The sequence below is a fragment of the Rhizobium sp. M10 genome (assembly GCF_002531955.1).
In the GTDB taxonomy this organism is placed as follows: Bacteria; Pseudomonadota; Alphaproteobacteria; order Rhizobiales; family Rhizobiaceae; genus Rhizobium; species Rhizobium etli_C.
In genome coordinates this window covers 1-43,815 of record NZ_NWTA01000033.1, presented here as the reverse complement: position 1 = coordinate 43,815, position 43,815 = coordinate 1, and the positions used below count along the sequence as shown (strand labels likewise).

The 43,815-nt window shown below is 62.1% G+C and carries 41 protein-coding genes and 1 tRNA gene; 19 read left to right on the top strand and 23 right to left on the bottom strand.

Translation table 11 applies throughout. The annotated features are described in order from the left end of the window. The first annotated feature begins 420 nt into the window (after nt 1–420). Nucleotides 421–2,361 (top strand): M23 family metallopeptidase, encoded by a 1,941-nt coding sequence (locus CO671_RS30550; protein WP_097608964.1) that lies wholly within the window; start codon nt 421–423, stop codon nt 2,359–2,361. A gap of 98 nt (nt 2,362–2,459) precedes the next feature. On the opposite strand, the gene clpB is transcribed toward CO671_RS30550, so the two are convergent. From clpB to CO671_RS30520, 6 genes are all read right to left on the bottom strand, one after another. Then, nucleotides 2,460–5,060, bottom strand: a complete 2,601-nt coding sequence (gene clpB, locus CO671_RS30545; RefSeq protein ID WP_097608963.1) for an ATP-dependent chaperone ClpB — start codon at nt 5,058–5,060, stop codon at nt 2,460–2,462. A gap of 253 nt (nt 5,061–5,313) precedes the next feature. Then, nucleotides 5,314–6,018: a DUF4167 domain-containing protein gene (locus CO671_RS30540; protein ID WP_097608962.1), complete on the bottom strand. Its 705-nt coding sequence runs from the start codon at nt 6,016–6,018 to the stop codon at nt 5,314–5,316. A gap of 343 nt (nt 6,019–6,361) precedes the next feature. Then, a complete protein-coding gene (gene prmC / locus CO671_RS30535; RefSeq protein ID WP_097608961.1) occupies nt 6,362–7,222 on the bottom strand; it encodes a peptide chain release factor N(5)-glutamine methyltransferase in 861 nt (286 codons plus the stop codon). Then, the gene (gene prfA / locus CO671_RS30530; protein WP_097608960.1) at nt 7,219–8,298 is read right to left on the bottom strand and encodes a peptide chain release factor 1; all 1,080 of its coding nucleotides are present in this window, start codon (nt 8,296–8,298) and stop codon (nt 7,219–7,221) included. Before prfA ends, prmC begins: the two co-directional genes overlap by 4 nt. 29 nt (nt 8,299–8,327) lie before the next feature. Continuing rightward, nucleotides 8,328–10,595, bottom strand: coding sequence for a phosphoenolpyruvate--protein phosphotransferase (gene ptsP / locus CO671_RS30525; RefSeq protein WP_097584679.1), 2,268 nt, complete (start codon nt 10,593–10,595; stop codon nt 8,328–8,330). Between the two features lie 89 nt (nt 10,596–10,684). After that, nucleotides 10,685–11,959, bottom strand: coding sequence for an aspartate kinase (locus tag CO671_RS30520; RefSeq protein ID WP_097584677.1), 1,275 nt, complete (start codon nt 11,957–11,959; stop codon nt 10,685–10,687). Nucleotides 11,960–12,254: 295 nt separating this feature from the next. Between CO671_RS30520 and ubiG the strand changes: the two genes are divergently transcribed. Next, nucleotides 12,255–13,001 (top strand): bifunctional 2-polyprenyl-6-hydroxyphenol methylase/3-demethylubiquinol 3-O-methyltransferase UbiG, encoded by a 747-nt coding sequence (gene ubiG / locus CO671_RS30515; RefSeq protein ID WP_097608959.1) that lies wholly within the window; start codon nt 12,255–12,257, stop codon nt 12,999–13,001. 57 nt (nt 13,002–13,058) lie between these two features. On the opposite strand, the gene CO671_RS30510 is transcribed toward ubiG, so the two are convergent. From CO671_RS30510 to CO671_RS30495, 4 genes are read right to left on the bottom strand one after another with little or no spacing between them, the layout of a single operon-like run. Continuing rightward, nucleotides 13,059–13,487 (bottom strand): DUF1178 family protein, encoded by a 429-nt coding sequence (locus tag CO671_RS30510; RefSeq protein WP_097608958.1) that lies wholly within the window; start codon nt 13,485–13,487, stop codon nt 13,059–13,061. Next, complete coding sequence (locus CO671_RS30505; RefSeq protein ID WP_097608957.1) at nt 13,484–14,341, bottom strand: carbon-nitrogen hydrolase family protein; 858 nt, start codon at nt 14,339–14,341, stop codon at nt 13,484–13,486. The genes CO671_RS30510 and CO671_RS30505 overlap by 4 nt, the downstream gene beginning before the upstream one ends. A gap of 10 nt (nt 14,342–14,351) precedes the next feature. Next, nucleotides 14,352–14,609 carry a glutaredoxin 3 gene (grxC, locus tag CO671_RS30500; protein ID WP_097608956.1) on the bottom strand — a complete coding sequence of 86 codons (258 nt, stop codon included), beginning with the start codon at nt 14,607–14,609 and terminating at the stop codon, nt 14,352–14,354. 31 nt (nt 14,610–14,640) lie between these two features. After that, on the bottom strand, nt 14,641–15,417 hold the full coding sequence (locus CO671_RS30495; RefSeq protein ID WP_097608955.1) for a ComF family protein: 777 nt from the start codon (nt 15,415–15,417) through the stop codon (nt 14,641–14,643). A gap of 77 nt (nt 15,418–15,494) precedes the next feature. Here CO671_RS30495 and CO671_RS30490 point away from each other — a divergent pair, with 77 nt between their 5' ends. Then, entirely contained in the window at nt 15,495–16,379 is an 885-nt protein-coding gene (locus CO671_RS30490) for a methyltransferase domain-containing protein (protein WP_097608967.1), read from the top strand. A 76-nt stretch (nt 16,380–16,455) separates the two neighbouring features. Here CO671_RS30490 and CO671_RS30485 read toward each other — a convergent pair whose 3' ends face one another. The 6 genes from CO671_RS30485 to CO671_RS30460 all read right to left on the bottom strand — a co-directional run bounded on the left by CO671_RS30485 (nt 16,456) and on the right by CO671_RS30460 (nt 20,672). Next, nucleotides 16,456–16,623, bottom strand: a complete 168-nt coding sequence (locus tag CO671_RS30485; RefSeq protein WP_097608954.1) for a Flp family type IVb pilin — start codon at nt 16,621–16,623, stop codon at nt 16,456–16,458. Between the two features lie 68 nt (nt 16,624–16,691). Further along, nucleotides 16,692–17,009 carry a hypothetical protein gene (locus tag CO671_RS30480; RefSeq protein WP_004671792.1) on the bottom strand — a complete coding sequence of 106 codons (318 nt, stop codon included), beginning with the start codon at nt 17,007–17,009 and terminating at the stop codon, nt 16,692–16,694. 227 nt (nt 17,010–17,236) lie between these two features. Further along, entirely contained in the window at nt 17,237–17,650 is a 414-nt protein-coding gene (mutT, locus tag CO671_RS30475; protein WP_009995355.1) for an 8-oxo-dGTP diphosphatase MutT, read from the bottom strand. Then, nucleotides 17,647–18,453 (bottom strand): GNAT family N-acetyltransferase, encoded by an 807-nt coding sequence (locus tag CO671_RS30470; protein ID WP_097608953.1) that lies wholly within the window; start codon nt 18,451–18,453, stop codon nt 17,647–17,649. The genes mutT and CO671_RS30470 overlap by 4 nt, the downstream gene beginning before the upstream one ends. After that, the gene (gene argJ / locus CO671_RS30465; RefSeq protein ID WP_097608952.1) at nt 18,434–19,675 is read right to left on the bottom strand and encodes a bifunctional glutamate N-acetyltransferase/amino-acid acetyltransferase ArgJ; all 1,242 of its coding nucleotides are present in this window, start codon (nt 19,673–19,675) and stop codon (nt 18,434–18,436) included. The genes CO671_RS30470 and argJ overlap by 20 nt, the downstream gene beginning before the upstream one ends. Before the next feature lie 115 nt (nt 19,676–19,790). Next, entirely contained in the window at nt 19,791–20,672 is an 882-nt protein-coding gene (locus CO671_RS30460) for a peptidylprolyl isomerase (protein WP_010030474.1), read from the bottom strand. Between the two features lie 246 nt (nt 20,673–20,918). Here CO671_RS30460 and secA point away from each other — a divergent pair, with 246 nt between their 5' ends. The 3 genes from secA (at nt 20,919) to CO671_RS30440 (ending at nt 26,776) form a co-directional block, all read left to right on the top strand. Beyond that, nucleotides 20,919–23,633, top strand: a complete 2,715-nt coding sequence (gene secA, locus CO671_RS30455; protein ID WP_097608951.1) for a preprotein translocase subunit SecA — start codon at nt 20,919–20,921, stop codon at nt 23,631–23,633. Between the two features lie 449 nt (nt 23,634–24,082). Beyond that, on the top strand, nt 24,083–25,498 hold the full coding sequence (locus tag CO671_RS30445) for an oligosaccharide flippase family protein (protein WP_097608966.1): 1,416 nt from the start codon (nt 24,083–24,085) through the stop codon (nt 25,496–25,498). Beyond that, nucleotides 25,499–26,776, top strand: a complete 1,278-nt coding sequence (locus tag CO671_RS30440; RefSeq protein ID WP_097608950.1) for a GNAT family N-acetyltransferase — start codon at nt 25,499–25,501, stop codon at nt 26,774–26,776. On the opposite strand, the gene CO671_RS30435 is transcribed toward CO671_RS30440, so the two are convergent. Then, on the bottom strand, nt 26,773–28,401 hold the full coding sequence (locus tag CO671_RS30435; RefSeq protein WP_097608949.1) for an AMP-binding protein: 1,629 nt from the start codon (nt 28,399–28,401) through the stop codon (nt 26,773–26,775). The genes CO671_RS30440 and CO671_RS30435 overlap by 4 nt on opposite strands. A 200-nt stretch (nt 28,402–28,601) precedes the next feature. On the opposite strand from CO671_RS30435, the gene CO671_RS30430 reads away from it, so the two are divergent. Both CO671_RS30430 and CO671_RS30425 read left to right on the top strand, forming a co-directional pair. Further along, entirely contained in the window at nt 28,602–29,582 is a 981-nt protein-coding gene (locus CO671_RS30430; RefSeq protein WP_010032758.1) for an aldo/keto reductase, read from the top strand. A gap of 126 nt (nt 29,583–29,708) precedes the next feature. After that, a complete protein-coding gene (locus CO671_RS30425; protein ID WP_097608948.1) occupies nt 29,709–30,506 on the top strand; it encodes a methyltransferase domain-containing protein in 798 nt (265 codons plus the stop codon). Between the two features lie 2 nt (nt 30,507–30,508). Here the strand turns inward: CO671_RS30425 and CO671_RS30420 are convergent, their stop codons facing one another. Continuing rightward, nucleotides 30,509–31,087: a TetR/AcrR family transcriptional regulator gene (locus CO671_RS30420; RefSeq protein WP_010032760.1), complete on the bottom strand. Its 579-nt coding sequence runs from the start codon at nt 31,085–31,087 to the stop codon at nt 30,509–30,511. A 128-nt stretch (nt 31,088–31,215) separates the two neighbouring features. Here CO671_RS30420 and CO671_RS30415 point away from each other — a divergent pair, with 128 nt between their 5' ends. Continuing rightward, nucleotides 31,216–32,511, top strand: coding sequence for an MFS transporter (locus CO671_RS30415; RefSeq protein WP_097608947.1), 1,296 nt, complete (start codon nt 31,216–31,218; stop codon nt 32,509–32,511). A gap of 126 nt (nt 32,512–32,637) precedes the next feature. Continuing rightward, nucleotides 32,638–32,722 (top strand) — tRNA-Leu (locus CO671_RS30410). Nucleotides 32,723–32,837: 115 nt separating this feature from the next. On the opposite strand, the gene CO671_RS30405 is transcribed toward CO671_RS30410, so the two are convergent. Further along, nucleotides 32,838–33,125 (bottom strand): hypothetical protein, encoded by a 288-nt coding sequence (locus CO671_RS30405; RefSeq protein WP_097608965.1) that lies wholly within the window; start codon nt 33,123–33,125, stop codon nt 32,838–32,840. A 421-nt stretch (nt 33,126–33,546) separates the two neighbouring features. Here CO671_RS30405 and CO671_RS30400 point away from each other — a divergent pair, with 421 nt between their 5' ends. Beyond that, nucleotides 33,547–35,295 (top strand): cation:proton antiporter, encoded by a 1,749-nt coding sequence (locus CO671_RS30400; protein WP_097608946.1) that lies wholly within the window; start codon nt 33,547–33,549, stop codon nt 35,293–35,295. Nucleotides 35,296–35,354: 59 nt separating this feature from the next. On the opposite strand, the gene CO671_RS30395 is transcribed toward CO671_RS30400, so the two are convergent. Next, nucleotides 35,355–35,639 carry a hypothetical protein gene (locus CO671_RS30395; protein WP_010029423.1) on the bottom strand — a complete coding sequence of 95 codons (285 nt, stop codon included), beginning with the start codon at nt 35,637–35,639 and terminating at the stop codon, nt 35,355–35,357. Nucleotides 35,640–35,840: 201 nt separating this feature from the next. Here CO671_RS30395 and CO671_RS30390 point away from each other — a divergent pair, with 201 nt between their 5' ends. Beyond that, nucleotides 35,841–36,431, top strand: coding sequence for a YqaA family protein (locus CO671_RS30390; RefSeq protein WP_064686427.1), 591 nt, complete (start codon nt 35,841–35,843; stop codon nt 36,429–36,431). A 24-nt stretch (nt 36,432–36,455) separates the two neighbouring features. Continuing rightward, nucleotides 36,456–36,971: a disulfide bond formation protein B gene (locus CO671_RS30385; RefSeq protein ID WP_097608945.1), complete on the top strand. Its 516-nt coding sequence runs from the start codon at nt 36,456–36,458 to the stop codon at nt 36,969–36,971. Between the two features lie 111 nt (nt 36,972–37,082). Here CO671_RS30385 and CO671_RS30380 read toward each other — a convergent pair whose 3' ends face one another. Both CO671_RS30380 and CO671_RS30375 read right to left on the bottom strand, forming a co-directional pair. After that, complete coding sequence (locus tag CO671_RS30380) at nt 37,083–37,640, bottom strand: HNH endonuclease (protein WP_010031546.1); 558 nt, start codon at nt 37,638–37,640, stop codon at nt 37,083–37,085. A 111-nt stretch (nt 37,641–37,751) separates the two neighbouring features. Then, nucleotides 37,752–38,396, bottom strand: coding sequence for a DNA-3-methyladenine glycosylase (locus CO671_RS30375; RefSeq protein ID WP_097608944.1), 645 nt, complete (start codon nt 38,394–38,396; stop codon nt 37,752–37,754). A gap of 47 nt (nt 38,397–38,443) precedes the next feature. Between CO671_RS30375 and gluQRS the strand changes: the two genes are divergently transcribed. Continuing rightward, the gene (gene gluQRS / locus CO671_RS30370; RefSeq protein WP_097608943.1) at nt 38,444–39,325 is read left to right on the top strand and encodes a tRNA glutamyl-Q(34) synthetase GluQRS; all 882 of its coding nucleotides are present in this window, start codon (nt 38,444–38,446) and stop codon (nt 39,323–39,325) included. On the opposite strand, the gene CO671_RS30365 is transcribed toward gluQRS, so the two are convergent. After that, on the bottom strand, nt 39,290–40,213 hold the full coding sequence (locus CO671_RS30365; protein ID WP_097608942.1) for a YihY/virulence factor BrkB family protein: 924 nt from the start codon (nt 40,211–40,213) through the stop codon (nt 39,290–39,292). The two genes, gluQRS and CO671_RS30365, sit on opposite strands and share 36 nt — an antisense overlap. A 76-nt stretch (nt 40,214–40,289) precedes the next feature. On the opposite strand from CO671_RS30365, the gene CO671_RS30360 reads away from it, so the two are divergent. The 5 genes from CO671_RS30360 to CO671_RS30335 all read left to right on the top strand — a co-directional run. Beyond that, a complete protein-coding gene (locus CO671_RS30360) occupies nt 40,290–41,123 on the top strand; it encodes an SDR family oxidoreductase (RefSeq protein WP_097608941.1) in 834 nt (277 codons plus the stop codon). Nucleotides 41,124–41,141: 18 nt separating this feature from the next. Beyond that, complete coding sequence (locus CO671_RS30355) at nt 41,142–41,345, top strand: twin transmembrane helix small protein (RefSeq protein ID WP_064686421.1); 204 nt, start codon at nt 41,142–41,144, stop codon at nt 41,343–41,345. Between the two features lie 414 nt (nt 41,346–41,759). After that, the gene (locus CO671_RS30345) at nt 41,760–42,338 is read left to right on the top strand and encodes a cob(I)yrinic acid a,c-diamide adenosyltransferase (protein WP_097608939.1); all 579 of its coding nucleotides are present in this window, start codon (nt 41,760–41,762) and stop codon (nt 42,336–42,338) included. Nucleotides 42,339–42,371: 33 nt separating this feature from the next. Continuing rightward, nucleotides 42,372–43,160 (top strand): rhomboid family intramembrane serine protease, encoded by a 789-nt coding sequence (locus tag CO671_RS30340; protein ID WP_097608938.1) that lies wholly within the window; start codon nt 42,372–42,374, stop codon nt 43,158–43,160. Nucleotides 43,161–43,346: 186 nt separating this feature from the next. After that, the coding region (locus CO671_RS30335) for an electron transfer flavoprotein subunit beta/FixA family protein (RefSeq protein ID WP_141514504.1) at nt 43,347–43,815 on the top strand (469 nt) is incomplete at its 3' end.

Sequence of the window (43,815 nt, the reverse complement as noted above, 5' to 3'; positions counted from 1 at the left end):
GCCAGCAGCGCCGCCGCCCTCGTTCAGTGAGTGGGCTTATAGAACCAACCCCTTTTCCAAGTCAACAGCGCTTTTCGAAAAAAATCATCTTTCTTTCAAGCGATTGTTTTTACAGATGAAATTTCGAACGGCGCGCAGATGCTGTCGTTTCCCGGATTCCGACCGGCCTCACGGAGCGGGAGAAGTGAACATTCTTCGACTTTTCACCAGAAAGAACGCTCTTACGTCTCCCGCGCCCCGACATCATCACAATCTGCTGGTCATAACAGACACACGATTCACACAGGCAAAGGCGGGCAAACTGCCCTTCTCTGCGTGATTTGACTTCCATGCCTAAAATATGCACATCTTTCGCCCCAGCCAGGATGGTCAAGAAATGCTCCCAGAGACGTCAAATGCAAGGACGCGGACCCGACTGCCATGATGACGGAGAAAATGATGATCCGCTCGTTGGGCAACGAGCCTCCGCTTCTGGCCGACGGCAGGCGCGCTCCCGACCGTCGCGAGGTTTCCCTGCGCTGGCTCTCGGGCACGTTCCTCACCGGCATTACCTCTTCCGTCCTGATGGGCGTCGCCCTGTTCGCCGCGCTTGATGGCCGCCAGCAGCTGGCGATCCCTGCCGAAGCCTATGCGAGTGCTGCCGCAGACGCGCATGTGGATACGACCGTCGTCCGCGGCGGCCGGCTAATCGCACCCGCCATCGCCGCAAAACCGTCCGACCGGGCGATCATGGAAGTTTCGACCGTCGTCCACGACGGTGAAAAAGAGGTCGTGCGCCGCCAGCCCTTCGCGCATGTGAAGATGACGCTGGCCGCCAACCATGTCGCGACCGAGGACTATCCCGATTTCGATCCCCTGGCGATCTTCTCCGCCGACGAGCCCCAGCCTGCCCCGCAAAGCCGCACCGGCGCGCTTTATGGCTCCGACGTTGAATCCGAAGTCAGCCTGAAAACCATTGCCTTCCCGACCGGCAAGACCGGTATGAAGATGGCCTCCGGCCTGTCACTCGAGGAGGTCGAAGAAAATGTGCGCTCCAACGGTTCCGTGCTGACCGACGGCAACACACAGCTCGCAGCGCTTTATTACGTCGACCCGCGTCGTTTCTCCAACGAGGATGCCGATGTCGACCTGACCGCGGGTCTCTCCGCCCGCGTGCTCGAGCAGAACATGACGGTCTCCGCACCGGAATCGATCACGCCGCAGACCGAAGAATTCGCCGACGACATCCTGCCGGTGCGCGTCGATGCACCCATCGCCAAGGCGCTGACAGATTCCGGTTATCCGCAGCAATATGCCGATGGCATTGCCGGCATCATTGCCCAGCAGTTGGGAGCCAGCGACCTCGAAAAAGGCGACGTGCTGCGGATCGGCATCATCCAGAAGGGCGAACAGGCAAAGATCATCCGGGCCAGCGTCTATCGCGGCACGCGCCATCTGGTCACCGTGGCTCTCGACGACAAGGGCAAATATGTGTCCGGCAGCGAGCCGCCGATGCTGGACGCCATCGCCACAGCCTTTGATGACAATTCCTTCGCGCCGGCGCCCGGCCAGAACCTGCCGCGCGTCTATGACGGCATCTTTCGCGCCGCCCTTTCCTACGGCATGACCAAGGATATGACCGCGCTGATCATCAAGCTGCTCGCCAGCAATGTCGATTTCCAGGCGCAGCTGAGACCGACGGATACGCTCGAGGCCTTCTTCTCCGTCGCCGACAGTGCCGGCCAGGCAACCGAGGATTCCGAACTGCTCTACGTCAACGCCCGTTTCGGCGACACGCAGACGCGCTTCTACCGCTTCCAGGATCCCGAGGACGGCACGGTCGATTATTTCGACGAGAACGGCAAGAGCATCCGCCAGTTCCTGCTGCGCAACCCGGTTCCGAACGGCATCTTCAAATCCGGCTTCGGCATGCGCCGGCACCCAATCCTCGGTTTTGCCCGCATGCATACCGGCGTCGATTGGGCGGCCCCCCGCGGCACGGCGATCATCGCTGCCGGCAACGGCACGGTCGAGAAAGCCGGCTGGGATTCCGGTGGCTATGGCAACCAGACGATCATTCGCCATGCGAACGGTTACGAATCCTCCTACAATCACCAGAGCGCCATCGCCAAGGGCGTCGTGCCCGGCGCCAAGATCCGCCAGGGCCAGGTGATCGGCTGGGTCGGCACGACGGGCGAATCCACCGGCCCGCATCTGCATTACGAGCTGATCGTCAACGGCACCAAGGTCGATCCCCTGCGCATTCGCCTGCCGGGCGGCAAATCCCTGCAGGGCGAGGCGCTGGCAAAATTCGAGGATGAGCGCAAGCGCATCGATACGCTGTTGAACAACCAGACACCGGATCAGGTGGCGAGCAAGTAATCGCCGCCGCAGCCGGCAGGCTGATGAACTGCCGGGGCGTCTCGGCCCACAAAAAATGGCGGCCAAGGCCGCCATTTCTCATTCATCCGACGGCTCGCCTATGCCGCTTCGCTGACCGTCTGCCGTGTCCGGAACTGCAGCCGGTCCGAACCGCTTGTCACCTTCACCGTCGATCCATCCGGCACCTGGCCGGACAGAATCTGCTCGGCCAGCGGATCCTGCACGAATTTCTGGATCACCCGCTTCAGCGGCCTTGCGCCGTAGACCGGGTCATACCCCTTGTTCGCCAGCCAGTGGCGGGCGTCCTCATCGAGATCGATGACGATCTTACGCTCCGACAGCAGAGCCACCAGCCGCTTCAGCTGGATATCGACGATCGCGCCCATCTCCTCGCGCTTCAGGCGGTGGAAGAGGATGATCTCGTCGATACGGTTCAGGAATTCCGGCCGGAAATGCCCGCGCACGACCTCCATCACCTGTTCGCGAACCGTGTCGCTGTCGTCGCCGTCCCTAAGCTGCGTCAGATACTCGGCGCCGAGGTTCGAGGTCATGATGATCATCGTGTTGCGGAAATCGACCGTCCGGCCCTGGCCGTCGGTGAGGCGTCCGTCGTCCAGTACCTGCAGCAGGATGTTGAAGACGTCGGGATGCGCCTTCTCGATCTCGTCGAACAGCACGACCTGATAAGGCCTGCGGCGCACCGCTTCCGTCAGCGCTCCGCCTTCGTCATAACCGACATAGCCGGGAGGCGCGCCGATCAGCCGGGCAACGGAGTGTTTCTCCATATATTCCGACATGTCCATGCGCACCATCGCCGTTTCGTCGTCGAACAGGAAGCGGGCGAGCGCCTTGGTGAGCTCCGTCTTGCCGACGCCGGTCGGGCCGAGGAAGATGAACGAGCCGATCGGCCGGTTCGGATCCTGCAGACCGGCGCGGGCGCGGCGGACCGCGCGCGACACTGCCTGAACCGCATCGCCCTGGCCGATCACCGATTTCCCCAGCTCGTCTTCCATCCGAAGCAGCTTGTCGCGTTCGCCCTCCAGCATCTTGTCGACCGGGATGCCGGTCCAGCGGGACACGACATGGGCGATGTTGTCGGGGATCACCACCTCCTGGACCATCGCGCCGCGCTCGCCATCCTGCTTCTCGGCTTCGACGAGCTGCTTTTCGAGATCCGGAATGACGCCATAGGTCAGCTCGCCGGCGCGCTGAAACTCCCCCTTGCGCTGAGCAATCGCCAGTTCGTTGCGGGCATCGTCGAGCTGCTTCTTGAGATCGGCGGCAAGGCCGAGCTTCTGCTTTTCCGCCTGCCAGCGGGCCGTCAGCGCATCGGCTTCCTCTTCAAGAGTGGTCAGTTCGGTCTCCAGCCGCTTCAACCGATCGGCGGAAGCGACGTCGGTTTCCTTCTTCAGCGCCTCGCGCTCGATTTTCAGTTGGATGATGCGGCGGTCGAGCTCGTCGAGCTCCTCCGGCTTGGAATCCACCTGCATGCGCAGCCGCGCTGCCGCCTCATCCATCAGATCGATCGCCTTGTCGGGCAGGAAACGGTCGGTGATGTAACGGTTGGACAGTGTCGCGGCGGCGACAAGCGCCGCATCGGCAATGCGCACCTTGTGATGCTGCTCGTATTTTTCCTTGAGGCCGCGCAGGATCGAGATCGTATCTTCGACCGTCGGCTCGTCGACGACGACGGGCTGGAAGCGACGGGCGAGCGCCGGATCCTTCTCGACATGTTTGCGATATTCGTCGAGCGTGGTCGCGCCGACGCAATGCAGTTCGCCGCGGGCAAGAGCAGGCTTCAGCAGGTTGGAGGCATCCATTGCCCCATCGGCCTTGCCGGCGCCGACCAGCGTGTGCATCTCGTCGATGAACAGGATGATCTCGCCGTTTTCCGCCTGCACTTCGTTGAGCACGGCCTTCAGCCGCTCTTCGAATTCGCCGCGATATTTCGCGCCGGCAATCAGCGCGCCCATGTCGAGCGCCATCAGCTTCTTGTCCTTGAGCGATTCCGGCACGTCGCCGTTGACGATACGCAGCGCCAGCCCTTCGACGATCGCCGTCTTACCGACGCCGGGCTCGCCGATCAGCACCGGGTTGTTCTTGGTGCGCCGCGACAGGACCTGGATGGTGCGGCGAATCTCGTCGTCGCGGCCGATGACCGGATCGAGCTTGCCCTCGCGAGCCTCGCTGGTCAGATCACGCGCGAATTTCTTCAGGGAATCGAAGCCCTGCTCGGCGTTGGAGGAATCGGCCGTCCGACCTTTGCGGATATCGTTGATGACCTGATTGAGGCCCTGAGCCGTGACGCCGGCATTCTTCAGCGTCGAAAAGGTCGACGCCGAGGATTCGATCGCCAGCGCCTGCAGCAGGCGTTCCACCGTCACGAAGCTGTCGCCGGCCTTCTTTGCCGCCTCTTCGGCGGTCGAAAGCACCTTGGCAAGCGGCTGCGCCAGATAGATGTTGCCGTTGCCGCCTGAGATCTTCGGCATTTTGGCAAGGGCGGCGTCATTGGCAAGGCGGGCAACCTTGGGATCGCCGCCGGCGCGCTCGATAAGCGACGCCGCCATGCCCTGATCGTCGTCGAGCAGGACTTTCAGCACATGCTCGGGCGAAAATTGCTGATGCCCCTGCGCCAGCGCATAGGTCTGCGCCGACTGGATGAAGCCGCGCACCCGCTCCGAATATTTCTCGATATTCATATTCCACCTCCATGGATCGCCCTGCCCTTACGAGGCGCAGACCGATGATTGAGATCGACCCCCTGAAAAGGCAGGCCGCGCTTGCCCGTCTCTCGATTTGGGCGAAGCAGTTCGAGGAGAATATGGTAGCCTGTTCCAGGAGTTTAAAGAGCCCGTAAAATGAAAATCCCCGGCACAGGGCCGGGGATTTTCAAGCAAATCCGGGCAGATGGTATGAACGTCCCGCCTCTTCCCTAAGGAAAGGCGAAATCCTTCACTCCGATGTGGCGTCCGCCAGAACAGGCGCCTCGGCGGAAGCGCCCTCGCCTTCCGGGGCTGCGTCGCCTTCTGCGCCACGACGCGGGCGACGGGGACGGTTGCCGGCGCTGCGGCGGCGGGGCTGGCGTTCGCGCGGCTGGCCGGCGGAACCTTCCTCGTCCATGGCGACCTCGGCAGGAATGCCTTCGATCTCCGGCTGCGGGCCGGTTCCATCGATGACCTCGGGCTGAGGTGCCGGAGCGGGAGCCGGCTGCGGCTGTGCCTGCGGCTGCCTGCTCTGCGGCGGCTGGACGACAACGACATCATCGCCGTCATTGTCGTTGTTATCAATATCGTCGCTGTCGCGATCCGCCGCGTCGCGGTCATTGTAGTCGCCGCGATCGTCGCGCTGGAAACGCTCCTGCATCTGCGCCTGAGCGCTGGCGATGATCCGATTGTAATGTTCGGCGTGCTGAAGATAGTTCTCGGCCATCACGCGGTCGCCGGAGCTCTGGGCATCACGGGCAAGCTGCGCATACTTCTCGGCAATATGCTGGGCGGTGCCGCGAATCTTCACATCGGGGCCGGAGCTGTCATAGGTCCGGGTCAGCGGGTTACCGCCCTTGCGGTTGAAATTGTTGTTGTTGTTATTTCCGCCGCCGCCATTGTTATTGTTATTACCACGCCCTCGACCGCGCTTGTTTTGCTGTCCTGGCCTCATAGATCGTTCACCTGAATTCTCTGTTTGTGATGGATACATGGCACCAACCGCCATGACCGGAAAACCGGGTCAGGACCTTTGTGCCGCGAGCATACTGCGCCTCTGCGCCGACCTGCCGCTTGGTTCTCAAGTCAGTTTGACTGATTCACGCGTTGGGTCGTGTTCAACCGTTGAAACTCTCGTTTAAAAGAGCGGACCCCCGAGGCAAACCAAGTACCGAACGAATCTCGTTCATTCCTATCTGCCCAACACGTGTCCGCAACCTATATTGCTTCCCTGGGAAATCCAAGCCTTTTCTTCGCAATAACAATAATGTCCCGTCCAATGCCGCAATTATCGCCTTTTACGCGAGCGCGAACATGAGCGCCCTGTCATTCTGACCATAATCTTTCACGGATTTGAGGCAGCTGAAGCCTTTCGCTTCGAAGATCGCCGTCACATCGTTTCGCTGATCGTAGCCGATTTCCAGTCCAAGAACCCCATCGGGCCTCATGAACCTTGCCGCATCCTTGGCTATGGCTTTATAGGCGTCAAGCCCATCCGGGCCGCCATCCAGAGCCGCAACCGGATCAAATTTCGTCACTTCGGGAGCGAGATCGTGAATGACATTGGAGGCAATATAGGGCGGATTTGAGACAATCGCGTGAAATGAGCCCTGGATCTTCTCGAACCATTTCGACCGTACGGCCTGAAAGCGATCCTGCAACCCGTTTCTTTCTGCGTTTGATCTTGCCGTTCCAAGGGCATCCGCCGATATGTCGCTGCCGATGCCTGAAGCCTCAAGACACTCGCTCAACAGCGCAAGGCATATCGCCCCGGTCCCTGTTCCGATGTCAAGAATATGGAGATGGCCGTGGACCTTTGCAAGGTCCTTGAGATAGGGAAGCACCGTATCGACCAGAATTTCCGTATCCGGCCGCGGCTCCAAGGTCTCCGCCGAAAGCTGTAGCGCCAGGCCGTAAAATTCCCGCTCGCCAAGAATGCGATGCACCGGCTCATGGCCGAGCCGCCGCTCCAGCGCCTTGGAAATCACCGCGATCTGATCAGCAGAAAGCTTCTCGGCCGATCGCGTCAACAGTTCGGTCGATGACTGTTTCAGAAGGCCCGCGACAAGCAGGCGCGCATCGGTTGCCGGATCGGCGATGCCTGCCTCCGTGAAGCGACGGCGCGCTTCGGCAAGCATATCGGCGACCGTCCGGCTCATAGCTGCTCGCCGAGCTGCGCCAGCTGGCTTGCCTGATAGTCGGCCATCAACGCATCGACGACCTCCTCGATTTCACCCTCCATCATCCGGTCGAGCTTATAGAGCGTCAGATTGATGCGATGGTCCGTCACGCGTCCCTGCGGGAAATTATAGGTGCGGATGCGTTCCGAGCGATCGCCGGAGCCGACCTGGCTCTTGCGGTCGGCCGAGCGTTCGCTGTCGGCCCGCTGCCGCTCGGCATCGTAGAGCCTGGAACGCAGCACCTGCATCGCCTTGGCGCGGTTCTGATGCTGCGATTTTTCCGAGCTGGTGACGACGATGCCGCTCGGCAGGTGGGTGATGCGCACCGCCGAGTCCGTCGTATTGACGTGCTGGCCGCCGGCACCGGAGGAGCGCATCGTGTCGATGCGGATATCTTCCGGCCGGATTTCGATGTCGATCTCCTCTGCCTCCGGCAGCACCGCCACCGTCGCGGCCGAGGTATGGATGCGCCCGCCCGCCTCGGTTTCCGGCACACGCTGCACCCGGTGTACGCCGGATTCGAATTTCAGTTTGGCAAAGACGCCGCGCCCGGTGATCGTCGCAATGATTTCCTTGTAGCCGCCGGCTTCGCCCTCGCTTGCCGAGAGCACCTCCACCTTCCAGCTCTTTTCGGCCGCGAAACGCTCGTACATGCGAAAGAGATCGCCGGCAAAAAGGGCTGCTTCCGAGCCGCCGGTGCCGGCGCGGATTTCCAGGATTGCGCTTTTTTCATCCGCCGCATCCTTCGGCAGAAGCAGGATCTGCATTTCCTGCTCCAGCGCCTCGATCCGCTCCTTCACCTCGGGCAGTTCGAGTTCGGCAAGATCGCGCATCTCGCGATCCACCGATTTGTCTTCGAGCAGCGTGTCGAGATCGGCAAGTTCAGCGATCGCCTTCTCGTAGGCGCGGATCTTCGTGACGACAGGCTGCAGCTCGGAATATTCGGATGCAAGCTTCACATAGACGTCGGCAGCCGGGCCCGCCGACATGCGCGCTTCGATCTCGTCGAAACGGCGTTCCAGCTCGCGCATCTTTTCAACGGGAAGCTTCGCCACCCTTCACTCCGATTCTTCTTAATATAGGCCTAAAGGGGAATATTGTGGCTCTCGGCGAAGCGGGCAAGCACCTCGCGCATCGGCACCGTCGCGCTGTTGTCGTCCAGCACGTCATCCATCGCCTTCGCCAGCGCGCCGACATCGAGCCCGAGCAGCATCGCTTTTACTGGCCCGATCGAGGCCGGCGACATCGAAATCGAGCGGAAGCCGATGCCGAGCAGCGCCATTGCCGAGAGCGGCTTGCCGGCAAGTTCGCCGCAAAGCGTCACCGGCGTCTTGTTCCGGTCCGCCCCACGCACGATGTCGCGCAGGATGCGCAAAAACGGCTTGCCCAGCGGATCGAAGCGGTCCGACACACGCGCATTGCCGCGGTCGACGGCCATCGAGAACTGGAAGAGGTCGTTCGAACCGACCGAAACGAAATCGACCGCCTCCATCAGCTCGTCGAGCTGCCAGAGCAGCGCCGGCACCTCAAGCATCGCACCGAATTGCAGCTTGCGCGGCAGCCCGTGGCCGAAGCGCGAGAGATGCTGCACTTCCTTCTGCAGGAGCTCGCGCACCATCCTCAGCTCGGAAACCTCGGTCACCATCGGTACCATCAGCTTCAGCTCGGTATCGGCCGACGCCTTCAGCAGGGCGCGCAGCTGAGTACGCAACAGTCCCGGCCGGTCGAGCGACAGCCGGATGGCGCGCCAGCCGAGTGCGGGGTTTTCCTCCTCGTGGCCGCGGAAATAGGGCACGACCTTGTCGCCACCGATATCGAGCGTGCGGAAGGTGACGACGCGGCCGGCCGCCTGTTTGATCACATTGCGGTAGAACTGCTCCTGCTCGTCCGCCTTCGGCATGGTGGAGGCGATCATGAATTGCAGCTCGGTGCGGAAGAGACCGATGCCCTCTGCACCCGATTCCGACAGCTGCGGCAGATCGACCAGCAGCCCGGCATTCATCATCAGCGAGATCCGCTTGCCGTCCTTGGTGACCGGCTCGATGGCGCGCAGTGCCCGGAACTGTTCCTGCCGTCTGGCGCGGAAGCGGACCTTTTCCTCGTAGGAACGGCGATGATCGGTCATCGGCCGCAGGTGCACATGCCCCTCGTCGGCGTCGATGATCACGGCATCGCCGTTCTCGGCGAGCGCCACGACACCCGCCGCCTGGCCGATGACAGGAATGCCCATGGCACGCGCGACGATCACCACATGGCTCGTCACCGCCCCTTCCTCCAGCACCAGCCCGCGCACATTGGCGCGTGGATAATCGAGCAGTTCCGCTGCCCCCATGGCACGCGCCAGGATGACCGCGTCGTTGGGGAAACCTTCCGCGGTCGTCCGCCCGGTATAACCGGTCAACTGCCGAAGCAGACGGTTCGCCAGATCCTCGAAATCATGCATGCGTTCGCGCAGATAGGGGTCGGTCAACCGCATCATCCGCGCCTTGGTGTCGCTCTGCACCTTCTCGACCGCCGCTTCCGCCGTCAGGCCGTTGCGGATCGCCTCCTCGAGCTTGCGCACCCAGCCCTGGTCATGCGCGAACATCCGGTAGGTTTCGAGCACCTCACGATGCTCGCCCTCCATCGACACGTCGCGACGCGACAGCATGTCGTCGATCGATATCCTCAGCGAACCCATGGCTTCAGCCAGCCGCCGGATTTCCTTCTCCGCATCCTCGTTGAGCAGGTTGGTAACGACGATGCGCGGCTCGTGCAGCACGACATAGCCGAGGCCGATGCCGTCATTATAGGTGTCGCCGTCGACGGTCACCGAGCGCGTCAGGTCGAGTTCAAGGCCCGGCTTGGTGATCTTCTTCAGCTCGCCGGTGGCGATCATCTCGGCAAGCACCATTGCCGTCGTCTCGAGCGCTTCCACCTCTTCCTCGCGATAGGTGCGGCTCGCCTTGTTCTGCACGACGAGAACGCCGAGCGAGCGCCCGGTCCTCAAGATCGGCACGCCGAGGAAGGAATGGTAGATTTCTTCACCCGTCTCCGGCAGGTAGCGGAACGCCGGATGCGACTGCGCGTCGGAAAGGTTGAGCGGCTGCGCTGAAGCCGCAATCGTGCCGACGAGGCCCTGCCCCATCTTCAGCTGCGCCAGGTGCACGGCCTCGCGGTTGAGGCCTTCGGTGGCGTAGAGCTCAAGCACGCCGTCGGCGCGCAGCACGTAGACGGAGCAGACCTCCGCCACCATGTTGCCGGCGATCTGCCGGACGATCCGGTCAAGACGATCCTGCGGCTCCAGCGGCTCTGCCATCAACTCGCGCAGCCGCCTGAGCAGCACGCGCGGACCGCCGGAAAGGTCTCTCATGACGTCTCAAGCTCCCGAAACAACGCACTCTGTCCCGGCCGGCCCGCCGTCGTCTCCTCAACCTGAAGGAGCAGGCCGCCCGCTGGGAATCAATTCTTATCCAGACCGTAGCAGGAATGCAAAGTCCTGACAGCGAGTTCTGCATAAGGACCGTCGATCAGGATGGAAATCTTGATCTCGGAGGTGGTGATCGCCTTGATGTTGATGCCTTTTTCGGCAAGTGCACGAAATGCGGTAGCAGCAACGCCGGCATGGCTGCGCATGCCGATGCCGATGACCGAGACTTTCACCAGCCCCGATTCGTTTTGCACGACGTCGTAGCCGATCTTCTCCTTATGGTCGCCGAGCACCTTGATCGCCTTCTCGACGTCGCCCGACGGCACGGTGAAGGTCATATCGGTCTTCGATCCGTCCTCGGAGATATTCTGGACGATCATGTCGACATTGATATGGGATTCGGCAAGCGGCCCGAAGATCGCGGCGGAGACGCCCGGCCGGTCGGCAAGACGGCGAAGCGAGATCTGAGCCTCATCCTTGGCATAGGCGATGCCGGTGACTACTTCCTGTTCCACGATTTCATCCTCGTCACAAATCAGCGTTCCGGGCGGGTTCAACAGATCGCCCATGCCCGGAGCATCGGGATCTTCGAAAGACGAGCGCACGAAGGTACGCACCTTGTGCACCATGGCAAGCTCGACCGACCGCACCTGCAGCACCTTGGCGCCGAGCGAGGCCATCTCGAGCATTTCTTCGAAAGCGATCTTCTTCAGCCTGCGCGCCTGCGGCACGATGCGCGGATCGGTCGTGTAGACGCCATCGACATCGGTATAGATATCGCAGCGATCCGCTTTGACAGCGGCCGCAATGGCGACGGCCGACGTATCCGATCCGCCGCGTCCGAGTGTGGCGAGGCGGTTGTCCGGTCCCAGCCCCTGGAAACCTGATATGACGGCGACCTGCCCCTCGCCCATGCGCTTGATGATGTCGGAGCCGTCGATCTCCAGGATGCGCGCCGCGCCATGGGCGTTGTCAGTGCGGATCGGGATCTGCCACCCCTGCCAGGAGCGCGCATTGATATCCATCGCCTGCAGCGCAATCGCCAGCAGCCCCGAGGTCACCTGCTCGCCGGAGGCGACGACCGCGTCATATTCGCGCGCATCGTAAAACGGAGAGTTGGCGCCGATCACCTTCGGCATGCCCTGCACCCAGCCGACCAACTCGTTGGTCTTGCCGGACATGGCCGAAACGACCACCGCCACCTCGTGGCCGGCATCGACTTCACGTTTCACATGGCGGGCAACGTTCTTGATGCGGTCCAGGTCAGCGACGGACGTGCCGCCGAATTTCATTACGATGCGTGCCATATGCCTCTACCACGACTGGCGCCGGAAAACGGAAACCCGGACCCGGCATCACGAAAGCTCTGGGGCGGACCGCTTGGCGAAAGAGCCGAGTTACAATTTCTGGAACCGCTCTAAAAGCCCAGGCCTGTAAGGCCCCAAGTTGCGGCGTCTCTTAGCGAGTTTGGCGGGGGTAGGCAAGCGCGCGCGATAAAACCAGTTGCCGGGTGGCTCGACGCCTGCCGGTCTCCTGCTTCGCGCCCCTTGACTTATGCCTGTGATCATCCGACTTCACATCTGACGAACGAAGGAGCGGACGATGACGGAAGGCGCCAGAAGCACGATCGACCAAGGCGAAGTGGACCGCTTCTCGGCGATGGCGGCGGAATGGTGGAGCCCGACCGGCAAGTTCAAACCGCTGCACAAATTCAATCCCGTCCGGCTCGCCTATATAAGAGACAAGGCCTGCGAGAATTTCGGCCGCGATCCGAAAAGCCCTCGGCCGCTCGAGGGTCTGCGCGTCCTCGATATCGGCTGCGGCGGCGGCCTGTTGTCCGAGCCGGTCGCCCGCATGGGCGCCTCCGTCACCGGCGCGGACCCTTCCGAGAAAAATATCGGCATCGCCTCGACCCATGCGAAAGCCTCCGGCGTTTCGGTCGACTACCGCGCCGTCACCGCCGAGGAGCTTGCCGATGCCGGCGAGAGCTTCGATATCGTTTTGAACATGGAAGTGGTCGAACACGTCGCCGATGTCGAGTTCTTCATGACGACCTGCGCAAAAATGGTCCGCCCCGGCGGCCTGATCTTCGTTGCCACCATCAACCGCACGATGAAGGCGGCAGCCCTTGCCATCTTCGCCGCCGAGAACATCTTACGCTGGCTGCCGCGCGGCACCCACCAGTATGAAAAGCTGGTGCGCCCGGAAGAGCTGGAAAAGCCGCTTGCCGCAAGCGGTCTCGAGATCACCGACCGCACCGGCGTCTTCTTCAATCCGCTGTCGAACCAGTGGAATCTGTCGAGAGATATGGACGTGAACTATATGCTGCTGGCGAAACGGCCGGCTTGATCCGGCATTCATAAGCCGGCTACATTTCGGCATTGGGGCCAATGCGCCGGTTGAATTTCAGTGCACATCCTCCGGCAGAACCGGAATAGCAGCGATCTCGATGCCTTCTTCCACCAGCGCCTGCGCCTCGTCCAACGTCGCCTGGCCGATGATGCCGCGGGCATCCGCCTCGCCATAATGGATCTTGCGGGCCTCCTCGGGAAACTTCGTGCCGACATCCTCGGAATTGGCTTTGACGGCGGCGACGGCCTCTTTCAGTTTTTGCAGGGCCTCCTGCCGCATCGCGTCCATCGCCAGGGTCTGCCTCTCGTCCCTCTTGCGCGCCGTCGAAACGGAAGGCGCCATCAGAAGCTTGGAGATGGTGGCGGAATGGCAGACCGGGCAGGTCAGGAAACCGGTCGCGACCTGACGGTCGAAGTCGGCGCTTTCCGAAAACCAGCCTTCGAATTCATGGGCATTGTCGCAGGTGAGAGAATAGCGGATCAAGCGGCGACGCCTCCTTCGACTGCCCCCGCAATCTTTTCGACCGAGAATTCCCGGCCGTTCCTCAGGTTCGGGATCTTGTCATGCGCAGCCTTGACCGCGCCGGGATCGATCTCGGCGAGGATGACCGCCTCTCCGGTGGCACCGGCCGAGGCCAGCACCGTGCCCCAGGGATCGACGATCATCGAATGGCCGAAGGTCTCGCGCCCGTCCTCGTGCCGGCCGGCCTGCGCTGCGGCGATGACGAAGACACCGTTCTCGATCGCGCGAGCACGCAGCAGGATCTCCCAATGCGCTTCGCCCGTCTGCCGGGTGAAGGCGGCGGGAACCGTCATCACCTCGGCGCCGGCAACAGCCTGGGCACGGAAGAGGGCGGGAAAGCGCACGTCGTAGCAGATCGCGAAACCCATTTCGGCGAAAGGCAGCGACAGGACGCGCGCCTCCGAACCGGCCGTATAGGCCGCACTTTCACGCCAGCTCTCGCCATTGTCGAGATCGACATCGAACATATGGATCTTGTCGTAGCGATTGAGGATCCTGCCGTCGGGACCGAACAGGAAACCGCGATTGGCAATCTTGCCGTCGGAAAGCGCGATCGCCGTCGAGCCGACATGCATGTGAATGCCGAACTCCCTGGCAAGCTCGGAGCCGGTCTTGACGATGACGTCATGCGTCTCGTCGGCGAGCACGGCACGCGCCGCGGCGCGGTCGCGCTGCAGCATGCCGGTCATCTCGGGCGTCTGCACATAGGTCGCGCCCTGGGCGGCAGCCTCGCGCACCAGCCGCGCCATGGCGGCGGCATTCTTGAGCGGATCGACCCCGGAGCACATCTGGATGGCGGCAGCCTTGAAACTCATCGGTTCCTCCTCAGGCCGCCAGCATCGGATCGAGCTTGCCGGCGCGATCGAGCGCAAAGAGATCGTCGCAGCCGCCGACATGTGCGGCGCCGATAAAGATCTGCGGAAAGGTGGTCCGCCCGTTCGACTTGCCGATCATCTCCTGGCGAAGGTCCGGGGAATAGGTCGCGTCGTGCTCGACGTAGTCGACGCCCTTTTCTTCAAGAAGGGACTTGGCGCGGCTGCAATAGCCGCAGAACTGTCGTGTATAGATCGTGACGGGTACCATAATATCTCCAGACGGATGCCGGGTATTTCTGTCATATAGGCTCGGAGAGAGCCCTTGCAAAGGTCAAAACCGAGATCTCGGCCGCACCCGCCTTGCGCAGCGTCCGGCTTGCGGCGGCGACCGTCGCCCCTGTCGTATAGACGTCGTCGACAAGGACGATGCGTTTGCCGAAAATGTCGTTTTCGCGACCCTTGGCAATCGCGAAAGCGCCTCTGACATTGTCCTCGCGCGCCTTGGCGCCGAGGCCAACCTGCTGGCTGGTGCGCTTGACGCGGATAAGGGTGGCGGCAAGCAGCGGCTTTCCGGAAAGCCTTGCCATATGGCGGGCAAGCTCGGCAGCCTGATTGAACTTGCGGGCCAGCATGCGGGTGCGGTGCAGCGGCACCGGAATCAGCGCATCGCAGCTTTCGACCGTCCCGTCGGAGGCGCGCAGCATCCAGCCGGCCATCATCGGCGCCAGATCGGTGCGATCGCGATATTTCAACCCATGCACGAGATCACGGACCGCATGGTCGTGGGTCGCCGCCGACCGCAACCGGTCGAAAGGCGGCGGGTTGGCGATCGCCTCGGCACTGAGAATGCCGGCGCCGAGATCGTGCGAGAACGGGATGCCGAGCACCTCGCAATAGGGCCGTTCGATGAAGCGGATGCCGGACCAGCATTTCGCGCAAAGCCCGCGATGGCCGCCGGTTGAAATACCGCAGACGGAACAAGCCGGCGGATAGAGAAAATCGACAAGCGCCGAAAACGGCCGCCAGAGCTGCGTCCGCAAGAACTCCGCCGGTCTTTCGAAATCGATCGGTCCCATGCCGACGAGACTAGCCTGTTCTCATCCAAAGGAAAATCGTCTTGCCGCGTCAGCGAGGCCGGACTATGGACATCGCCATGGAAACGATCTTCGACAGAGACCTGATCGCCGCACATCGCCATCGCGCGCTTGTCAACAACGACCCGAAAGCCGCCTTCCTGCTGGACATCGCGGCAGAGGAAATGGCCGAGAGGCTGGCGGTCGTCGAGCGGCGTTTCGAAACCGCCGTCGAATTGCATGGTACAACCGGTGCAGCGGCCCGCGCGGCAATGGCGACGGGCAAGATCGGCACGATGATCCGCGTCGAGAGCGAGAAGGCCTATGCGGGCCGAGGCGAAACCCTGATCGAAGCGCCTTTCGAAGATGTGCCGCTCGAGCCGCAATCGACCAATCTCGTCCTTGCGCCGCTCAGCCTGCATCTGACCAACGACACGCCGGGCGTTTTCATTCAGATCCGCCGTGCCCTGAAACCGGACGGTCTGTTCCTGGCGGCCATTCCCGGCGCTGGCACGCTGCAGGAACTGCGCGACGCCCTCTTGACCGCCGAGGTCGACATGACCGGCGGCGCCAGCCCGCGCGTCATCCCCTTCGCCGATGTGCGCGATGTCGGCAGTCTCATGCAGCGCGCCGGCTTCACCCTGCCGGTGATCGACGCCGAGACCTATACGGTACGATATGATTCTCTGTTTCCGCTGATGCGCGATCTCCGAGCCATGGGCATGAGCAATCCGCTCGCAGCCCGCGGCCGCATGCCCCTGACCCGCGCCTTCTTTCTGCGCGCCGCAGAGATCTATGCCGAGCGCTATTCCGATCCGGACGGACGCATTCGCGCGACCTTTTCGATCATCTATGTCTCCGGATGGGCGGCTCACGAGAGCCAGCAGAAGCCGCTCCAGCCGGGTTCGGCCAAGGCACGCCTTGCCGATGCGCTGAAAGTGGACGAGCACAAGCTCAGGCAATAGCGGATAATATCGAAGAGTGTCAGCGGTTAGTGCAGCTCATCATGCTGCAGCCCGTCAAAAGTAGTCGGCCGCCTCTTCAATTGACGGTAATATTGTTGCTGACAACGCTGAAGACGTTCTGCAGGCTGCCGCTAAAAATACCGAGACCCGAGACGAGCGCCGTGCAGATGACGGCGGCGATCAGGCCATATTCGACCGCCGTCGCACCTGTGCCGTCCGCAAGAAATGCTTTCAAAAGACGCATTACCCCAACCCTTTGCGTGAATCGACTGCAATGACCAATTGCAGGCCATCAGGCGATGGCCTTCATTTTCAGCAACCGGCGCCGACGCCGTATCCCTCGACGACGCAGACCGAGCCGGGCGTCTCCTGCAGGACGCTGCGGCGGATCGTATAACGCTTGCCGCCTTCGTTCTTCGGGATCGATCCGGTGGTGATCGTGTCGAAATCCACCGGCGCGCTGGCAAAGACGCTTTTCTTCGAAGAATCGGCAAGCATCGGCGTCAGGATCAGTGTCAGCGCGACCACCGCCGTGCCAAAGAGAAGGGCGATATTGAGCGCACCCGTCCTGCGCGAGGCAGACGAAGCCCGTTCCTTTTCCCGGACCGCTTTCCAGAAATCATCGTCCATGAGGTCAAGCCTTTTAAATACGCACGCCAGATGCTTGATTGAGGCCGATCTTTGGCAGAAGGTGTTAAACGATCCATTAATATCCACAGCCGAAAACAGCACGGCACAATAATAATCAGCAAACGCTAATGCATAGCGCCTGGAAATGTCCGGCGACTGCAGAATAATGACACATCAAAACAAAAATCGCGGGCGGGCCGCACGGACCAAGCTCAACGAGAGGCGCTTTAAAGCAAATCCTGCAGCATCGGGATGAGCGGTTCGTCGGCCGGCGGCATCGGGTAATCCCGCAGAGCCCCCGCACGCACCCATTTCAGCGCCTGCCCCTCGCGGCCCTGTGCAATGCCTTCATAGCGCCGGCAAATATAAAGCGGCATCAGGAGATGGAACGTCTCGTAGGAATGGCTGGCGAAAGTCAGCGGCGCGAGGCAGGCGATCTTCGTCTTGATGCCGAGCTCTTCCTCGAGCTCGCGCACCAGCGTCTCCTCCGGCGTCTCGCCGGGCTCGACCTTGCCGCCGGGAAACTCCCAGAGCCCGGCAAGCGATTTCCCTTCGGGACGCTGTGCCAATAGAATACGCCCATCGGCATCGATCAGCGCGCAGGCGGCGACCAGCAATATCTTCCGGCCTGCCTCGCTCATCGCGTCTCTCGCTGCCAGTAGCAATAATGATAGGCATCGCGAAACCCGAGGCGCTCATAAAGTGCGATCGCCGGGCGGTTGGAAAGCTTTACCTGCAGCCAGGCCGATCGGGCGCTGCGCATGCGAGCCCAGCGCAGCGCCGAAGTCAGGATTTCGGTGCCCAGTCCTTCGCGCCGCCGCGTTTCGCAGACCGAAAGCGACATGATGCCGGCAAGGTCGTTGTCCTGGACACAGAGCACGGTCGCGAGCGGTCCCTCTGCCGCATTTTCGATCATGAAGAGGCCCGACGGCGGCTTGATCGCGGAAATGATTTCGGCAAGCGCCGGCTTCAAGCTCAGCGGCGCCCTCTCGACCGTCAGATTGGCATCGACGAAACGGCCGACGTCATGGGTCGGCAGATGATCGAGCGTATCCGGCAGTGCAGCCTCGGCGAGATCGCACGTCATTACCACGGTCTCGTCAAATCGCGTCCAGTTCTGGGCGCTGAGAAGCTCGATCAGCACCGGCGACGCCAGCGGCGTCTGCCGGACGACGGCGGCGCGGCCATAGGCCTCGAACTTGCGGCTCGCCTTTTCCAGGCGGATCTCGACATCGCGATGGTCCGAGGGATCGAGCGGCACGATGGAATTCAGCCGATTGGACGGGTGGCCAGCCGTCAACCGGACCTGCCAACTGCCGTCATATTGCACGGATGCCGCCGGCCAGGCGCGAAAACCGACAGCCTCCAGCCTGCGGACCAGCGGCAAATTCTGCGGGGAAATAGATGCCTGCTCCAACGAACGATCAGCTCCGATAGTCGCCATTGATCGCAACATATTCCTTGGTGAGGTCGCAGGTCCAGACGGTTGCCGAACCAGAGCCGAGGCCGATATCGACTTTGACGGGGATATCCTGCGCCTTCATCACATTCGAGGCGGCCTCCTCGGAATAATCGGGATCACGCTCGCCGTTGACCGCGACCCTGACGTCGCCGAACCAGATGGCCAGCCGGTCGCGGTCGGCCATCTCGCCGGATTTGCCGACGGCCATGACGATCCGGCCCCAATTGGCGTCTTCGCCGGCGGCCGCCGTCTTGACCAGCGGCGAATTGGCAATCGACAGCGCGATACGCTTGGCGGCGGCGTCGCTCTCGGCACCCGTCACCGTGATTTCGAGCATCTTGGTGGCGCCCTCGCCGTCACGCACCACCTGCAGCGACAGATCCTTCAGCACTTCGTTGAGAGCGGCGCGGAAGGCGGCAAGCCGGGGATCGTCGGCGCGTTCGATGCGGGCCTGGCCGTCTTCGGCCGCCGCACCCGTCGCAAACAGCATCAGCGTGTCGGACGTGGAGGTGTCGCTGTCGACGGTCATGGAGTTGAAGGTCGGGCCGACGCCATCCGACAGCAGCACCTGCAGCGCGGCCGGCGCGATGTCGGCATCGGTCACGACGAAGGAGAGCATCGTCGCCATATCGGGCGCAATCATGCCGGCACCCTTGGCGATACCGTTGATCGTCACGGCAACGCCGCCGATTTCGGCGCTGCGGGTCGAAACCTTCGGATAGGTGTCGGTCGTCATGATCGCCTTGGCGGCTTCGAGCCAGAAATCGCTGGTGGCCTCGGCCTGCATCTTATCCAGGACGCCTGAGAATTTGGTGGCATCGAGCGGTTCGCCGATGACGCCGGTCGAGGCCAGGTAGACCTCGTTCTCGCCGCAGCCGACGGCGGCCGCGGCCGATTTCGCCGTCAGCGCGGTCGCCTGGCGGCCCTTCATGCCGGTAAAGGCATTGGCATTGCCGGAATTGACGACGACGGCCCGGGCGCTGCCATGGGGCAGGTTGGCGCGGCAAAAATCGACCGGCGCCGACGGGCACTTGGAGCGGGTAAACACCCCCGCGACGGCGGCCGGCTTGTCGAAGACCATCATCAGCACGTCGGTACGGTTCTTGTACTTGATGCCGGCGGAGGCCGTCGCCATGCGCACGCCGCGCAGCGAAGGCATCTGGACGAAGGATTTCGGTGCGAGCGGAGAAACGGAACCGGACATGATGAAACCTGCCAATGAGCATTTCCCGGCGAAATGGAAACCGGCTCGCCGTCCGGAAATGCGACAACAACAACGATAAGGAAGGGCCCGGAAGAACCGGGCCCTGATGCGGATATTACTGCTTCGGCGCCGGCTGGGCAGGCTCGCTGCCCGGTTCCGGCTGCTTGTTGGCCTGATCATAGCCCTTGCGCAGCGTCTCGTCCGTGATCTCGATCTTGGCGGACGTCTTGGCCTGGTTGAGGAGGGCAAGATACTTGTCGCGCATGACGAGCTGACGAACCTGGTCCTGCACCTGATCGAAAGGCGGCGGCGGAGCGTCGCGCTTGTCCTCGACCTTGATGACATGATAGCCGAAATCGGTCTTCACAGGGGTCTTGGAATAAGTGCCCTTCTCGAGCGCAAAGGCTGCGTCCTCGAATTCCTTGACCATGCGGCCGCGCGAGAAATAGCCGAGATCGCCGCCTTCCGACTTGTTCGGATCGGTGGATTTTTCCTTGGCGAGTTCGGCGAAATCCTTGCCGGCGTCGAGCTGCTTGATGATCTCCTTGGCTTCGTCCTCGGTCTTGACGAGGATATGGCGGGCGTGGACTTCCTCCTGCTTCGGCAGGGCCGCGACTTCCTTGTCGTAGCGCGCCTTGATTTCTTCGGGCGTCACGGTGTCGACGACATGCTTCTTGAAATAGGCGTTATGCAGCTCGCGATCGGAGAGATACTGCATGCGCTTCTTGAATTCTTCGGTCTGGTCGAGCTTTTCGGTGATGGCGTCGGCAGCGAGCAGCTTCACGTCGATGGCGGCGGAGAGAGCTGCGACCTTCTTCTGGTCGTCGGGAAGCTGCGCCAGCTGCGGATCGAGATTGGCGACGGCAAGATCGAGTTCCGACTGGTGGATCTCCAGATTGCCGACCTTGGCGACGACGGCGTCCTCTGCATGGGCCGGAGCCTGGAATGCAACGAAAGTTGCAAACGCCAGCAGGGCGAATTTATTGGTGCTCAACATCAAATAACCCTTCACAGTTTCATCGCCGGCGTCAGCATCGCCTATTCCAGCTCAAAATAGCCATCAACACCGGATTGTGGCCTTTCTGTATCCGCCAAATCCGTTGACATCATTCGACCCCCCTCTTATCTGTCACGCAACCTCGCGTCCAGAACAGTTTCCGGGCGTTTCAAGGCGTGCGCCTGATTTTCGGCTGGGCCGCGGACAAGAAACGTCGCGGATGAATATTGAGAAAGGACCAGTCACATGGTCAGCTTTGGCGGTATAGCCCGCAAGTTATTTGGGTCGTCCAATGATCGCCGCGTGCGGTCCTTCCAGCCGAACGTCACCGCGATCAATTCCATCGAAGAGAAGACGAAAGCCCTGACGGACGAGCAGCTCGCGGCAAAGACCGCGGAATTCCGCGCTCTTCTGGCCGAAGGCAAGACGCTCGACGACATTCTGATCCCCGCCTTTGCCGTCGTGCGCGAGGCCTCGCGCCGCGTTCTCGGCCTGCGACCTTTTGACGTACAGCTGATCGGCGGCATGATCCTGCATTCGAATGCGATCGCCGAGATGAAGACCGGCGAAGGCAAGACCCTCGTCGCCACCCTGCCGGTCTATCTGAACGCGCTTTCCGGCAAGGGCGTGCACGTCGTCACCGTCAACGATTATCTCGCGCAGCGCGACGCCGCGACCATGGGCCGCGTCTACGGCTTCCTCGGCATGACCACGGGCGTCATCGTCCACGGTCTCTCCGACGAGGAGCGCCGCGCCGCCTACGCCTGCGACGTCACCTATGCCACCAACAACGAGCTCGGCTTCGATTATCTGCGCGATAATATGAAGTACGAGAAGAACCAGATGGTCCAGCGCGGCCACAACTTCGCGATCGTCGACGAAGTGGACTCGATCCTCGTCGACGAGGCGCGCACGCCGCTGATCATCTCCGGCCCGCTCGACGACCGCTCCGAACTCTACAATACGATCGACGCCTTCATTCCGCTGCTCGCCCCCAGCGATTACGAGATCGACGAGAAGCAGCGCTCCGCAAACTTCTCCGAAGAGGGCACCGAGAAGCTGGAAAACCTGCTCCGCCAGGCCGGCCTCCTGAAGGGCAATGCGCTCTACGACATCGAGAATGTTGCGATCGTCCACCACGTCAACAATGCGCTGAAGGCCCACAAGCTCTTCCAGCGCGACAAGGACTATATCGTCCGCAACGACGAAGTCGTCATCATCGACGAGTTCACCGGCCGCATGATGCCGGGCCGGCGTTATTCGGAAGGTCAGCACCAGGCGCTCGAAGCCAAGGAAAAGGTGCAGATCCAGCCGGAAAACCAGACGCTGGCCTCGATCACCTTCCAGAATTATTTCCGCATGTACGACAAGCTCGCCGGGATGACCGGCACGGCGCAGACGGAAGCGGAAGAATTCGGCAATATCTACAATCTCGATGTCATCGAGGTCCCGACCAACCTGCCGATCAAGCGTCTCGACGAGGACGACGAGGTCTACCGGACCTTCGACGAAAAGTTCAAGGCGATCATCGAAGAGATCCTCGACGCCCACAAGCGCGGTCAGCCGGTGCTCGTCGGCACAACCTCGATCGAGAAATCGGAACTGCTTGCCGAGCGCATGCGCAAGCAGGGCTTCAATGACTTCCAGGTGCTGAACGCCCGCTACCACGAGCAGGAAGCCTATATCGTCGCCCAGGCCGGCGTGCCGGGCGCCGTCACGATCGCCACCAACATGGCCGGCCGCGGCACCGACATCCAGCTCGGCGGCAACCTCGACATGCGCATCGAGCGCGAACTCGGCGATGTCGAGGCGGGTCCGGAGCGCGACGCCAAGATCCAGGCGATCGTCGAGGAAATCAAAAGCCTCAAGGAAAAGGCGTTGGCCGCCGGCGGTCTCTACGTCATCGCCACCGAACGCCATGAAAGCCGCCGTATCGACAACCAGCTGCGCGGCCGCTCCGGCCGTCAGGGCGACCCCGGCCGCTCGAAATTCTACCTTTCGCTTCAGGACGACCTGATGCGCATCTTCGGCTCCGACCGCATGGACAGCATGCTGACCAAGCTCGGCCTCAAGGAGGGCGAGGCGATCGTCCATCCCTGGATCAACAAGGCGCTGGAGCGCGCGCAGAAGAAGGTCGAAGCCCGCAACTTCGACATCCGCAAGAACCTCTTGAAGTATGACGACGTTCTCAACGATCAGCGCAAGGTGATCTTCGAGCAGCGTCTCGAGCTGATGGAATCGACCAATATCTCCGAGACCGTCTCCGACATGCGTCGCGAAGTGATCGAAGATCTGGTCGAAAAGCATATCCCGGAACGCGCCTATGCCGAACAATGGGATGCCGTCGGCCTGAAGACCGGCGTCACCAATATCCTGAACCTCGATCTGCCGATCGAGGACTGGTTCAGGGAGGAAGGCATCGGCGAGGACGATATTCGCGAGCGCCTGACGGAAGCCGCCAATGCCGCCTTCACGGAGAAGGCCGAGCGTTTCGGCGACGACATCATGCATTATGTCGAGCGCTCGATCGTCATGCAGACGCTCGATCACCTCTGGCGCGAGCATATCGTCAACCTCGATCACCTGCGCTCGGTCATCGGCTTCCGCGGCTATGCCCAGCGCGATCCGCTGCAGGAATACAAGTCGGAAGCCTTCGAGCTCTTCACCGCCCTGCTCAACAATCTGCGCGAAGCCGTCACCGCCCAGCTGATGCGCGTCGAACTGGTGCAGCAGGCGCCGGCCGAACCCGAACCGCCGCTGATGCAGGCCCATCATCTCGATCCGACGACCGGCGAGGACGATTTCGCTCCGATCTACCAGGCCTCCGAAGTGACCGTCGCGCCCGAGAACCGCAATCCCGAGGACCCCACCACCTGGGGCAAGGTCGGCCGCAACGAGGCCTGCCCCTGCGGCTCAGGCAAGAAATACAAGCATTGCCACGGCGCCTTCGAACAGGTCTGAGCAAATACGACAAATCTGAAAATGCCGCCTCCGGGCGGCATTTGCTTTTCTGCGGTAACCCCGGCCAGCTAGAGCTTTTCCGGGTTAGATTGAATCATTCTGTTGGCTCAAACGGAGTCGGATGGTCGACCGGCCGGCGCGTGTCGTAGCCCAGCTCTACGGCCAAGCCGGCCGGTCGATCAGCCGGCCCGTTTCAGCCAACCCGAAGGGCCGGGCATCTTTCCGCCAGGATCAGAGGCGATCGGCTCGGACGTACCTTGGGGTATGCCCATCGCCAATCGCCTCTGCCCTGACGAAAACCTGCTCCGGCAGAATGCTTCAAGCTAACCCGGAAAAGCTCTAGAGTTCCAGGTCCGCGGGCCAAGGGCCGTTCCGGAACCGTTTCTTAACCCTGCTCTGTCAAGACTTCTGGGACGATTTGCCTGACCTCAGAGTTTTGCGTGTTCATCATGGCGGTCATAGAAACAGCGGAGAAGATGCTGCCGGCGGGCCTGCGCCCGATCGGCGGCCGAACGCTGCGCATGCTTGCGGCCGTGCTGACCGAAGGCGGCGAGAAGGCCGCCGCCCAGCGCATGGCGCTGACGGCCTTTTCGATCCGCATCCTCAGCGCCGCACTTGCTTTCGTCTCCCAGATCGTGCTCGCCCGGCTGATGGGCGAATATGAATACGGCATCTTCGTTTTCGTCTGGGTGCTGGTCGTCGTCTTCGGCGACCTCTCCTGCCTTGGCTTCCACACCGCGATCATTCGCTTTCTGCCGCAGTACAAGGCGGCAGGCGCCTTCGAGGAAATCCGCGGCCTGACGGGTACGGCGCGCATCTTCGCGCTGCTGTCCGGCACGGCGATGCTTGCCGCTGGCATGCTCGGGCTGCATTTCTTCGGTGATCTGATCGAGCCATATTATCTCGTCCCGATCTTCATCGGCCTGTTTGCCATGCCGATGATCGCGCTTGGCGATATTCTGGAAGGCACCTCGCGGGCGAACCACTGGCCGGTGATGGCGCTGGGCCCGGTCTATATTATCCGGCCGATCCTCATCATCGCCTGCATGCTGATTGCGATTGCGACGGGCGCAGAGCATACGGCCGTCACCGCCATGCAGGCGGCGCTCGTGGCCACCTTCGTCACTGCACTCGGCCAATATTGCGCGACGCTTTACCGCCTACGCCGGCATTATGACGACGGTCCGCGCAAGGTCGATTTTCTCGCCTGGCTCAGTGTCGCCTTCCCGATCTTCCTGATCGAGGGCGTCAGCTTCCTGCTGACCAATTCCGACGTCGTCGTTGTCGGCATCTTCCTTGAGCCGCATGACGTCGCCATCTATTTCGCCGCCGCCAAGACCATGGCGCTGGTGCATTTCATCAATTTCTCCGTCAAGGCCGCTTCCGGCCCGCGTTTTTCCTCGATCATCGCCGAGGGCGACCATGCCCAGTTGGCGATCGCCGCCACCGATGCCGCCCGTTGGACCTTCTGGCCGGCGCTCGGCGTCGGTCTTGCCGTTCTCGCCGCCGGCCACCTGCTGCTGTCGCTGTTCGGCGGCGCCTTCACCGCGGGTTATCTTGTCATGGCGATCCTGCTTGTCGGCATCCTCGCCAAATCGCTGGTCGGCCCGGCCGAAACGCTGCTGATGATGGCCGGCAAGCAGAATCTCTGCGTCGCGCTCTATGCCGGCGCATTGGCCGCCAATGTCGGTCTCAACCTCGCTTTGATCCCGCATTACGGCATCGAAGGCACCGCGATTGCCACCGCCTCGGCCATGGCGGTCGAGGCCGTTCTTCTGCATGTTGCCGTGCGCCGCACGCTCGGCATCGTCCTCTTCGCCTTCGCCAGCCCCTCCGCCGCAACGCCAGAAATGAGAGTTCGATAGATGGTGCGTCCGCCCCCCGTCACCGAAAGCACCGACAGCATCACCAACCGCATGATCCATGATCTCGCCTCGCTGCATTTCGAGGCACCGCAGGCCGAGGCCCGTGCCGAGATCGGCCGGCCCGGACGCGAACTTTGCCTCTATCCCGGCAAGCTCGGCTACGAACTTCAGGATGAGCTCGACTTCCTCTCCAACCGGGCGATGGAGCCGAACGTCTTTTTCTCCGGCCGCTTCCTCGCGCCCGCCATGCCGCGGCTCGAAGACAGGCAGGTGAATTTCGCCCTGATCCGCGACCACAATGCCGGCCGCAGCCGCATGCGTTTCCTGCTGCCGTTTTCGGTCGACAAGCCGGGTTTTGCCGTCGGCCCGTCGATCATCCGCGGCTGGTCGAACAGCTTCGGCCCGCTCGGCACGCCGCTCGTCGACAGCGAGGATGCGGCCGAAACCCTCGACAATTTCTTCGAGGGGCTGACCGTTCCTGATCTCAACCTGCCGGGCACCTTGGTCCTGCCCGATCTGAGGTTGAACGGAATTTTCGTGCGCATGCTCAAGGCCGTGGCGCTCGGCCGCAATCTGCCGCTCACCGTGACCAATCCCTATCTCCGCCCGATGCTGCAGAGCGAAGAAGAGGCGCCTGCCTATCTCGGCAAAACCATCTCCTCCTCGCATATGCGCGAGATGCGCCGCCAGTGGCGTCAGCTGGAAGAACTCGGAACGGCGGTCTATGCCGTCGCCCGCCAGCCGCGCGAAATCCACGTCCGCTTCGAAGAATTCCTGGCGATGGAGGCCGGCGGCTGGAAGGGCAAGCGGCGGAGCGCTCTCGTCACCGACCGCTATCATACCGCCTTCGCCCGCGAGGCCGTGTCGAACCTTGCCGCCGTCGACGCCGTGCGCATTCATACGATCGACCTCAACGGCAAGGCGATCGCCGCCATCGTGGTGTTGATGATGGGCGGCGAGGCCTATACCTGGAAGACGGCCTATAACGAAAACTATGCCCGCTATTCTCCGGGCAAGCTTTTGATGAGCGAACTCACCGAATGGCATCTCGACGACGCCAATATCGTCCGCTCCGATTCCTGCGCCGTCTCCGACCACCCGATCATGAGCCGCTTCTGGCAGGAGCGCGAGGAGATGGGAACCCTGGTGATCGGCCTGACGCAGAACGGCGACCGCGACATGCGCCAGGTCGCCGCCCAGCTCCACATGTACCGCAGCACCCGCAATATGGCGAAGATGCTGCGCGAAAGGATCATGTCGCTCGCCGGCCGGGGCTAACCTTCCGTCGCAGCTTTCTCTCGCAGCAGCCGGCGGATCACCTTGCCCGTGGTCGTCAGCGGCAATGATTCGACGAATTCCACCTCGCGCGGATATTCGTGCATCGAAAGCCGCATCTTCACCCAGTCCCTAATATCGGCGGCCAGGGCCTCGCTCGGCGAATGGCCCGGCGCCAGCACGATATAGGCCTTGACGATCTCGGTGCGCATGGCATCGGGCTTGCCGACGGCGGCGGCAAGCTGCACCGCAGGATGACCGATCAGGCAATCCTCGATTTCCGCCGGGCCGATGCGATATCCGGATGAGGTGATGACGTCGTCGTCACGGCCCTCGAAGGTGATATAGCCGTCCGCGTCCTGCCGGCCGATATCGCCGGTGAGCAGCCAGCCTTTGGCGAATTTTCGCGTCGTCGCCGCTGTATCGTTCCAATAGCCGAGGAACATGACGGGATCTGGACTGGCGATGGCGATCTGGCCCGGCTCGCCCGCCGGCAATTCGTCGCCGGCCTCACTGACGATCGCGACGCGGTGCCCCGGCACCGCCCGGCCGATGGCGCCCGCTTTGGTGACGCCGTGGGCAGCGGCCGACGAGAGCACGAAATTGCATTCCGTCTGGCCGTAGAATTCGTTGACGGTGATGCCGAGCGTGCGCCGCGCCCATTCATAGGTCTCGCGGCCGAGCGCCTCCCCGGCCGAGCCGATCGTGCGCAGCACCAGATCATATTTCGAGCGGGGATCGGGAACCGCGCGCATCAGCCTCAGCGCCGTCGGCGGGATGAAGGCATTGCGCACATCCATCTCCGCCATGATCCGATAGGCCATGTCGGCATCGAATTTCTGCGCCGGCGACGAGACGACGGGAATCCCGAGCAGAAGGCTCGGCAGCAGCGCGTTGAGCAGACCGCCCGCCCAGGCCCAGTCGGACGGCGTCCAGACCTTGTCGCCCACCTTTGGAAAACCCTCATGGGCGAACTGCATGCCGGGAATATGGCCGGGCAGAACACGGTGACCATGCAACGCGCCTTTCGGCGGCCCTGTTGTGCCCGAGGTGAAGATCATCAGCGCCGGATCGTCGGGCGTTGTCTTTTCTCCTTCGAAGACCGGCGCAGACGATACGATGAGATCGGCAAAGGGGAGAGCGTCGGGAGCGCGATCGACGCTGATCACATGGCGCAGTTCCGGCAGACGATCGCGGATTTGCCGGATGCGATCGAGGCCGAAATCATTGGTGACGATTGCCGCCGCACCCGAGATCCTCAGCCGATATTCCAGCGCCTCGACGCCGAACAGCAACGCCAGCGGCAAGGCGCTTGCACCCATCTTATAGATCGCGACATGCGCAACCACGGTCTCGAAGGATTGCGGCATCAGCAGCGCGACGCGATCGCCGCGCTTGATACCGAGCGATGCCAGCGCATTGGCGAACATGGAAGAGCTGCCGGAAAGCTCGCCATAGGTCAGCGAAAGATGGTCGCCGTCCGGACTGAAATGTTCGAGACAGACACGCTCCGGATCTCTCGCCGCCCAATCGTCGCTGACGGCGCGGCCGATATTGAAGTCTTCCGGAATCCGCCAGGAGAAATCACGATAGAGATCGTCGTAACGATCATGGGAGGGCAGTCGCATAGTCTGGCTTCCGGTGAAATGCTGCAGCAGCTAACACCTTGCGGCGCGGATGTGCAAGCCGGCGACGGAACCGGCGGCCCCATCACGCATCATTGTACGCATCGCCGCACCGATTCCGCCTGCGCCTCCCTGCGACTTTGACGGTTTCGCACTAGATCATGAAACGCCGCACGGGGTGTCTCAATTCACGGAGTCGTTTCATGGAATACGTCAAATTTGGAAAGACCGGTCTCGAAGTGTCGAAAATCTGCCTGGGCTGCATGACCTTCGGCGATCCGGGCCGCGGCAATCATGCCTGGAGCCTGCGCGAAGAGGAAAGCCGGACGATGATCAGGCAGGCGATCGACCTCGGCATCAATTTTCTCGACACCGCCAACACCTATTCGAACGGTTCCTCGGAGGAGATCGTCGGGCGCGCCATCAAGGACTTCGCCAAGCGCGAGGATATCGTGCTGGCGACCAAGGTGTTCAACCGCATGCGGCCGGGTCCGAATGGCGCCGGCCTGTCACGCAAGGCGATCCTCGACGAGATCGACAATAGTCTTCGCCGTCTCGGCACCGACTATGTCGACCTCTACCAGATCCACCGTTTCGACTACACGACGCCGGTCGAGGAAACGCTGGAAGCGCTGCATGACGTCGTCAAAGCGGGCAAGGCGCGTTATATCGGCGCCTCGTCGATGTATGCCTGGCAATTCGCCAAGGCGCTTTACGTCTCCCGGCTGAACGGCTGGACGGAATTCGTCAGCATGCAGAACCATCTGAACCTGCTCTACCGCGAGGAGGAGCGCGAAATGCTGCCGCTCTGCGAAGACCAGAAGATCGCCGTCATCCCCTGGAGCCCGCTCGCCCGCGGCCGCCTGACCCGTGACTGGGACGAGACGACGGCGCGCAGCGAGACCGACGAATTCGGCAAGACGCTCTACACGCAGTCGATCGATGCCGACCGCAGGATCGTCGAGGCGGTGGCCGAGATCGCCAGCGCCCGCGGCATTTCCCGCGCCCAGGTCGCCACCGCCTGGATCCTGCAGAAGAGCGTCGTGACCGCACCGATCATCGGCGCGTCCAAACCGAACCACCTGACGGACGCCGTCGCTTCGCTCACGGTCAAGCTCACTGCCGAGGAAATCGCCGTATTGGAAGCACCCTATATTCCGCATGCCGTAGTCGGCTTCAAATAGCCGCCTCTTCTCAGCGCCCTCATAAAGGCAGATCCTCTCCCGACCGCGGGAGAGGATCGGGATACGACACAGGCCGGTCACAGTTCCGTCCTAGCGCTTGCCTGAAATATCGAGGAATCGTCCGTCATGACCACCGTTCCTTTCGAGCCCCGCCGCTTCCGCACCACCGCCGCCTATTACAGCCGTTTCCGCATTCCCTATCCCGACGCGCTGATCGAACGCGTGACCGCCAGAACTAACCTTCGGCCAGGCGACCGCCTGCTCGATCTCGGCTGCGGACCGGGCCAGATCGGCATCGCCTTTGCCCGCCTTGCCGGTGCCGACGTCACGGGTCTCGATCCGGAGCCGGAAATGCTGGACGCGGCCCGCGAGAGCGCGGCGGCAGCCGGTATTCACGCCGAATTCGTCCTCGGCTCCTCCTACGATCTCGGCCCCGCCTTCGGACCGTTGAAGATCACGACCATGGGCCGCTCGTTCCACTGGATGGACCGCGCCGCAACGCTTGCGACGCTGGACAGGCTGACTGAGCCGGAGGGCGCTGTCATCCTTTTCGGCGATCGCCACATCTCCGCCTCACCCGGCTGGCGCGACGTTTTGGAGAAGGTCTCCGAACGCTTTTCGCCGGAACCGATCAGAACAGAACGACAGCTTCGCCGCGGGCCGGACTGGATAAAGCACGAGGAATTTCTGCTGCGCTCCGCCTTCCGCAATCTCGAACGCATCGGCATCGTCACCGAGCGGCTGCTCGACGCTGACGAGATCATCGGCCGTGCCTTCTCCATGTCGGTCACCTCGCCGCAGGCGCTCGGCGAGAGCACGGCCGAATTCGAACAGGCTTTACGAAGCGAGCTCGCCGCTCTCTCGCCGGACGGAACATTCACCGAGATCATCGAGGCCAACGCCCTCATCGCCTCCCGCGACTGAGACTATGTCCGGTTGGCAGGATCGAGCTGCCGGCGCATCGTCACCAGAAACTGCTCGGCAAGCCCGCGGTCCTCGACCGCGCGGGCAAGGATGACGGCGCCCATCATCGATGACAGCGTCGTTGCGGCATTGGCGCGGCGTTCCTCTTCGCTCTCGCCGGGAACAATATCGGCAAGCGTGTCGACCAGCACGGACAGGCCGTCGCTGAAAACGGCACGAACCGCGCCGCGGCTGCGGCTCACCTCCTGGATCAGCGTTGCGAAGACGCAGCTGCCACCGGGATCATCAACCGTGCGCCAGTGAATATAATGGTCGAGAAGCGTTTCGAGCGGCCGGTCCGGCGAGCTGGCGATATGTTCCTTCCAGCGCTCTTCCACCCGATCGATCAGCTTGCGGCTGACTTCCAGCGCCAGCTCATCCTTGGAGCTGAAGTGACCGTAAAAGCCGCCATGCGTCAGTCCCGCCGCCTTCATGATGTCGGCAACACCGACGCCGTCGAAACCGTTTTCCCGGAAGAGCACACCGGCAACGCTCAGAATCTTCTCGCGGTTTTCGGCAAATTTCTCGCGGCTGACCCGCATCGTCGTCTCCAGAAATAGCGGCTTGACAAAATATATGATGTCCATCATCAATACGCAAGAAATATGATGACCATCATGTAAATCGGTCCAGTGTCTTCCCCAATCTGAATCCGAACGGAATCGTGCTCATGGTTTCCACAGCCCTTGCCTCCACCCTTGCCCGGCGCAACATTCATTACGGTTGGGTCGTCGTTGCCGCCACCTTCCTCACCATGCTGGTGACGGCGGGCGCCATGGGTGCCCCCGGCGTGCTGATCAAGCCGCTGCAGGACGAATTCGGCTGGGAAACCTCGCAGATTTCCTCCGCACTTGCGATCCGCCTGATCCTGTTCGGCTTCATGGGGCCGTTTGCCGCCGCCTTCATGAATTATTTCGGTGTGCGCAAGGTCATCGTCTTTGCATTGACGCTGATCGGCATAGGCTTCGTCGGCTCGCTGTTCATGACGACGTTGTGGCAACTCCTGCTGCTCTGGGGCATCGTCGTCGGCTTCGGCACCGGATTGACGGCCATGGTGCTCGCCGCGACCGTGTCGACGCGCTGGTTCACCAAGCATCGCGGCCTCGTCGTCGGCATGCTTTCGGCGAGTTCTGCCACCGGCCAGCTCGTTTTCCTGCCGCTGATGGCGGAACTGACGGAGCGTTACGGCTGGCGCTCGACGGTGTTTTTCGTCTGCGCCATGATCATGGTCGCGGCCCTTGTCGTTCTCGCCTTCATGCGCGACCGGCCGGCTGACGTCAATTTGCCCTCTTTGGGCGAGGCGCATGTGACGCCGGCACCGGCCAGGCCGACGCTCGGCGCTGCCCTGATGACGCCGATCACCACGCTGCGCGAGATTTCGACGACCTCGACCTTCTGGATCCTGTTTGCCACCTTCTTCATCTGCGGTCTCAGCACCAACGGCCTGATCCAGACCCATTTCGTCACCCTCTGCGGCGATTTCGGCATCGTGCCGGTGGCCGCGGCAAGCGTGCTTGCCGTCATGGGCATCTTCGATTTCTTCGGCACCATCGGCTCCGGCTGGCTGTCCGACCGGTTCGACAATCGCTGGCTGCTGTTCTGGTACTACGGCCTGCGCGGCCTGTCGCTGCTCTATCTGCCCTTCAGCGATTTCAGCTTCTACGGCCTTTCGATCTTTGCCATCTTCTATGGCCTCGACTGGATCGCCACCGTGCCGCCGACCGTCAAGATCGCCGCCGACCGCTTCGGCCGTGAAAAGGCCGGCCTCGTCTTCGGCTGGGTCTTTGCCGGCCATCAGCTGGGCGCCGCCACCGCCGCCTATGGCGCCGGCCTCTCGCGCACGGAACTGTCGAGCTATCTGCCCGCCTTCTTCGTCGCCGGCGCCTTCTGCCTGCTGGCCTCGATCCTGGCGATCACGCTGAAGAAGTCAGGCCTGCCGAGCGCCGCCCCTGCTGCGGCCCACTGATCTCGGAGAGGACCCGGCCTCGAAACAAGGCCGGGTCTCTCCACCGGATTGCCGCGATAACTTCGTTCGTCCGTCTTGCATGCGCAGGCGCACACATGTTAGACACCCGCCTCGTCGGTATCCGTTGCCCCATTGGCGGAATTGGTAGACGCGCTCGACTCAAAATCGAGTTTCGAAAGAAGTGCTGGTTCGACCCCGGCATGGGGCACCAGTCTCCGCTCCGTGAGCTTCAGCTCGGCGAGCCGTAGTTCCGTCAGGAACGAAGGCGGACTGGTTTCAACGCGCAGCGCCTCGATTCCAACGGAACAATCCGCATCCAACTGAAACTATTTGTTCTTCAACAGCCACATCTTGCCGGCCATGGTGATGCCGTAGACGTCCTTTGATGCGTCGTCGTCCAGATGCCGCCGCACGAGAAAACCCGGCTCTTTCAACTCACCCAGCGTCTTAGCCGTGACCGATTTCACTTTCTGAGGCCGCTCTTTCCACCGGTCGGATTTTGCATAGGTTACGGTCGCATTCTGATGCGTCCATTTATTGGCCGGCTGAGGATAAAGGTCTCCATCCCTGGCGAGTTTGAGTCCTGCGATCTGGGACGGGGTAAGCTCAATCATACTGAAAATCCTGTGCGGGTCCTTGCGCCGGGAATGCGCTTCGACCGAAGGCGTGCTCATAACATCCACGGAGGTTTTCCACCACTACATTGCGACATCAGGGCCACGAAAGGTGAAAACCCCGCTTACGCAGGAACCGGGCCTCGCCCTTCTCTGAGATTTTCATCAGCAACAGCACCGCCACAGTACAGTTCAGGATGATCTTCCGCATCTCGTTTCCCCTTCTCGTGACGAAGGCCAAAGACGCAAGCTAAAACCGGTTCCAATATCGGCGGCGCGCCGGCCGTGGCGGGCCTTTGCCGACGACATCTGTTTCCGACTGGCCGGGGTCGCGAACGAGGCTCCTAAAACGCAAATCAACTATTTAACTTTGCTTGCGCTTCGTCCAAGGTGGCGGCCGTTACCATCGGCGAGGGCGGACGTGCATCAGGAAGTAGGACTCATCGCGACGGTCGCCGTCAGTTTTGTTTTCGCGGCGGTCCTCGGTTATGGCGCCGACCGGCTCCGGCTGCCGCCGCTCGTCGGCTATCTGATGGCCGGCATCCTGATGGGGCCGTTCACGCCCGGCTTCGTCGCCGACACCGCGCTTGCCGGCCAGCTTGCCGAGATGGGCGTCATCCTGCTGATGTTCGGCGTCGGCCTGCATTTTTCCGCCTCCGATCTGCTCGCTGTGCGCGGTATCGCCGTGCCGGGTGCGATCGGGCGGATTTTCCTCGCCACCCTGCTAGGCATCGGCCTTTGCAAGCTCTGGGGCTGGAGCCTTGGCGCCGGCATCGTCTTCGGCCTCAGCCTGTCGGTCGCCAGCACCGTCGTGCTTCTGAAGGCGCTGGAGGAGCGCAATCTCGTCAACGCGGCAAGCGGCCGCGTCGCCGTCGGCTGGCTGATCGTCGAGGATCTGGTGATGGTGCTGGCGCTGGTGATGCTGCCGGCGCTGGCCGAGCTTCTCGGCGGCCACGCGGTCGATACGACCAATCACGGCCTCGGCGAACTGCCGCTGGCGCTGACGATCGGGCTGACCCTGTTCAAGGTGGCGGCCTTCACCGCCATGGCGATCTTCCTCGGCCCTCGTATCGTGCCCTGGCTGCTGACGATGATCGCCCGCACCGGCTCACGCGAACTCTTCACGCTGACCGTGCTGGCAATCGCGCTCGGCATTGCCTTCGGCTCGGCGGCGATCTTCGGCGTCTCTTTTGCGCTCGGCGCCTTCTTCGCCGGCGTCGTCATGAGCGAATCCCAGCTCAGCCACAGAGCGGCCGCCGATTCGCTGCCGTTGCAGAATGCCTTCTCCGTGCTGTTCTTCGTCTCCGTCGGCATGCTCTTCGATCCCTCGATCCTGGTGCGCCAGCCGCTTGCCGTGATCGGTGCCTTGGCGCTCGTCATCCTCGGCAAGGCCATCATCACCTTCGTGATCGTCATGCTGCTGCGCTATCCGATCGGCATGGGGCTGACCCTGGCCGGCGGCCTTGCCCAGATCGGCGAATTTTCCTTCATTCTTGCCGGCCTCGGCGTCTCGCTTGGGCTGCTGCCGCATGAGGGCCAGGATTTGATCCTTGCCGCCGCGATCCTGTCGATCACCCTCAATCCGATCGTGATCTTTGCCAGCGAAGGCCTGAAAAAATATATCCATTCGAAATGGCCGCCGCTCTTCGAAAGCTACGGCAGGAAGAGGCAGAAGACACTCGGCAAGGAACTGGAAAAGATCAGGGCGCTCGGCGAGGAGCGCGAACGTCAGCACCAGTTGAAGATGCAGCAGCTGATCGAAACCTTCCCGCTGTTTTCCCAGGTCGGCGAGGACGCGCAGGAGGAGTTGCTGCTGCTCTTCAGGGCGAAGTCGGCCCCGCCCGGCGAACGCGTCATCCGCCGCGGCGACCGCGGCGACAGCATGTATTTCATCTCCTCAGGTGCCGTGGAAGTACGGCTCGCCAGCGGCGCGATCCGCCTTGAACCGGGCGCCTTCTTCGGCGAGATGGCGCTGTTGAGCGGCGGACGGCGCACGGCCGATGTCATCGCCGTCGACTTCTGCCAGTTCGAAGTTCTCGAGCGGCGCGACTTCAACATGTTCATGTCGCACCACCCCAACCTGCGGGCGATCGTCAGCGAAATGGCCCAGAAGCGCACGGAAATGAACGTGCTGCGTCAGCAATGGGAAAAGTCGATGGATCTGTCCTGACGCGAGGACACCCGGAGTTCAGGCGCCAGAACCATCTGCAAACCCGTTGTGCGATGCTGTCAGCCTGCCGGCCAATAGCCGTCGGAACGGAAATCCTCCGGGATCGGATCGAGCCGCGACAGCGTCTCGGCTGCGAAATCGATCTGCAGCGACAGGTATTTCAGAGACGCCAGCATCGGCACGCCGGTCGCGAATTCCCGAACGCGGGACAGATGATAACCGCTTTCGTTCAGCCTCCGGGCCGCTTCCCCAAGCACATCGTCCCTGTTCGGTCCCCGTCCCGCTCCGAGCCCGTCATCCATCTGCACGGCCTGAGCGCGGCCGCCTTCGATCACTTTGAACATCTCATGCCACCCTGCACGTCGCCCTCAAACCAGCCTGCCTCACAATGGCCGATTCGCCATCCCATGAAATCTTGGGAGAGGCATCGATGCCCGAATCACGAAATTTTTAGACGGCGGGTGGCACGAAGGACACGGCCAAGCATTTACAGGGCCGCGCACGGCCCCTAAAGCTCTTTTGCACCGCAACAGGAAGGGAACGGAATGCTCCGCAGACTTTACGACTGGACCATGTCTCTGGCCGCGCGCAAATCGGCCGAAGTCTGGCTCGCCGTCATCGCCTTCGTCGAAAGCTCCGTCTTTCTCGTCCCCGCCGATGTGCTTTTCCTGCCGATGGCGCTCGCCAAACCGGAACGCTCCTATCGCTACGCGCTGGTTGCGACCGTCGCCTCCGTGCTCGGCGGCATCGCCGGCTGGGCGCTCGGCTTTTACGCCTATGAGACGGTGGCGCGGCCAGTTCTCGAATTCTACGGCAAACTCGATGCCTTCGAGCAAATGAAGGCCTATGTCACCTACGAGTGGATCCTGCTGCTGCTCGTCACGTCGGGCCTTGCGCATCTGCCGCCGATCAAGATCGTCACCATCCTGTCCGGCGTCATTCACGTCAATCTGGGCCTTTTCATCGTTTCGGCGATTATTGCCCGCGGCGCCCGTTTCCTCTTCCTCGCCTGGCTGCTGCGCCGCTACGGCGAGCCGATCCGTGACTTCATCGAGAAGCGCCTCGGCCAGCTCGTTGGCATCGGTGCCGCTGCGGCAATCGTGCTATATTTCGGCTACCGCTCTTTCGCTCACTAGACCAAACTTTCGCGGAGCTCCGCCATGACTGCCACCGCCTCGCCGCTCGCCCGTCCCGGCTTCATCTATTCCATATTGCTCGCTATCGGCATGGCGGCGGCGGTCGGCGCCGCCCTCGGCTTCCAGTATATCGGCGGCTATATTCCCTGCGCATTGTGCCTGCTGCAGCGCCAGCCCTATTACTACGCGATTCCGATCGCCATTCTCGCTGCGATCTGCGAGCTCGCGGGTCTGCCGAACTGGATTTCCCGCGCAATGATTCTCGCAGCCGGCATGCTGATGCTGGTCACCGCAGGCATGGGCGTCTATCACGCCGGCGTCGAATGGCACTTCTGGCCGGGCCCGACCACCTGCTCGACCACGGCAAGCAGCATGACGACCAATGCCGGCGATCTGCTCGGCGAACTCAATACGATCAAGGGCCCATCCTGCACCGATGCGGCGCTGAGGGTGCTCGGCCTGTCTTTTGCCGGTTGGAACGTGATTGCCGGGATCCTGCTTGCGGCCTTCGCCTTCGTCGGCGTTCGCAAAGCCGCTTGACGCATGTCGCCGCGACCATGCGCGACGCGCCGCTGATAACGACATGGAAGCAAAGAGCCAAACCGCGGCTTGTGGAACGCAATCGATGCGGCGCGCTGTAAACGGGTGCGATCAGGGCTGCAGTTCGGTATCCCAGTAGAGATAGTCGAGCCAGCTGTCATGCAGGTAATTCGGCGGAAACAGCCGGCCGTTATTGTGCAGATCCTGCACCGTCGGCTGATAGGGTTTCTGCGCCGGGAACATGCCTGCCTGCTTCGGAAGCTTGCTGCCCTTGCGCAGATTGCAGGGCGAGCAAGCCGCCACGACGTTCTCCCAGGTCGTCTCGCCGCCATGGGCGCGCGGGATGACGTGGTCGAAAGTCAGGTCGTCATGCGAGCCGCAATACTGGCACTCGAACCGATCGCGCAGGAAGACATTGAACCGGGTGAAAGCAGGATTGCGGGATGGCTGAACGTAAGTCTTCAGGCACACGACACTCGGAAGCCGCATCGAAAAGCTCGGCGAGGAAACCGAATGCTCATACTCTGCGATAATATTCACACGGTCGAGAAATACCGCCTTGATCGCGTCCTGCCAGGACCAAAGCGACAAGGGGTAATAACTCAGCGGCCGGTAGTCAGCGTTCAGGACGAGCGCCGGCAGGGCCTGCGGGGAGACTGCAATCGTCAAGGGACTCTCCTGATCGATTCGGCATCTGCACCTGTATATTAGGCCGGTTGTTACAGGATTGTGAAGTCCAATAAATTCAGAGGATAAAGGCAATTTAAAGAGTGTGGCCGATCAGCCGACCGGCACCATGTCACGACGCATTTTCGTGGCGTAATAGGCCCAGAAAAGCCGGGCTGCCACCGAGCGCCACGGCGACCAGACCTGCGAAAGCTTGGCAAGCGCCTTCGCTTGCGGCCGCGCCGCAAGTCCGAGCGCGGCGCCGACGGCGTTCTGCAGCGCGACATCACCGGCCGGAAAGACATCGGCATGGCCGCCGCAGAACATCAGATAGACCTCCGCCGTCCACGGGCCGACGCCCTTCAGCCCCGTCAGTTCGACGAGCGCTTCGCCCGGCGGCTTCAGGCAGAGCCCGGAAAGATCGAGGCGGCCGGAGGCAACCGCTTCAGCGATCCGCGTCAGCGTATCGGCCTTGGCGCGCGACAGGCCGAACTCCCGCCATGCCTCGGGGTGAAACAGCAGGTAAGCTTCCGCCGTCAGCAGGCCATCCCCCGGCAGCATGCGCCGCCAGATCGCCTCGGCGCTGGCGCGCGAGACCATTTGCGATACGATGATATGGGCAAGGCCGGCAAAACCGGCTTCGCGCAGCCGCAGCGGAAGGGGGCCTACATCCGCGGCGATCGGTGCAAGGCGCGGATCGAGGCGAAGCAGCGCTTCGAGCCCCAGCCTGACGTCATCGTCGTTGCGGATGATCTGCACCGCGTCCTCCCAGTGGTTCAAAACCAAAATCCGTGGCAGAAGAAAGCATGACCACGAGCGAGCGTCAAAAACCTGTCTTTCGTTTTGCGCCGAGTCCCAACGGATCGCTGCATCTCGGCCATGCACTTTCGGCCTTTTTGAACCGCGACATGGCCGAAGCGTTGCATGGCCGCCTGCTGCTGCGCATCGAGGATATCGACCAGGCCCGCTGCACCCCCGAATTCGAGGCCGGCATCCTGCGGGACCTCGACTGGCTTGAGATCGACTGGGAAAGTCCGGTGCGGCGCCAGTCGGAGCATTTTCCGGAGTATCAGGCGGCGCTGCATGCGCTGATCGAACGCGGCCTGGTCTATCCGGCTTTCCTGACCCGCGGCGAAGTGAAGGCGCGTGTCGCCGCCTATGAGGCGACGGGCCAATCCTGGCCGCGCGATCCCGATGGCACGCCGCATTATCCGCCGATTGATCGCGAGCGGCCGGAAACCGAATGGCGGGAGATCCTTACCTCCGGGAAAAAACATGCCTGGCGGCTCGACATGCGCAAGGCGCTCGACCTGATCGGCGAACTGCTGTTCTGGACGGAAACCGGCGACGGCAGGACAGGCGAGATCGCCGCCGAACCTGGCGTCTGGGGAGATGTCATCCTGTCGCGCTCGGATGCTCCTTCGAGCTACCATCTGTCGGTCGTCGTCGACGATGCCGTGCAGGGCGTCACCCATGTCGTGCGCGGGCTCGACCTTTTCCACGCCACATCGGTGCACCGGCTGCTGCAGGTTCTGCTCGGCCTGCCGCAGCCCCTCTACCACCATCATCGTCTCATTCTCGACGCCGATGGCCGCAAGCTTTCAAAAAGCGAAGGTGACAGCGGGCTCGCCGAATTGCGTGCCCGGGGCATGTCAGGGGCCGACATTCGCCGCCTTGTCGGGCTCTGAGCGCCGTTCGACACGCTCTCTGCCGACGATCGAAAGCGTATGCGAGAACATCCGGAAGACGCGGAACTTGATCAGCGCCGCATTGATCTCCGCGCCGATAATGAAGATGGCGCCGACCATATAGAGAAAGATCAGCACGATCATCACCGAGGCGAGACCGGCATAGGTTGCCGTATAATTGGCGAAGGTCGCCAGATAATAGGCAAAGATCAGCGCGCCGGCGAGCCAGAGAAGCAGCGTCAGCAAGACCCCCGGAATAACGTCGAAAACCCGCCGCTTGCCGGCCGGCAGCCAGAGATGCATGACCAGCAGGCCGACGGTCAGCACGACAAGCGTGCCGTAAATGCGCCAGCTGAAGACGATGTCGAGCGTATCGGCAAACAGCGGAAACCAATTCCTCGCATAATCGAGCGCCAATGGCACCGCCACCAGCAGGATGCTGATCGCCGCGAAGATGATGACCGCGATCAGCACGTAGCCGAGGCTGGCCAGGCGGGTGAAATACCACGGCCGAGTTTCCTGCACCCGGTAGGCACGATTGAGCGAAATGCGCAGCGCTTCGACGCCGTTCGAGGCGAAATAGGCGGCCGCCAGCACCGAGATCGTCAGCAGCCCGCCGCGTTGAATGGTCAGGACCTGCAGCACCTGGTCGGCCAGCGGCTTGGCGATCGCTTCGGGCCAGGTGTCGAAGATCAGATGGATGGCGGTGGAGGAAAACTGATCGGCGCCGAGGAAGCTTGCAAGCGCCGTGCCGAAGATCAGGAACGGGAAAACCGCAAGCAGGCTCGACAGCGCCACGTGGCTTGCCATCGCAAATCCGTCGTCCTCGACCATGTGACAGATCGCGTCATAGACCACGTCGTAGATCGTGCGCAGCACCTTCCGCATTCCGTCTCCGGCTTTCCACATTGTATCCTCTGGCCGAATATGGGAAACGAGTCCCATTTTGTACAGGAATCATTCCATGGCGGGAGAGCGCACAATCGTCGTCACCGGTTGCTCCTCCGGCATCGGCGCGCATTGCGCCCGGGCGCTGAAAGCCGATGGCTGGCGCGTCTTTGCGACGGTGCGCAAAACGGATGATCTGCCGGGTCTGGAAGCCGACGGCATTGAAGCCTTGTTGATGGACTATGCCAGGATCGAGACGATTTCCGAGCTGGTCGACACCGTCTCGAAACGCAGCGGCGGCCGTATCGACGCGCTCTTCAACAACGGCGCTTATGGCCAGCCGGGCGCCGTCGAGGATCTTTCGACGGCAGCGCTGCGCGCCCAGTTCGAAGCGAATTTCTTCGGCTGGCACGAATTGACGCGGCAGGTCATTCCGTCGATGCGCAAACATGGGCAGGGCCGGATCGTCCAATGTTCGTCCATTCTCGGCGTCGTCCCCTATCGCTATCGCGGCGCCTACACCGCCTCCAAATTCGCGCTCGAGGGCCTCAGCATCACCCTGCGCATGGAGCTGCACGGCAGTGGCATCCATGTGAGCCTGATCGAGCCCGGACCGATCGCCACCCGTTTCACTGCCAATGCGCTCGCAAAGATCAAGGAAAACATCGACGTCGAGAACTCGCCGCACGCGGCCGATTATATCAGGCAGTTGGCGAGGCTCGATGGTTCGGGGCCGGTCAATCGTCATAAACTTGGCCCCGAGGCGGTCTATTCGGTATTGAAACACGCATTGAACTCGAAAAATCCAAGGCCACATTATCCCGTAACGACTCCGGCTAAACAGGGCATGTTCCTGAAGCGGCTGCTTCCGGCGGACCTCTTCTACCGCCTGATGCGCTGGACGGACTGACTGAGAAAGCTGAATGCCATGTCCACAATCACCTATATCCTTGCGGTCATCGTCATGGGCGTCGTCGCCCTCGTGCTGATCCGCGGCCTCTTCAACATGATGAAGGGCGGCGACGCCAACCTTTCCAACAAACTGATGCAGCTTCGCGTCCTGCTGCAGGCAGTCGCCGTCATCCTGATCATGCTGACGCTCTGGATCACCGGCGGCGGCCGCCCGACCTGAGGACTGACCTAACGATAGAGGGGTAAATATGGGTACTATCGCCTCCTCGACCTCCCTCATTCCTGTGCTCGTCACAGGAATCCAGCCACCGCGCGTCCGCGCGGTGAATAACAAAATCCGACGTTCTCCCGCGCCCAAGGACTTGGGCGCAGAAGCCCAACCCCACGCTCCGTCATCCTCGGGCTTGACCCGAGGATCCATCCCCGTAGCTGCTGATGGATGCGGTGTGGATGCTCGGGTCAAGCCCGAGCATGACAGAGCGTGGGGTGGGTCGAAGAAACCACTCACGGCGTATACACCCGTGTCAGGGACGCTGTCCGCCAGCGCAACCAACAATGTCGGCACCGGGTTGAACCGACTTGATGAGGCAAAACGGGTGAGCGCGACCGCCCTCCCCTCGATCGGCGGTGCAGCATGGTGAAACTCAACAAGATCTACACGAAGACCGGCGACGACGGCACGACAGGCCTGGCTTCCGGCCCGCGCCGCCGGAAGGACGATCTGCGCGTCGAAGCCTATGGCACGATCGACGAGGCCAATTCCGCGATCGGCCTGGCGCGGCTTTACACGGCAGACTTGGTTGACCTCGACACGATGCTGATGTCGATCCAGAACGATCTCTTCGACCTCGGCGCCGATCTCGCCACGCCCGACACCGGCGAACCGCCGGCCTACGAGCCGCTGCGGATCGTCGAGACGCAGGTCGAGCGCATCGAGCGCGATATCGATCGACTGAACGCCGACCTCCGTCCGCTGACATCCTTCATTCTGCCGGGCGGCAGCCCGGCCGCCGCGCATCTGCATCTGGCCCGCACGATTGCGCGGCGGGCCGAGCGGCTGATGGTGACGCTGGCGCGCATGGAGGGCGAAATCGTCGAAAGGGCCGCGATGAAATATATCAACCGGCTTTCGGATTTCCTCTTCGTCGCGGCCCGCCATGCAAATGACCAGGGTCGTGCGGATGTGCTTTGGGTTCCGGGAAAAAACAGATAGGTTTGCCGCGATCACGATTGCCGGGGGGCCTTGATGTTCATACCACTTCACGACGCCAATACGCTGAAACATATCAAGGTCCAGTGGGTGACGCTGGCCCTGATCGCGCTGAATGTCGCAGTCTGGCTCTTTACCAGCCTGGAGAGCGAACAGGCTGCCCAGGCAACGACGGTCGGCCTCGGCTACATCCCGGCGGTCGCCTTCGGGCAGGCGCAGTTGGCTGAGGGATTGGACATCGTGCCGGAGCAGCTGACCTATCTCACCTATGCCTTCGTCCATTCGGGCTTCTGGCATCTGGCCTCCAACATGGTCTTCCTCTGGGTCTTCGGCGACAATGTCGAGGATGCGATGGGGCATATGCGCTTCCTGGTCTTCTACCTCCTCTGCGCGGCCGCCGGCGCGCTTTGCCACGGCTTGCTGACGACGACGCCGGAAGCGCCGCTGGTCGGCGCCTCGGGGGCGATCTCCGGGGTGGTTGCCGCTTATGTCATGCTGCATCCGCGCGTCAGGGTCTGGGTGCTGGTGTTCTTCCGTGTACCCTTGCCCCTGCCGGCCTTCGTGCCGCTGCTTTTGTGGATCGGCCAGCAGTTCTTCATGCTGGCGTTTGCGCCCGATGCCGACGTCTCCTGGGGCGCCCATGTCGGCGGCATTCTTGCCGGCGCTGTTTTAATCCTGGCGCTGCGTCGTCGCGGCGTACCGCTCTTCGATCGGGAAATCGTGACGCCGCGCGCCGTGAGGAACGAAACCGGCGCCGGTACGGCCGTTGCGGCCGGCACGGACGGACGGATCGAGCGTCTTCCCTGGGGCCGTGACCGGCGTTGACAGATATATTGACGTGCACGTAAACGTCCATATATTGCCGAAGCAATCCCCTGCCTGCGTCATGCAAGCGTTGTATTTGGGGGAAAAACGCGTATCCATGTCGCCATTCGACAATCGAAGCGGCGTGTGAGCGCGCATTTTCCTTAAAAGCTCGCTGAAGCCAGTTTTCTTGAAGGAAGGACCCCCATGAAGATTCTCGTGCCCGTCAAACGGGTTGTCGACTACAACGTGAAGATCCGGGTGAAGCCGGATGGTTCGGGTGTCGAGCTTGCCAATGTGAAGATGTCGATGAACCCGTTCGACGAGATCTCGGTGGAAGAGGCGCTGCGGCTGAAGGAAGCCGGCAAGGCCGAAGAAGTGGTGGTGGTGTCGATCGGCCCGGCCAAGGCCGAGGAGACGCTGCGCACGGCGCTCGCCATGGGTGCCGACCGGGCGATCCTGGTCGAGACCGACGATCAAGTCGAGCCGCTCGCTGTCGCCAAGATCCTCAAAGGGGTCGCCGATGCCGAACAGCCGGGGCTGATCATCACGGGCAAGCAGGCAATCGACGACGATTCCAACCAGACCGGCCAGATGCTGGCGGCATTGCTGGGTTCGGCCCAGGCGACCTTCGCCTCGAAGATCGAGATCGGCGACGGCAAGGCTGAGGTCACCC

What these genes read in the sequence shown, in the direction of transcription:
- CO671_RS30550 (WP_097608964.1), top strand. Translation starts at nt 421, where the DNA reads ATGATGACGGAGAAAATGATGATCCGCTCGTTGGGCAACGAGCCTCCG.
- clpB (WP_097608963.1), bottom strand. Translation starts at nt 5,060, where the DNA reads ATGAATATCGAGAAATATTCGGAGCGGGTGCGCGGCTTCATCCAGTCG.
- CO671_RS30540 (WP_097608962.1), bottom strand. Translation starts at nt 6,018, where the DNA reads ATGAGGCCAGGACAGCAAAACAAGCGCGGTCGAGGGCGTGGTAATAAC.
- prmC (WP_097608961.1), bottom strand. Translation starts at nt 7,222, where the DNA reads ATGAGCCGGACGGTCGCCGATATGCTTGCCGAAGCGCGCCGTCGCTTC.
- ptsP (WP_097584679.1), bottom strand. Translation starts at nt 10,595, where the DNA reads ATGAGAGACCTTTCCGGCGGTCCGCGCGTGCTGCTCAGGCGGCTGCGC.
- CO671_RS30520 (WP_097584677.1), bottom strand. Translation starts at nt 11,959, where the DNA reads ATGGCACGCATCGTAATGAAATTCGGCGGCACGTCCGTCGCTGACCTG.
- ubiG (WP_097608959.1), top strand. Translation starts at nt 12,255, where the DNA reads ATGACGGAAGGCGCCAGAAGCACGATCGACCAAGGCGAAGTGGACCGC.
- CO671_RS30505 (WP_097608957.1), bottom strand. Translation starts at nt 14,341, where the DNA reads ATGAGTTTCAAGGCTGCCGCCATCCAGATGTGCTCCGGGGTCGATCCG.
- grxC (WP_097608956.1), bottom strand. Translation starts at nt 14,609, where the DNA reads ATGGTACCCGTCACGATCTATACACGACAGTTCTGCGGCTATTGCAGC.
- CO671_RS30495 (WP_097608955.1), bottom strand. Translation starts at nt 15,417, where the DNA reads ATGGGACCGATCGATTTCGAAAGACCGGCGGAGTTCTTGCGGACGCAG.
- CO671_RS30490 (WP_097608967.1), top strand. Translation starts at nt 15,495, where the DNA reads ATGGAAACGATCTTCGACAGAGACCTGATCGCCGCACATCGCCATCGC.
- CO671_RS30485 (WP_097608954.1), bottom strand. Translation starts at nt 16,623, where the DNA reads ATGCGTCTTTTGAAAGCATTTCTTGCGGACGGCACAGGTGCGACGGCG.
- CO671_RS30480 (WP_004671792.1), bottom strand. Translation starts at nt 17,009, where the DNA reads ATGGACGATGATTTCTGGAAAGCGGTCCGGGAAAAGGAACGGGCTTCG.
- mutT (WP_009995355.1), bottom strand. Translation starts at nt 17,650, where the DNA reads ATGAGCGAGGCAGGCCGGAAGATATTGCTGGTCGCCGCCTGCGCGCTG.
- CO671_RS30470 (WP_097608953.1), bottom strand. Translation starts at nt 18,453, where the DNA reads ATGGCGACTATCGGAGCTGATCGTTCGTTGGAGCAGGCATCTATTTCC.
- argJ (WP_097608952.1), bottom strand. Translation starts at nt 19,675, where the DNA reads ATGTCCGGTTCCGTTTCTCCGCTCGCACCGAAATCCTTCGTCCAGATG.
- CO671_RS30460 (WP_010030474.1), bottom strand. Translation starts at nt 20,672, where the DNA reads ATGTTGAGCACCAATAAATTCGCCCTGCTGGCGTTTGCAACTTTCGTT.
- secA (WP_097608951.1), top strand. Translation starts at nt 20,919, where the DNA reads ATGGTCAGCTTTGGCGGTATAGCCCGCAAGTTATTTGGGTCGTCCAAT.
- CO671_RS30445 (WP_097608966.1), top strand. Translation starts at nt 24,083, where the DNA reads ATGGCGGTCATAGAAACAGCGGAGAAGATGCTGCCGGCGGGCCTGCGC.
- CO671_RS30440 (WP_097608950.1), top strand. Translation starts at nt 25,499, where the DNA reads ATGGTGCGTCCGCCCCCCGTCACCGAAAGCACCGACAGCATCACCAAC.
- CO671_RS30435 (WP_097608949.1), bottom strand. Translation starts at nt 28,401, where the DNA reads ATGCGACTGCCCTCCCATGATCGTTACGACGATCTCTATCGTGATTTC.
- CO671_RS30430 (WP_010032758.1), top strand. Translation starts at nt 28,602, where the DNA reads ATGGAATACGTCAAATTTGGAAAGACCGGTCTCGAAGTGTCGAAAATC.
- CO671_RS30425 (WP_097608948.1), top strand. Translation starts at nt 29,709, where the DNA reads ATGACCACCGTTCCTTTCGAGCCCCGCCGCTTCCGCACCACCGCCGCC.
- CO671_RS30420 (WP_010032760.1), bottom strand. Translation starts at nt 31,087, where the DNA reads ATGCGGGTCAGCCGCGAGAAATTTGCCGAAAACCGCGAGAAGATTCTG.
- CO671_RS30415 (WP_097608947.1), top strand. Translation starts at nt 31,216, where the DNA reads ATGGTTTCCACAGCCCTTGCCTCCACCCTTGCCCGGCGCAACATTCAT.
- CO671_RS30405 (WP_097608965.1), bottom strand. Translation starts at nt 33,125, where the DNA reads ATGATTGAGCTTACCCCGTCCCAGATCGCAGGACTCAAACTCGCCAGG.
- CO671_RS30395 (WP_010029423.1), bottom strand. Translation starts at nt 35,639, where the DNA reads ATGTTCAAAGTGATCGAAGGCGGCCGCGCTCAGGCCGTGCAGATGGAT.
- CO671_RS30390 (WP_064686427.1), top strand. Translation starts at nt 35,841, where the DNA reads ATGCTCCGCAGACTTTACGACTGGACCATGTCTCTGGCCGCGCGCAAA.
- CO671_RS30385 (WP_097608945.1), top strand. Translation starts at nt 36,456, where the DNA reads ATGACTGCCACCGCCTCGCCGCTCGCCCGTCCCGGCTTCATCTATTCC.
- gluQRS (WP_097608943.1), top strand. Translation starts at nt 38,444, where the DNA reads ATGACCACGAGCGAGCGTCAAAAACCTGTCTTTCGTTTTGCGCCGAGT.
- CO671_RS30365 (WP_097608942.1), bottom strand. Translation starts at nt 40,213, where the DNA reads ATGCGGAAGGTGCTGCGCACGATCTACGACGTGGTCTATGACGCGATC.
- CO671_RS30360 (WP_097608941.1), top strand. Translation starts at nt 40,290, where the DNA reads ATGGCGGGAGAGCGCACAATCGTCGTCACCGGTTGCTCCTCCGGCATC.
- CO671_RS30355 (WP_064686421.1), top strand. Translation starts at nt 41,142, where the DNA reads ATGTCCACAATCACCTATATCCTTGCGGTCATCGTCATGGGCGTCGTC.
- CO671_RS30345 (WP_097608939.1), top strand. Translation starts at nt 41,760, where the DNA reads ATGGTGAAACTCAACAAGATCTACACGAAGACCGGCGACGACGGCACG.
- CO671_RS30340 (WP_097608938.1), top strand. Translation starts at nt 42,372, where the DNA reads ATGTTCATACCACTTCACGACGCCAATACGCTGAAACATATCAAGGTC.